At 59.9% G+C, this 57,671-nt stretch carries 49 protein-coding genes and 1 tRNA gene (2 of these 50 running past the window's edge); 28 read left to right on the top strand and 22 right to left on the bottom strand.

Translation table 11 applies throughout. The features are described 5' to 3' along the window. Together JJ959_RS11675 and JJ959_RS11670 are read left to right on the top strand one after the other, a co-directional pair. Positions 1-712 carry the 3' portion of a hypothetical protein gene (locus tag JJ959_RS11675; RefSeq protein ID WP_292883761.1) on the top strand. It extends 239 nt beyond the left edge of the window, so the window shows 712 of its 951 coding nt (coding positions 240-951); its start codon lies beyond the left edge, outside the window; the stop codon is at positions 710-712. A gap of 418 nt (positions 713-1,130) precedes the next feature. Continuing rightward, positions 1,131-2,231 carry a hypothetical protein gene (locus JJ959_RS11670; protein WP_292883758.1) on the top strand — a complete coding sequence of 367 codons (1,101 nt, stop codon included), beginning with the start codon at positions 1,131-1,133 and terminating at the stop codon, positions 2,229-2,231. A 222-nt stretch (positions 2,232-2,453) separates the two neighbouring features. Here JJ959_RS11670 and JJ959_RS11665 read toward each other — a convergent pair whose 3' ends face one another. Then, positions 2,454-3,386 (bottom strand): hypothetical protein, encoded by a 933-nt coding sequence (locus JJ959_RS11665; RefSeq protein WP_292883755.1) that lies wholly within the window; start codon positions 3,384-3,386, stop codon positions 2,454-2,456. After that, positions 3,338-3,568, bottom strand: coding sequence for a DUF6471 domain-containing protein (locus JJ959_RS11660; protein ID WP_292883751.1), 231 nt, complete (start codon positions 3,566-3,568; stop codon positions 3,338-3,340). The genes JJ959_RS11665 and JJ959_RS11660 overlap by 49 nt, the downstream gene beginning before the upstream one ends. Positions 3,569-3,681: 113 nt before the next feature. Between JJ959_RS11660 and JJ959_RS11655 the strand changes: the two genes are divergently transcribed. After that, positions 3,682-4,647: an IS1595 family transposase gene (locus JJ959_RS11655; protein ID WP_292883748.1), complete on the top strand. Its 966-nt coding sequence runs from the start codon at positions 3,682-3,684 to the stop codon at positions 4,645-4,647. 475 nt (positions 4,648-5,122) lie between these two features. On the opposite strand, the gene JJ959_RS11650 is transcribed toward JJ959_RS11655, so the two are convergent. Next, positions 5,123-5,551 carry a hypothetical protein gene (locus JJ959_RS11650; protein ID WP_292883745.1) on the bottom strand — a complete coding sequence of 143 codons (429 nt, stop codon included), beginning with the start codon at positions 5,549-5,551 and terminating at the stop codon, positions 5,123-5,125. A 237-nt stretch (positions 5,552-5,788) separates the two neighbouring features. Between JJ959_RS11650 and JJ959_RS11645 the strand changes: the two genes are divergently transcribed. Continuing rightward, positions 5,789-6,775 carry a phosphoribosylaminoimidazolesuccinocarboxamide synthase gene (locus JJ959_RS11645; RefSeq protein WP_292883743.1) on the top strand — a complete coding sequence of 329 codons (987 nt, stop codon included), beginning with the start codon at positions 5,789-5,791 and terminating at the stop codon, positions 6,773-6,775. A gap of 113 nt (positions 6,776-6,888) precedes the next feature. On the opposite strand, the gene JJ959_RS11640 is transcribed toward JJ959_RS11645, so the two are convergent. Next, the gene (locus JJ959_RS11640; RefSeq protein ID WP_292883740.1) at positions 6,889-7,506 is read right to left on the bottom strand and encodes a DUF2799 domain-containing protein; all 618 of its coding nucleotides are present in this window, start codon (positions 7,504-7,506) and stop codon (positions 6,889-6,891) included. Positions 7,507-7,861: 355 nt separating this feature from the next. On the opposite strand from JJ959_RS11640, the gene JJ959_RS11635 reads away from it, so the two are divergent. The 7 genes from JJ959_RS11635 to JJ959_RS11605 all read left to right on the top strand — a co-directional run bounded on the left by JJ959_RS11635 (position 7,862) and on the right by JJ959_RS11605 (position 11,709). Beyond that, on the top strand, positions 7,862-8,149 hold the full coding sequence (locus JJ959_RS11635; RefSeq protein ID WP_292883737.1) for a coiled coil domain-containing protein: 288 nt from the start codon (positions 7,862-7,864) through the stop codon (positions 8,147-8,149). Positions 8,150-8,189: 40 nt separating this feature from the next. Continuing rightward, positions 8,190-8,651: a hypothetical protein gene (locus JJ959_RS11630; protein WP_292883735.1), complete on the top strand. Its 462-nt coding sequence runs from the start codon at positions 8,190-8,192 to the stop codon at positions 8,649-8,651. A gap of 192 nt (positions 8,652-8,843) precedes the next feature. Continuing rightward, positions 8,844-9,245: a hypothetical protein gene (locus JJ959_RS11625; RefSeq protein WP_292883732.1), complete on the top strand. Its 402-nt coding sequence runs from the start codon at positions 8,844-8,846 to the stop codon at positions 9,243-9,245. A gap of 49 nt (positions 9,246-9,294) precedes the next feature. Continuing rightward, positions 9,295-9,453 carry a hypothetical protein gene (locus tag JJ959_RS11620; RefSeq protein WP_292883729.1) on the top strand — a complete coding sequence of 53 codons (159 nt, stop codon included), beginning with the start codon at positions 9,295-9,297 and terminating at the stop codon, positions 9,451-9,453. Between the two features lie 17 nt (positions 9,454-9,470). Then, complete coding sequence (locus JJ959_RS11615; protein WP_292883727.1) at positions 9,471-9,854, top strand: hypothetical protein; 384 nt, start codon at positions 9,471-9,473, stop codon at positions 9,852-9,854. Between the two features lie 6 nt (positions 9,855-9,860). After that, positions 9,861-10,952, top strand: a complete 1,092-nt coding sequence (locus tag JJ959_RS11610) for a histidinol-phosphate transaminase (RefSeq protein ID WP_292883725.1) — start codon at positions 9,861-9,863, stop codon at positions 10,950-10,952. Positions 10,953-11,013: 61 nt separating this feature from the next. After that, positions 11,014-11,709: a PAS domain-containing protein gene (locus tag JJ959_RS11605; RefSeq protein ID WP_366817014.1), complete on the top strand. Its 696-nt coding sequence runs from the start codon at positions 11,014-11,016 to the stop codon at positions 11,707-11,709. A gap of 8 nt (positions 11,710-11,717) precedes the next feature. Here the strand turns inward: JJ959_RS11605 and JJ959_RS11600 are convergent, their stop codons facing one another. Continuing rightward, positions 11,718-12,206 (bottom strand): MarR family transcriptional regulator, encoded by a 489-nt coding sequence (locus JJ959_RS11600; protein WP_292883723.1) that lies wholly within the window; start codon positions 12,204-12,206, stop codon positions 11,718-11,720. 108 nt (positions 12,207-12,314) lie between these two features. Here JJ959_RS11600 and hmgA point away from each other — a divergent pair, with 108 nt between their 5' ends. From hmgA to JJ959_RS11570, 6 genes are read left to right on the top strand one after another with little or no spacing between them, the layout of a single operon-like run. Then, entirely contained in the window at positions 12,315-13,673 is a 1,359-nt protein-coding gene (gene hmgA, locus JJ959_RS11595; protein WP_366817012.1) for a homogentisate 1,2-dioxygenase, read from the top strand. Positions 13,674-13,675: 2 nt separating this feature from the next. After that, on the top strand, positions 13,676-14,923 hold the full coding sequence (fahA, locus tag JJ959_RS11590) for a fumarylacetoacetase (protein ID WP_292883720.1): 1,248 nt from the start codon (positions 13,676-13,678) through the stop codon (positions 14,921-14,923). 33 nt (positions 14,924-14,956) lie between these two features. Further along, positions 14,957-15,907, top strand: a complete 951-nt coding sequence (locus tag JJ959_RS11585; protein WP_292883718.1) for an MBL fold metallo-hydrolase — start codon at positions 14,957-14,959, stop codon at positions 15,905-15,907. Positions 15,908-15,919: 12 nt separating this feature from the next. Then, complete coding sequence (locus JJ959_RS11580) at positions 15,920-17,536, top strand: FAD-dependent oxidoreductase (protein ID WP_292883715.1); 1,617 nt, start codon at positions 15,920-15,922, stop codon at positions 17,534-17,536. Continuing rightward, the gene (locus tag JJ959_RS11575; protein ID WP_292883713.1) at positions 17,533-17,748 is read left to right on the top strand and encodes a DUF2783 domain-containing protein; all 216 of its coding nucleotides are present in this window, start codon (positions 17,533-17,535) and stop codon (positions 17,746-17,748) included. Before JJ959_RS11580 ends, JJ959_RS11575 begins: the two co-directional genes overlap by 4 nt. Further along, the gene (locus JJ959_RS11570) at positions 17,745-18,515 is read left to right on the top strand and encodes an alpha/beta fold hydrolase (RefSeq protein WP_292883710.1); all 771 of its coding nucleotides are present in this window, start codon (positions 17,745-17,747) and stop codon (positions 18,513-18,515) included. The genes JJ959_RS11575 and JJ959_RS11570 overlap by 4 nt, the downstream gene beginning before the upstream one ends. A 351-nt stretch (positions 18,516-18,866) precedes the next feature. Here JJ959_RS11570 and JJ959_RS11565 read toward each other — a convergent pair whose 3' ends face one another. From JJ959_RS11565 to JJ959_RS11555, 3 genes are all read right to left on the bottom strand, one after another. Beyond that, positions 18,867-19,622 (bottom strand): class I SAM-dependent methyltransferase, encoded by a 756-nt coding sequence (locus JJ959_RS11565; protein WP_292883707.1) that lies wholly within the window; start codon positions 19,620-19,622, stop codon positions 18,867-18,869. A gap of 43 nt (positions 19,623-19,665) precedes the next feature. Then, entirely contained in the window at positions 19,666-20,775 is a 1,110-nt protein-coding gene (locus tag JJ959_RS11560) for a hypothetical protein (protein WP_292883704.1), read from the bottom strand. Between the two features lie 195 nt (positions 20,776-20,970). Then, on the bottom strand, positions 20,971-22,398 hold the full coding sequence (locus JJ959_RS11555; protein WP_292883701.1) for a nucleobase:cation symporter-2 family protein: 1,428 nt from the start codon (positions 22,396-22,398) through the stop codon (positions 20,971-20,973). 314 nt (positions 22,399-22,712) lie between these two features. Between JJ959_RS11555 and JJ959_RS11550 the strand changes: the two genes are divergently transcribed. The 3 genes from JJ959_RS11550 (at position 22,713) to JJ959_RS11540 (ending at position 26,614) form a co-directional block, all read left to right on the top strand. Then, positions 22,713-24,863: a methyl-accepting chemotaxis protein gene (locus JJ959_RS11550; RefSeq protein ID WP_292883698.1), complete on the top strand. Its 2,151-nt coding sequence runs from the start codon at positions 22,713-22,715 to the stop codon at positions 24,861-24,863. A gap of 177 nt (positions 24,864-25,040) precedes the next feature. Further along, positions 25,041-25,202, top strand: a complete 162-nt coding sequence (locus JJ959_RS11545) for a YqaE/Pmp3 family membrane protein (protein ID WP_292883696.1) — start codon at positions 25,041-25,043, stop codon at positions 25,200-25,202. Next, positions 25,199-26,614: a mechanosensitive ion channel family protein gene (locus JJ959_RS11540; protein ID WP_292883693.1), complete on the top strand. Its 1,416-nt coding sequence runs from the start codon at positions 25,199-25,201 to the stop codon at positions 26,612-26,614. The genes JJ959_RS11545 and JJ959_RS11540 overlap by 4 nt, the downstream gene beginning before the upstream one ends. 28 nt (positions 26,615-26,642) lie before the next feature. On the opposite strand, the gene JJ959_RS11535 is transcribed toward JJ959_RS11540, so the two are convergent. Beyond that, on the bottom strand, positions 26,643-29,624 hold the full coding sequence (locus JJ959_RS11535; RefSeq protein WP_292883691.1) for a DUF4347 domain-containing protein: 2,982 nt from the start codon (positions 29,622-29,624) through the stop codon (positions 26,643-26,645). A 327-nt stretch (positions 29,625-29,951) separates the two neighbouring features. On the opposite strand from JJ959_RS11535, the gene gss reads away from it, so the two are divergent. Next, positions 29,952-31,841 (top strand): bifunctional glutathionylspermidine amidase/synthase, encoded by a 1,890-nt coding sequence (gene gss, locus JJ959_RS11530; protein ID WP_292883689.1) that lies wholly within the window; start codon positions 29,952-29,954, stop codon positions 31,839-31,841. 24 nt (positions 31,842-31,865) lie between these two features. On the opposite strand, the gene JJ959_RS11525 is transcribed toward gss, so the two are convergent. Next, entirely contained in the window at positions 31,866-32,258 is a 393-nt protein-coding gene (locus tag JJ959_RS11525) for a GFA family protein (RefSeq protein ID WP_292883687.1), read from the bottom strand. Positions 32,259-32,536: 278 nt separating this feature from the next. On the opposite strand from JJ959_RS11525, the gene JJ959_RS11520 reads away from it, so the two are divergent. From JJ959_RS11520 to JJ959_RS11510, 3 genes are all read left to right on the top strand, one after another. Continuing rightward, on the top strand, positions 32,537-33,535 hold the full coding sequence (locus JJ959_RS11520) for a TAXI family TRAP transporter solute-binding subunit (RefSeq protein ID WP_292883685.1): 999 nt from the start codon (positions 32,537-32,539) through the stop codon (positions 33,533-33,535). A 75-nt stretch (positions 33,536-33,610) separates the two neighbouring features. Continuing rightward, positions 33,611-35,797, top strand: coding sequence for a TRAP transporter fused permease subunit (locus JJ959_RS11515; protein ID WP_292883682.1), 2,187 nt, complete (start codon positions 33,611-33,613; stop codon positions 35,795-35,797). A gap of 21 nt (positions 35,798-35,818) precedes the next feature. After that, the gene (locus JJ959_RS11510; RefSeq protein WP_292883679.1) at positions 35,819-36,418 is read left to right on the top strand and encodes a tetratricopeptide repeat protein; all 600 of its coding nucleotides are present in this window, start codon (positions 35,819-35,821) and stop codon (positions 36,416-36,418) included. Positions 36,419-36,470: 52 nt separating this feature from the next. Here JJ959_RS11510 and JJ959_RS11505 read toward each other — a convergent pair whose 3' ends face one another. From JJ959_RS11505 to JJ959_RS11485, 5 genes are all read right to left on the bottom strand, one after another. After that, entirely contained in the window at positions 36,471-37,238 is a 768-nt protein-coding gene (locus JJ959_RS11505; protein ID WP_292883676.1) for a formylglycine-generating enzyme family protein, read from the bottom strand. Next, positions 37,225-39,483, bottom strand: a complete 2,259-nt coding sequence (locus tag JJ959_RS11500) for a TRAP transporter permease (protein WP_292883674.1) — start codon at positions 39,481-39,483, stop codon at positions 37,225-37,227. The genes JJ959_RS11505 and JJ959_RS11500 overlap by 14 nt, the downstream gene beginning before the upstream one ends. A gap of 112 nt (positions 39,484-39,595) precedes the next feature. Next, positions 39,596-40,576, bottom strand: coding sequence for a TAXI family TRAP transporter solute-binding subunit (locus JJ959_RS11495; protein WP_292883671.1), 981 nt, complete (start codon positions 40,574-40,576; stop codon positions 39,596-39,598). Positions 40,577-40,870: 294 nt separating this feature from the next. Beyond that, a complete protein-coding gene (locus tag JJ959_RS11490; RefSeq protein ID WP_292883668.1) occupies positions 40,871-42,952 on the bottom strand; it encodes a methyl-accepting chemotaxis protein in 2,082 nt (693 codons plus the stop codon). A 151-nt stretch (positions 42,953-43,103) separates the two neighbouring features. Beyond that, complete coding sequence (locus JJ959_RS11485) at positions 43,104-43,574, bottom strand: DUF4231 domain-containing protein (RefSeq protein ID WP_292883665.1); 471 nt, start codon at positions 43,572-43,574, stop codon at positions 43,104-43,106. Positions 43,575-43,759: 185 nt separating this feature from the next. Here JJ959_RS11485 and JJ959_RS11480 point away from each other — a divergent pair, with 185 nt between their 5' ends. Beyond that, positions 43,760-45,151: a toll/interleukin-1 receptor domain-containing protein gene (locus JJ959_RS11480; RefSeq protein ID WP_292883663.1), complete on the top strand. Its 1,392-nt coding sequence runs from the start codon at positions 43,760-43,762 to the stop codon at positions 45,149-45,151. 346 nt (positions 45,152-45,497) lie between these two features. On the opposite strand, the gene JJ959_RS11475 is transcribed toward JJ959_RS11480, so the two are convergent. Continuing rightward, a tRNA-Val gene (locus tag JJ959_RS11475) sits at positions 45,498-45,572 on the bottom strand. A gap of 413 nt (positions 45,573-45,985) precedes the next feature. Between JJ959_RS11475 and JJ959_RS11470 the strand changes: the two genes are divergently transcribed. Both JJ959_RS11470 and JJ959_RS11465 read left to right on the top strand, forming a co-directional pair. Continuing rightward, a complete protein-coding gene (locus JJ959_RS11470) occupies positions 45,986-47,926 on the top strand; it encodes a hypothetical protein (RefSeq protein ID WP_292883661.1) in 1,941 nt (646 codons plus the stop codon). 336 nt (positions 47,927-48,262) lie between these two features. Beyond that, positions 48,263-48,706, top strand: a complete 444-nt coding sequence (locus JJ959_RS11465; protein ID WP_292883658.1) for a hypothetical protein — start codon at positions 48,263-48,265, stop codon at positions 48,704-48,706. 48 nt (positions 48,707-48,754) lie between these two features. Here the strand turns inward: JJ959_RS11465 and JJ959_RS11460 are convergent, their stop codons facing one another. Genes JJ959_RS11460 through JJ959_RS11440 form a run of 5 tightly spaced genes read right to left on the bottom strand, consistent with a single transcriptional unit; the run spans position 48,755 to position 55,851 of the window. Continuing rightward, a complete protein-coding gene (locus JJ959_RS11460) occupies positions 48,755-49,498 on the bottom strand; it encodes a SprT family zinc-dependent metalloprotease (protein ID WP_292883655.1) in 744 nt (247 codons plus the stop codon). 3 nt (positions 49,499-49,501) lie between these two features. Continuing rightward, positions 49,502-52,516, bottom strand: coding sequence for a type I restriction endonuclease subunit R (locus tag JJ959_RS11455; RefSeq protein ID WP_292883652.1), 3,015 nt, complete (start codon positions 52,514-52,516; stop codon positions 49,502-49,504). Between the two features lie 9 nt (positions 52,517-52,525). Next, positions 52,526-53,155 (bottom strand): hypothetical protein, encoded by a 630-nt coding sequence (locus JJ959_RS11450; protein WP_292883650.1) that lies wholly within the window; start codon positions 53,153-53,155, stop codon positions 52,526-52,528. Beyond that, complete coding sequence (locus tag JJ959_RS11445) at positions 53,139-54,371, bottom strand: restriction endonuclease subunit S (protein ID WP_292883647.1); 1,233 nt, start codon at positions 54,369-54,371, stop codon at positions 53,139-53,141. Before JJ959_RS11445 ends, JJ959_RS11450 begins: the two co-directional genes overlap by 17 nt. Then, entirely contained in the window at positions 54,361-55,851 is a 1,491-nt protein-coding gene (locus JJ959_RS11440) for a class I SAM-dependent DNA methyltransferase (RefSeq protein WP_292883644.1), read from the bottom strand. The genes JJ959_RS11445 and JJ959_RS11440 overlap by 11 nt, the downstream gene beginning before the upstream one ends. A gap of 505 nt (positions 55,852-56,356) precedes the next feature. On the opposite strand from JJ959_RS11440, the gene JJ959_RS11435 reads away from it, so the two are divergent. After that, positions 56,357-57,529, top strand: coding sequence for a hypothetical protein (locus tag JJ959_RS11435; RefSeq protein WP_292883641.1), 1,173 nt, complete (start codon positions 56,357-56,359; stop codon positions 57,527-57,529). 11 nt (positions 57,530-57,540) lie between these two features. On the opposite strand, the gene JJ959_RS11430 is transcribed toward JJ959_RS11435, so the two are convergent. Then, positions 57,541-57,671: the 3' end of a type II toxin-antitoxin system HipA family toxin gene (locus JJ959_RS11430; RefSeq protein ID WP_292883798.1), read on the bottom strand. It continues 1,099 nt past the right edge of the window; only the last 131 of its 1,230 coding nucleotides appear in the window; the start codon falls outside the window, past its right edge; its stop codon occupies positions 57,541-57,543.

The raw sequence follows: 57,671 nt of genomic DNA, 5'->3' as shown, positions 1-57,671 counted from the left end.
CTACAAAGAATTCGAATCAAAAAAAATTAGCGATTTAAAAGTCGATTTATTTTCATCAATTGAAAATTCAAAACGTGGAAATAGTATAATAAAAAATAATATCGAATTAAAAATAAGAAATTATTATGGTCATATATACTACAGGGAAATCATCTCGAAAAATCTCGACCCCGTCATAATTTCAAAGATCGCCTCTCAGATCTCCCGATACGAAAATATAACTGACAAATTAATAGTTCAAAAATCATATTCTGAATTGAAGAATATGAAAGGCGCCTACCTTACAATCCTCTACCTCAACAGAGGAGACTACCAAAAACTAATTAAACTATATGATTCACAAGGAATTGACATTAGAATTTTAGACATTGAATCATATCCATGCAAAGTAGAGAAATTTTCTCACGGAACTAATTTTATAAAAGAAACTATGGCGATTATTGTCGAATCCGACAACAATAAATTGGTTGAAAATTGTATCGGGAATGTTTTTTTCTATGCCTTCTACCCCGGAGAACTATTAGGCTTGATGGAAACCGGGCGAAAAAGCGCATTCATGGGCCCCCAGGACTTGTTCAATTTGAGAACTATTTACGACGACAGGATGCCATTCAAAATGGAAAACGCAAAAGATAATAATATGGTCGATTTAATTGTTACAGATGCAAAATCCTGGGTCATTAAATGTTATGAAAGCAACAAGTGTAATTAGATTCAGTTCTATTTCATAAATTTGGGGGGACAATTAGGGGGACACTACTTAATCCGCGACGTCACCCCGGCGCAGGCCGGGGCCCAAGGGATGACGGGCGGCGCTTTATGATCCCTGGGTCCCGTCCTTCGGATTAAGGGGACACACTACTTAATTCTACGAATTAAGGAATTAAGGGAAAACGATACTTATTTTTCGCCCCAAAATAAACTACGTTACCCCGGGAGTTAAGGGGAAACACGACTCAATTCGAGGCTGTAATCCCGGCCGCAGAGCCGGGATCTTTCCGCCTGTGCACGTCGTCGAGAGATCCCGGGTCAGGCCCGGGATGACGGCCGCATTGGCACCGATTAATATGCGGCGGGACCCGCTGATGGCGGAGAGGCGGAAAGCGAGTGAGTGAAGGAATGCGGGAGCGATGAAATCGAGAGGTACGCTTGAGGTGGTGCGTTCAACTATACGAGCGCTCACAATATGGGCTCTGAGCGGGTTCTCAGTATTTGTCTTGTGCGAAAACGAATCAGTCGCGGCGCCCTCAATAAACCAAACCGACATATCGATTTCAAAAGATGGAGAAAATATTGCATTCTCAGCGTACAATTTTCCTGAAAACGGCAAGAATGCCATCATAATTACTGGCGCAAAAGATGACTCGATCACATTGATCGAATCAACAGATAGATTTCTTGTACATGATCCCAAATTCTCGCCACACATAGACAGCGAGATACTGTTCACTGAAAATCATTTGTCCAAAGAAGTTGGCGTCGGGGTTGATGTCGTCAGATATAATTTAGAAACAAAAGAAAAAGAAATCATCGAAACGGGCATTTTTCACGATATTGAATTATACAGATCATATCCTGGGTATCTTTCGAATGGAGAAGGTGTTTTTTTCGCAACCAGCACGGTTAACAGATTCAACGGAAAATTTCGTTTTGGAGGTGGTTTTTTATCGATAAAACATTTTAATCAAACAAAAACAATACTGTTTCCAAATTCATTTCCGCGAAATGCTTTTACGCATATTAATGAAATTGTATCTTTGGAGGACGATATATTTTTTTCTGCTAATGTTGGAAATTCTAGAGCTGCAAATTATATCGATGGTTTCGAAAAACGTGAAATTGGACATTTTTTAAAGTATACTATTAATAGTAAATTTGCAAAAATGGTACCTATGGACGATAATGTTATCTCGATTTCAGCGATGTGCCGCAAATCCGATATCGAGATTTTATTAATAGCAAATATTAAAAAATCTGAAAAAAATATAGAATATGACTACCCACAAAAGAAAGGTATTTTTAACACTGAAACAGGCGTTTTCGAATTTTCCGACTACTTAGACAAAAATGAATACATAAGACGAATGGACTGCGCTAACATAGATGGAATCCTTCGAGTTGCGTATATCGGGACCAGAAAAAACGAAGGAGAATTCATTTCCATTAAAGAAAATGGGCTGGAGATAAAACAAATAAAAGAGCGTGATATCTCTGGTTTTTTCAAGAAATAACTACATTTGAGATAAATCATCTGATCAGAAAACTCTAAACCATCACCGCTTTAAGGGGACACGATACTTAGTGCTCCCCAACGCGCGACGTCATCCCGGCGGAGGCCGGGGCCCAGGGGATGACGGGCGGCGTTTTATGATCCCTGGGTCCCGTCCTTCGCGGGATTAGGTATCAAATGCACCTAGACGACAATGCGTAGGTTCGCGGCGGTGGCGGCGGGGCTAATCTGCGTCGTTGTGTATCTCAGCATACTCATAGGTCACGTCGTGTTTCATGCCGGGCTTTCGAACGTGGAAGCTGGATATATCGACGGACCAGCAGGCCGTAGTCTCGTGCGGAACACCGAAAATGTCTTCGTAGAGCAGCTTTGCGAACACGAAAAAGCGCCAACGCTGCTTCTTGTTTCGAATGATTTCATCTCCCGTCAGAGCCCCATCATAAACGACGGGAACTTCAAATGTTTGCCGGGGATGGATGACGGTAATGGATTTCCCCGCCTCAATGTTTGGGAACGGGTAATCTTCGGGAATAGGGTGCTGGAGATATTTCACGATGCCAGCAAAGCGCACCTTCTTTCCGAGAGTCTGTCCGCTGTTTTCGTGCCGGACGTAAATGATAGCCTGTTGCGCGTTGCCGTCGAAACCAAAGCCAGCGGGAACAATAGCCAGGTAGGCCCGCAATTCGATCTTGGAAGTGTTCTCGGCGCTTTCGATGGCTCTTTCCGCAGCGCGAGCTTGATCGGCAGTAAACTTGAGGGTCGCGAATATGGCGACCATGCCGCCAACGGTCAGGATGCTTTGCAGGATAGCGACCCAAGTCATGATGCACGCCCATTGCGCCATGCTTTGTTGGGCTTGCAGGTCCTGTTGAGCGCGGTTGCGCTGTTCGGAGGGCTCGGGTTGGTCGCGTATAGTTTCGAGCGTGGATGCAACGCGATTTATAGCGTCTTGAAGCGCTCCGCCGCGTGCAATGCTCCCATCATTCTGTGCTGGCTTTTCTCCGGTCTTATTGGGGCCGTCGTATGCGCTGCTGGAGTTGCTAATCTCGCAATTGCCCTGCTTGCATAGCGGGCAGGTGTAGATAGCAAGCGCGGCTGCTGCCGCGATCAGGCATCCCCCAAGTGCAACTGCGTACAACCAATAGCGGATAGACATTGGAGGAAGAATACAGCGGAGAAACCGCCACGCGCCACCTTGTTGCGCAGGTTGACTGCGGTGAACTCGATTCCAATCGCTGACAACCGCTCCGCGAGCTGATCATAGGTGATGCTGCGGCGGGTCATTTCCGCACGGATGATGCCCTTCGCGAGGTTCACCCACTTGTCGTCTGACTTCATGGCGTAGCTCCTTTCGTTACTGACGCCATCATAATTGTTACTAACGCCATTGACAATGGCTATGCGTGCATCCATATATGTTACAACAGTAACGTATTTGATGGCGCAACCCGATGTCTCAACACTTCCTTCTTTCCGCGAAAGCCCGGACATTGTCCGTGGTTCAAGTCGCGCGGATGACGGAAGACGAGGCACGGGCTTTGTTCCGTGCCATCCGTTGGGCCGATACGGACGGCGATCCGGTCTGCCCCCGCTGCGGCTGCTACGCGGTGTACGAGTACAAGGCGCGCAAGATCTTCAAGTGCCAGGGTTGCTCGCATCAGTTCAGCATCACGTCTGGAACGATCTTCGCGAGCCGCAAACTGCCGGTGCGCGATATCCTGCTGGCGATGGCGCTCTTTGCGAACGCTGCCAAGGGCATGAGCGCGCTGCAACTCGGTCGTGACTTGGACGTGCAGTACAAGACGGCTTACGTGCTGGCTCACAAGATCCGCGAGGCTCTGGCGGCGGAACAGGCGGACGCCACGCTGAAAGGCGCGGTCGAGGTAGACGGTGCGTACTTCGGCGGTCACGTCCGCCCGGAGAACCGGAAAGAGGATCGTAAGGATCGACGCTTCAAGGTGAACCAGTCCGGCAAGCGCCGTGTCGTCGTTGTCATGCGTGAGCGTGGCGGACGCACCCTGCCGTTCGTGTTCCCGTCGGAAGCGGACTCGCTGAACACCATTCGCGAGCGTGTCGAGCCGGGTTCTGTGATCCACGCCGACGAAGCCGCATCTTGGGATGCGCTGCACGGCTACTACGATGCGCGCCGGGTGAACCACTCGATAGCGTTTCTGGATGACGGTGCCTGCACCAATCAGGCGGAAAGCTACTTCTCCCGTCTGCGCCGTGCCGAGCTAGGCCAGCATCACCGCATCAGCGGGAAGTACCTGCATCAGTATGCCGGTGAGATGGCATGGCGTGAGGACAACCGCCGTCAGCCGAACGGCACGCTGTTCACGGCGATGGTTGCCGCTGCGTTGGCGCATCCGGTGTCGCGGCAGTGGAAGGGGTATTGGCAGAGGGCCGCTACTAGTTAGCTATATCGCCCTCAGAGAGGGCATATATGCAAACATGCAAAGCATGCGGCAAGCGCGACAAGTTCAATTTCCATGTTCCTGACGACGTATGGGACACGGTCGTGCCGTTGGATCTGAGAAGCTTGGTTGTGTGCCTTGAGTGCTTCGATGGGTTTGCGGCGTCCGCCAAGGTTTCGTATGCGGACAGCATTGATGTGGATTTCTACTTTGTTGGGGACGCCGCAACTCTGTTGATGCAGATCCAAAATAGGATACCCAGTTAAGATTTGCAGTTCCCGGCTTTCTCTTTGCCTTGGCATTCATTGCAAAGCTCGCCGGATGCGGGCTTTGTGCTGCGCGAATCGTAATCTGACTTCGGCCAGTTGGAGCAATTAGTGCACCAATGCCACGTGTCGCTTCCATTGCGCTTTCTGTAGGCCATTCTCTCCTCCCGAGGTTATTGGCCGGAAGAGAGTAAGGCTTAACCCAAAGGCAACTAAATCGAGTAGTTTTTGTTTTTTAGAATCGCAAAGGTTGCGCCTTCTGAACCCCTGATCTTCCCCGCATCCTCCATCCGCTTAAGCGCTCTCTTCACCCGCTTACGGATATCGCCACGTACTGAGGTGTTCTCTTCTGCAATGCCCTTCCGCTCAAGGATGCGGGAGACAATGCTGGACACGTCCTGCGGGCCGCTGCGGAGGATATCGAGGATAAGGCGCTGTAGCTCACCGGCTCGGAAGTAGCCCTGCTCCCGCTTGTACGTGGGACGTATGGGGTTCCGGGCGTGGTCATAGCCGAAGACGGACAGTGCAGCGTCCAGCGCGGCGATCTGCTGGTCTAGCAGCGACAGAAGTTCTTTAGCGGTCTCACGTTCGCCTGATAGCTCAGCGCGTTTACGGATGAGGCCAGATACGGTGCGGTCCATGCCGTGAGGGTAGCGGACGGGCCGTGCTAACCACACGGAGAGCTAGGTGCGTTTGATACCTAATTCCGGTCCTTCGACGGGATGACGAACGAGGGGCGTATGGATTGAGAGAGTCACTCCTCAATTCGACATCCTCCCGGTCCGATCCGCTGTTCTCCGCCAACCCCACCATTGCACCCACGCGCAAACCCGCTATCGTGCCGCCGCACAGAATTCACCGCACACAGGACCTCGCCCATGGCGCCGCAGCCCGCCTCCTCGCAGCTTCTCGACAATTGTCTCACCGACGCGGAATTCCCCGAACTGCCGGGCTTCGTCCGGGGCAAGGTGCGGGATGCCTACAAGCTGCCGGACGGGCGGCGCCTCTTGATCGCGACCGACCGGCAGTCGGCCTTCGACCAGGTGCTGGCGGCAGTGCCCTACAAGGGCCAGGTGCTGACCCAGACGGCGCGCTACTGGTTCGACCATACGGGCGACATCTGCCCGAACCAGGTGATCTCCTACCCGGACCCGAATGTCGTGCTGGTCAAGGATCTCCAGATGGTGCCGATCGAGATCGTGGTGCGGGCGTACCTCACCGGCTCCACCAGCACCAGCGCCTGGACGATGTACAATCGCGGCGAGCGGGTGATCTACGGCCATCCGTTTCCGGACGGCATGAAGAAGAACCAGAAGCTCGAGAAGAATATCATCACGCCGACGACGAAGCCGGTGGATGGCGGGCATGACGCGCCGATCACGGAAGCGGAAATCCTCGCCTCGGATCTGGTGACGAACGATCAGTGGCACGAGCTGGCGGAAAAGAGCCTCGCGCTCTTCGCCCGCGGGCAGGAACTGGCGGCGAAGCGCGGGCTGATCCTCGTCGACACCAAGTACGAGTTCGGCATCGACAGGGACGGCACCATCACCATCGCCGACGAGATCCACACGCCGGATTCCAGCCGCTACTGGATCGCCGAGAGCTATCAGAAGCGGTTCGACGCCGGCGAGGAGCCGGAGAGCCTCGACAAGGAGTTCCTCCGCCTCTGGATCGCCGCCAAGTGCGATCCCTACAAGGACCCGATCCCGGAGATCCCGGCCGAGACGCTGCTCGCCTTCAGCGACAAGTATGTCTCGCTCTACGAGCAGGTGACGGGGCTGAGTTTCGAGAAGCCCGACCCGGCGGTTCCGGTGCGCGAGCGGATCCGCAAGGCCCTGGCAGCGGCGCTGCCGGAGTATTTCTAAAACAAATCTCGTCATCCCGGGCCTGACCCGGGACCTTTTTATGGAGCGCTCGTTCGATAAGGTCCCGGCTCTGCGGCCGGGATGACGACCTATTTGAACCGCCCGATTGCCGACTAGCTGTACAGGCCGCTCCGGTGGCGCTCCAGAAGCCGGGCGAGTTCGTTTTCCAGGAGTTCGAGCTCCTTCTCCAGCACGCGCTTTTCGCCGTTCAGGCGTTCCGACTGGACGCCCAGGGTCAGGAGCTCGTTGCGGACGGCCTCGCCGGCCGAGGTGATCTTGCGGCTGCGGGCCAGATCGAGGGCCTTCTCCACCTCGTCGACCTCGCGCCGCTTCTTCCGGATCTCGTATTCGAGATCGTCGATCTTGTCCTTCACCTCATGGACCGCGAGGCCGGCATTGTAGGCCGAGAGGAAAGACGCCTCGTCCCGTTCCCGGCAGACGCCGTGGTAATCGTCGTCGCGCAATCCCGCCTGGTACCCGTTGGAGGGCGCACAATAGTGATCCAGACCGCGCTCCCGCCCTGCGAGGTAGGCATCGAGGTTCGGGCTGATGCCGTATTCGGCGCATGATTTGCGGTGATCGGCGATCCTCTTGCTGCCTTTCCCCGTCGATCCATCGGCGAACCCGATGGCGTTCCAGTCGCCAAGGCGGCACTCCTCTTTGGAAAGCGAGCTGCAACCGGCGAGAATGAGGCCGCAGAACACGAGGAGAATGGTTTTCGCTGAACGCATGCTGAAAAATCCATAAGTTGAAATCGCACTGCAGACGCACCTTCCGATCGCGTCCCAATCAACGGCGGTTCCGGTCCGCCTCCGGAGACAGACCGCTGGATCCGTTTCGGGACAAGCCAAGCATATCGGCGCGGAAAATGGTATGCTTAAGTCCCTAGTTTCAGTGACACATCTTGCTCCCCGACGCGCCCGCCTTCCTCCTGCTTCGAGCGCAGACCGGCGGCTCAAGGACACGAATTAGGAGAATAGATGGCATAGCTGCCTCTCTCCAAAGCTCCGCATCCCCAAAACGCTCCGGGAGCGCCTCCGCGGAACAACCCGCGCCGTCGCGCGTTGTCATGGCAGGAGGTGCGATATGACAGACAAGGATCTGTACATCGAGAAAGCCCGCGCGCGGATCGCGCAGTGGGATGCAGAGATCGATCGCATGAAGGCCAGGGCCGACGAGGCCGAGGCCGACGCAAAGATCGAGTACCGGCGCCAGGTCGACGAGATGCGCCGGGAGCGCGAAAAGGCCGAGACCCGGCTGAAGGACCTGCGCGACGCGAGCGACAGGGCCTGGGACGACGTGAAATCCGGCTTTGAGAAGGCCTGGGACGACATTGCCTCCGCCTTCGACAACGCCCGGACCCGGTACCAGTAACCCGATATCAGTAAGCCATTTTCACCAAGGAGACCGAGAGATGAAAATCCGCAACACCCTTTGCATGACCGCCCTTGCCGCCGCCCTGACCGCCGGCGCAGCCCCGGCCATCGCCTCGGAGACCGCTCCCTTCGTCAGCGCGAAGGAAGTCCGCAGCGAGATTTCCGAATCCATGGATGCGATCGCCAAATACACCGCGCAGGAGCGCAAGCAGGCGGTTGCCGAAGCCGAGGAGGCGATGAACAAGCTCGACGCGGAAATCGACCGCTACGCCGCGGCGATGAAGGAGAACTGGTCCGAGATGTCAGAGGACGCCCGCGCCTCGGCCGAGAAAGGCCTCGCGAAGCTGCAGGCGGCGCGGACCGAACTCGGGGCGCGCTACGACGCCCTCGAGGCCGGCACCGCCGATGCCTGGGACGATCTGAAAGCGGACTTCGCCGCCGCCTGGGACTCTTTCGCCGAGACCTGGGAGTCGGCCGACAACAGCGCCGCAGTGAAATAGATATCCCGGTCGAATAGACATCCGAAGAAACATCCGCGGCACGCCGCCGAGCCATCGGCGGCGTGCCGTTACTTGTGCTGCCGCCTCCGGCAGCCCCATTCCCGAAGTTTGATTTATGTCATGGAGCGCTTCCAAGCCTCCGCGCAGCATGATCGAAGACATTGTGCTTGCAGGAGGAAGAGTATGCGTTTCATGGCTTTGGCTCTTGGATTGCTGATCGCGGGCGCGGGAACCGCCGGAGCGCAGGAGGTCCAGGTTTCCTTCAGCGACATGCAGAGCGTGATCCCGAGCGAGGATGCGGACGTCTGCGGCAAACGGTACGGCGGCGGCTACGTCACCTCGCCGCACGCCAACGGCGCCGCGCATCACAAGGCGAGCGACGGCGGCCACAGCATCCATATCAGGAAGTCCAGCGTCTCGATGCATCACGGCGTCTACGTGATGTCGAACGAATACGAGATCACCTTCAAGGATGCCGACGTCGCGACGGCGGAGGCCTTCGTCTATGCGACCGCACTCTCGCGGCGGGGCGACTTCAGCGGCGTGTTCTCGGACGGGCGCTGCATGGGCAAGGTAACGATCGGACTGAAATGATCCGGCCGGATCCGGCCGGGAGGAAACAGGTCTGCAAGGAGGACAAGGAATGAACACGAAAGAGCTTCTCGAAAAATACGCCGCCGGCAACAGCTATGCGCAGGTGAGCGCTCAGGCCGAGACTCGCGAAACGTCCGGGGGCGCGGCGCCCGCCGAGGGTCCGCGCAAGAGCGCAAAACCGACGCCAGCGATCTGCTACATCCCCTGATGGCCGAGACCGCGCGCATGACCGGCGCCCTCGACAGGATCGGCACGCTCGACCTCGCTGTCGTGAGGAAAAAGCTGGTCATGCCGGTCGAGGACGGCGGTTACAGCTGGCCAGCTGAGGCCACGGAGCAAGCGATCGAAGGCTATCGCGATTTCCTGAAACAGGCACTCGCCCATCGCAGGCTGAGGGCCGAGCATGAGGCGCGGGGCCTCGCGGACCCCGGGCCTGGCCCGGCGCCGGACCGGGTCGTCGATATCGTCTGGCACACACACATCCTCTTCACCGAGAAATATCACGCGGATTGCGAAGCCGTCTTCGGCGGATATCTGCATCATCGGCCGACCCTTGCCGACGAGGACTTGTCTTCAGGCAAGGACACGGTCCACGCGGCTCAAGCCTGACCGCGCATGCCCCCGTTCAGCCTCGACGACTTTCTCGAACGCCACCGCGCGCTGGAGCTGCCGACCAATCTGGACACGTATTTCGCCGCGCCCGAGCGGGCCGGAACGTTGCTCGAACTGCCTCTGAACCTGCCGGAACCCGTCGTCGCTGAGATTGGCAACGCTCTCTGCAAACTCGATTTCAACCGTTACCCGGCCAGGGAGGCTGCGGCGCTGCGCACGGAGATTGCCGAGCGCCTGAGGCTGCCGCCCTCTCACACCGTGCTGCTCGGGAATGGTGGGCTGGAACTCATCGATCTTGTTCTGCAGGGGGTCGGGCACGGCGCCGCGATGCTGACCCTCGATCCCGATTTCTTCATGTTCCGTCGCAGCGCCGCCAAACACGGCGTCAAGGTGCATGCGCACCGGCTCGAACCTGATTTCGCGCTCAATACCAGTGCGTTTCGCAGAACGCTGGCGGAGACGGCGCCGGACCTGATGCTCTTCAGCAATCCGCACAACCCGACATCCTTGCTGTTTCCGCCGTGCGAGGTCGAACGCCTCATCGCCCACGCGCCGGGTCTGGTCCTGCTCGACGAAATCTATGCCCCCTTCGCACCGGAGCCCGACGCCGCGCTCCGGCTCCTGGAGCGCCACCCGAACCTGCTCATTCTGCGCAGCTTTTCCAAGGTCGGTGCCGCTGCGATCCGGCTCGGCTACCTGATCGGCCATGCAAAGGTCCTTGAGCGCTTCTCCGCATGGCAGAGCAGTTTTGCCGTCGGCTCCCTCGCCCTCCTCGCCGGGCGCGCGATCCTCCGGCACGCCGCGCTGGTCGACGCGGCGGTCCGGCAGGTGACAGAGGACCGGGACACGTTCATCGCAGACATGCAAGTTCTGCCCGAGGTCGAGGCTCTACCAAGCCGTACCAATTTCGTCGTCGCGCGGTTCAAGGGCCTGAACGTGGCGGAACTGCACGACCGGCTCGCGGAACGCGGCGTGAAGACGGTCCCGCTCGCGGGCGCCCCCGCGCTCGCGCACTGCCTCCGCTTCGGTATCGACAGCCGCAAGCGCAATGCGCTGACGCTGGAACACCTGGCAGCGGTCCTTCGCACGCCCTAGACGGCGGTCCCGATGCTCGACGAATTGAGCATCGTCAATTTCACGCTTTTTTAGTAGAACTATGCCCCGAAGGTGCAGTTGCAGTTCCCTTGCCATTCGTCGCGCGCTCTGCCGCGAGGTGGGGGCGATGCATAACGGGATTGACGGGAAGCGTGCATTGGATCGCGAATTCGAGATTGCTGCCGGAATGAAGCAGGCCCTGCTCGAAGACCGCATTTCCGACATAAGTGCAGTCTTCCTCAGGAACGGCGCTCACCCTCCCGAAATCGCATGGGCCCCTCGGACCGAGCAGATACCGGACCCCCGACTTCAGCAACTGAACGACTATTGGCGGGTTAAGGCGGAGGACGGCGTGGCCGCATCGTCGAAAGCAATCGACCCGTCGGAAATGCGCTTCATTCTCGGCTATGTGATGCTGCTCGACGTGCTCGACGGCGGCGCGGACTTTCGCTACCGGCTCTATGGCAGCCTGATCGCCGAGCGCTTCGGGCGCGACGTCACCGGCCGGACGGTGCGCGATTTCGGAGATACCGAGTATATCGTCAATTTCTTCCTCGCGACCTATCAGGCGGTCACCGAGACAGGCCGGCCGCTGCTCTCCACCCACTATCCGCGCCCCGGCTCCCAGACCGCGAGCTGGAGCCGTCTGATCCTGCCGCTTGTCGACGGGGCGGGCGCGGTCTCGCGGCTTCTCGTCGGCCAGATCCCGGGCGAGTGGCGCCCCCGCGCGCCCGGTGCCACGCCGCCGTCTTTCTGAACCCGGCCCTAGTCCTCCGCAGCGGCGTCACGCGCCGCGGTCTCGTCGAGCCTCTCGTTGAGACTGCCGAAGATACGCTCCAGCGCCGCGCGGTCGGCCGGATCGAGTACACCGAGCAGGTCACGCTCAAACCCGGTCGCCAGTGGGACGATCTGCCGATAGACCGACCAGCCCCTTTCGGTGAGCGAGATTTCCAGCAGCCTGTTGTCGGACGCCTTGGCCAATTTCCTGACCAGGCCCGCCGCCTCCAGCCGGCTGACCGCGCGGCTGACCTTCACCTTGTCGAGATTGACCCTGGCCTGGATGTCGCGCACCGAGATCCGCTCGGCGCGGGCGAGATGGGCGATCACCCGCCATTCCGGGATCGAGATCCCGAAGCGCTCGGCATAGAGCGTCGAGAGCGCCTTACTGACCCGGGCCGCGATCACCGCCAGCCTGTAGGGCAGGAAACGGTCCAGATCCAGCATGTCGGTTTCGGCGTCAGACTGTTCAGGCATCGGCAATTGACATTCGTTTCATTTGTAACGATCATCCTCATCCTACGGGACACGGTGCCCGGAACCAATCAAAAATCCGGGCCCGAACAGCCCTTCCGGGAGGACGAAATGAACAAGGTTTCCGAATCCGCCGGCATGAGCAGCAACCCGCTGACCGGCACCTCGAACGGCTACATGCCGGGCTTCGGCAACGATTTCGAGACCGAGGCCCTGCCAGGCGCCCTGCCACAGGGTCAGAACAGTCCGCAGAAATGCGCCTACGGCCTCTATGCCGAGCAGCTCTCCGGCAGCCCCTTCACCGCCCCGCGCGGCGAGAACGAGCGCAGCTGGCTCTATCGCATCCGGCCCTCGGTGAAGCATACCGCGCGCTTCGCCCGCATCTCCGTCGACGGCTGGAAGACTGCGCCGCACCAGCCGGACCACGGACTGCCGCTCGGCCAGTACCGCTGGAACCCGGTGCCGGTGCCTGGCGCGCCGACGGACTTCGTGCACGGCATCAAAACCATGACCACCGCCGGCGACGTCAACACCCAGGCGGGCATGGCGGTCCATGTCTATGCCTGCAACGCCGACATGACCGACGATTACATGATGAACGCGGACGCGGAGCTGATGGTCGTGCCGCAGCTCGGCCGCATCGAGATCTTCACCGAGCTCGGCCGCATGACCCTCGCGCCGCGCGAGATCGCCATCGTGCCGCGCGGCATGATCTTCAAGGTGACGCTGCTGGACAAGGAAGCCCGCGGCTATATCTGCGAGAATTACGGCGCCAAGTTCACCCTGCCCGGCCGCGGCCCGATCGGCGCCAACTGCCTCGCCAATCCGCGCGACTTCAAGACGCCGGTCGCCGCCTATGAGGAGAAGGAGACACCCTGCCGCCTGATCGTGAAATGGTGCGGCAGCTTCAACGTCACCGAGATCCCGCACTCGCCGCTCGACGTCGTCGCCTGGCACGGCAATTACGCGCCCTATAAGTACGACCTGACCACCTTCTCCCCGGTCGGCGCGATCCTGTTCGACCATCCGGACCCGTCGATCTTCACCGTGCTGACCGCGCCGTCGGAGACGCCGGGAACCGCGAACATCGACTTCGTCATCTTCCCGGAGCGCTGGATGGTGGCCGAGCACAGCTTCCGCCCGCCCTGGTACCACCGCAACATCATGTCGGAATTCATGGGCAACATTTACGGCGCCTATGACGCCAAGCCGGAGGGCTTCGTTCCGGGCGGCATGAGCCTGCATAATTGCATGCTGCCGCACGGGCCGGACACCCAGGCCTTCGAGGGCGCCTCGAACGCGGAGCTGAAGCCGCACAAGCTGGCCGACACCATGGCCTTCATGTTCGAGACCCGCTTCCCGCAGCACCTGACGGAATATGCCGCCAAGGAGGCCCCGATCCAGGACGACTATATCGGCTGCTGGACCGGGCTCGAGAAGAAGTTCGACGGAACGCCGGGCATCAAGTGACCATGCGAAGCTGGCTTCCGTCCGCTAACGCGGCCGATACTGACTTTCCGGTTCAGAACCTGCCATACGGCGTCTTTTCCCACGGCTCGGACGCGCCGCGCTGCGGCGTGGCGATCGGCGACCGGGTGCTCGACCTCGCCGCGCTCGAAGCCGACAAGCTGCTCCCGACGGGCAAGACCCACGTCTTCTCCGAGCCCGCGCTGAATGCCTTCATGGAACTCGGCTCTGATGTCTGGGCCGAGGTCCGCGCGCGCCTGACCGATCTGCTGCGCGAGGGCGGCGACGGTGCGGTCCGCCAGAAGGAAGGGCGCTATCTGCATCCGCTCTCGGCCGTCACGCTCCATCTGCCGTTCCGGGTCAGCGAGTACACCGACTTCTATGCCGGCAAGCAGCATGCCTTCAACGTCGGCACCATGTTCCGCGGACCGGAAAACGCGCTGCCGCCGAACTGGCTGCATATCCCGATCGGCTATAACGGCCGGGCCTCCTCCGTCGTCGTCAGCGGCACCGACTTCCACCGCCCCAGGGGTCAGCTCAAAACGCCGGACCAGGGCGAGCCGGATTTCGGCCCGAGCAAGCGGCTCGACATCGAGCTGGAGATGGGCGCCGTCGTCGGCACCGGCAGCCACTTCGGCAAGCCGGTGACGGTGGCCGAAGCGGACGAGATGATCTTCGGCTATGTGCTGCTGAACGACTGGTCGGCGCGCGACATCCAGGCCTGGGAATACCAGCCCCTCGGCCCTTTCCAGGGCAAGGCCTTCTGCACCACGATCTCGCCCTGGGTGGTGACAAAGGCGGCGCTGGAGCCGTTCCGCACCCAGACGCCGGAACGCGAGCGCAAGCTCCTGCCCTATCTCGAGGAGCCGGGGCCGATGCTCTACAGGATCGACCTGGAGGTCGCGCTGACGCCCGCCGGCGCCACCGAGGAAACGGTGATCAGCCGCACGAACTACGACACGATGTACTATTCCGCCGCCCAGCAGCTCGCGCACCACTCGAGCAGCGGCTGCCCGATGCGGACCGGTGACCTGCTCGGCTCCGGCACGATCTCCGGCGAGACGCCGGACAGCTACGGCTCGCTGCTGGAGATGAGCTGGGGCGGCAAGACGCCACTCGAACTGCCGGGAGGAGTCACGCGGAGCTTCCTCGAAGATGGCGACCGTGTGACCCTGCGCGGACATGCCCAAGGCAAGGGCTACAGGATCGGTTTCGGAGATTGCACGGGCAGGGTTCTGCCTGCGCGCACCTAAGAACGAGAAGAGAGCAAACGGGAGGACGGCCAGATGGCCAAGCAATTCGCGTCCATGGGCGACATGGCGGAAAAGAAGATCACCTTCAGCGAGATCGGCCGGGACATCTGGGCCTTCACCGCCGAGGGCGATCCCAACACCGGCGTCATCATCGGCGACGACAGCGTGATGATCGTCGACGCGCAGGCGACACCGCGCCTCGCGCACAAGGTGGTGGAGAAGATCCGCAGCGTCACCGACAAGCCGATCAAATATGTCGTGCTCTCGCATTACCACGCAGTCCGCGTGCTCGGCGCCTCGGCCTACGGGGCGGAGCAGATCCTCGCCTCGGAGAAATGCCGCGCCATGGTCGCCGAGCGCGGCCAGGAGGACTGGGACAGCGAGTTCGGCCGCTTCCCGCGCCTCTTCCAGGGCCATGAATCGATCCCGGGCCTGACCTGGCCGACGATGACCTTCAAAGAGAAGATGACGGTATATCTCGGCAACCGCCGGGTCGACCTGATGCATCTCGGCCGTGCCCACACTGCCGGCGACATCGTCGCCTGGGTCCCGGACGAGCGCGTGATGCTGACCGGCGACATCGTCGAGTACAAGGCCGCCTGCTATTGCGGCGACGGCCATTTCAGCGACTGGGACCAAACCCTCGACAACATCAAGAGCTACGACCCGCTCGCCATCGCACCGGGCCGCGGTGCCGCGCTGGTGGGTACCAAGCAGGTCGATGCCGCGCTCGACTTCACCCGTGACTTCCTGATGAACACCTACCGCCCGGCGGCCGCCGTCGCCGCGCGCGGCGGTTCGCTGAAGGAAGCCTGGGACGCGGTGCGCGCCGCCTGTGACCCGAAATTCAGCGACGTGCCGATCTATGAGCACTGCCTGCCCTTCAACGTGACCCGCGCCTACGACGAGGCGCTCGGCATGGACACACCCCGGATCTGGACCGCCGAGCGCGACCGGCAGATGTGGGAACAACTCCAGGGCTAGGAGGACGGCGCCATGAGCCGGATCTTCGAGCGGCCGCTCTATCCTTACGAACGCTCGCCGGACCAGGATGCGAAAGCTCCGGTCCGGCACCCGGTCGTCGTGGTCGGCGCCGGGCCGGTCGGCCTTGCGCTTGCCGTCGATCTCGCGCTGAAGGACGTGCCGGTTCTCGTCCTCGACGACAACGACAAGGTCAGCCACGGCTCGCGGGCGATCTGCTTCTCCAAGCGGACGCTGGAGATCCTCGACCGGCTCGGTTGCGGCCAGCCGCTGGTCGAGAAGGGCGTCACCTGGAACAAGGGCAAGGTCTTCTTCGACGAGCGGCAGGTCTACGAGTTCAACCTGCTGCCGGAAGCGGGCCACCGGCGCCCCGCCTTCATCAATCTGCAGCAGTATCATTTCGAGGTCGGGCTGCTTGAGCGGCTTCGCGAACTGCAAGCCGAAGGCAAGCCGGTCGAGATCCGCGGCCGCAACCGGGTCACCCATGTCGAGAAGGATGCCAGCGGCGCCCGCCTCACAATCGAGACTCCGGACGGCCCATACGACCTCGAGGCCGACTGGCTGATCGCCTGCGACGGGGCCAAGTCGCCTGTCCGCTCCATTCTCGGGCTCGATTTCCACGGCCGCGTCTTCGAGGACAATTTTCTTATCGCCGACGTGATCATGGAGGCGGAGTTCCCGACCGAACGCTGGTTCTGGTTCGACCCACCCTTCAACCGCGGGCAGTCCGCCCTGTTGCACAAGCAGCCGGACGGCGTCTGGCGCATCGACCTTCAACTCGGCTGGGACATCGACCGCGAGAAGGAAATGCGCGAGGAGAACGTGATCCCGCGCCTGAAAGCGATGCTCGGCGAGGAGGCGAAATTCAGCCTCGAATGGGTCTCGATCTATACCTTCCAGTGCCGCCGTATGGAGCGCTTCGCCCATGGCCGCGTGCTCTTCGCGGGCGACAGCGCGCACCAGGTCTCGCCCTTCGGCGCGCGCGGCGCCAACAGCGGCATCCAGGACACGGACAACCTCGCCTGGAAGCTGAAGCTGGTGCTGGACGGCAGGGCGCCGGAAAGCCTGATCGAAAGCTACAACCGGGAACGCGTGCAGGCGGCGGACGAGAACATCCTGAACTCCACCCGCTCTACCGATTTCATCACGCCCAAATCCGAGATGTCGCGGATCTTCCGCGATGCCGTACTGGACCTCGCCGAGAGCCACGCCTTCGCGCGGCCGCTGGTCAATTCCGGCCGGCTCAGCGTTCCGGCCATCCATGACGCCTCGACTCTCAACACGGCCGACGCCCTGCCCGGCGGTCCCGCCCGCACCCGACCTGGCGCCCCTGCGGCGGACGCACCATCAGGCAACGGCTGGCTGCTCGGAAAGCTCGGCGGCGGCTTCACGCTGCTCGGAGTCGATGCAAAAGTTCCTGAAGCCTCCGAGGTCAAGGGCGTGCCGCTGCGCGGAATTGCGCTTTCGGCGGGAGAGGACGCCTCCGGCGCACTCCGGGAACGCTATCTCGGCACCGCGAAACAGGCGGTCTATCTCCTCCGCCCGGACCAGCATGTCGCCGGGCGCTGGCCGTCCTATGATCCCAGCGCTATCGCGGCGGCAATCGGCACCGCGACGGGAGGCACCGCATGAGCGACCTCAAGACTTCGCCCAACCTGCAGGATCCCGACGGCTTCTATGCCGAACTGCTCGCAGCGCATGAAGGGCTGACGAAGGCGGAGAGCGACGCTCTCAACGCCCGGCTGATCCTGCTGCTGGCGAACCAGATCGGCGAACGGGAGAAACTGAGCAAGGCCCTCGCAGCGGCCCGCGACATCACTCCGCAAGGCGGCGCAAAATCATGAGCGGGACGGAAAAGGACAGTCTCCCCTGGCTGGTCATGGTGCATGGCATGTCGCAGGACCGGCGCATCTTCGACCGGCAGGCCGAGGTCTTTTCGGACACCCACCGGGTCCTCGCCCTCGATCTGCTCGGCCACGGCGAGGCATCGGACGCGGCCGGCCCTTTCGGCCATATCGAGTTCTCCGCCCACATCCTCGGGCAGATGCGCGCGCACGGCGTCACACACGCCCGGTTCTGGGGCACGCACACGGGTGCCGCCGTCGGACTCTATCTCGCGGCGACAGAACCGCCGGGACTGATCGACGCGCTTGTGCTTGAGGCTCCGGTCATTCCGGGCCGAAACCCCGATGTGGCCAACGAGATGATCGCCCGGGTCCGGCGCGTCGCTGCGGAGGCCGGGATGGAAGAGGCGCGCCGCGTCTGGTGGGAGGAGAGCTGCTGGTTCGAGACCATGCGCGCCGATCCGGAGACCCGCCGCGCCTCGGAACAGCGGCGGATCGTCGAGGATTTCAAAGGCCGTCCGTGGACGGACACCGCATCTCCAGCCCCGGTCGGAGATTTCGGCCCCGCTCTCTCGCGGATCGCAATCCCGGTTCTGATCTATAATGGCAGCCTCGATCACAGGGATTTCCTGCGCTTGGCCGCCGAGATCGATGCCTTGACCCCGACAAGCGAATCCGTGCTGATCGACGGCGCGGGAGGGTTTCCCGCCTGGGAGGATCCCGATCAGGTCAACCAGCGGGTGAAATCGTTTCTCGGTAACCTGTGAAGCGACAGTCTAACGTGCTCTTGTCCTCATCGTGCGGAAAGGGCTCGCCTTCGCGGCCGACGGAGCGGATGAAGATATGGATACCGTCCGCACTCGTCCGGACGATGCCGATCTCCGGATTCTCGTCGACGAACTCCACTTCTTCCCGGGCCTCGAAGGTCAGATAGACCTATTGGTTGAAGGCCGATGCGAAGGAAAGGGAAATCCACTCCCGTCCCCCCCTAAAATCCAGTGCAAACGGCCCGACAGCGTCTGGCAGAGCGGTCGCGCCTACAGCACCGGAAACAGAGGCCCCCGGGCGGACGAAAACACACGCACCGCTCATATCATATTTTTTCTAACAATGAGTGCCTAGGCGGGTTTTCTGATCAGGACATTCATCGGATCACCGATGAGTTGTGGATTTTTTGCCCTGGCGTCGAGTGACGTCTCATCTTCAACAATGCTTAGATCTATATTCATTTTCCCTGCAACAAAGTAGAAAAATTCTTTTGGATAATAAAAATTATGATAACCCTGCATCAATATGTCTTTTTCCGCGACACTTATTGAAGCAACAAACAATCCACCTGGCGCTAAGAGGCGATAAATATACTTCATAATATTCAAAACCAATTTCGGTGGACAATGCGTAAACACGGAAAACGCAACTGCATAGTCGAAATACGAGGACTCCAACTCCGGAAAAACACCGTCTTTGATATGAAACAGGCGGGGATTTTTCTCACGAAGAGGCGGATTCTTAATCCGGTCCTGAGCCAGCCGGATGGCTTCTTCTGAGACATCCATTCCAGTGTACCCACCAGCCTCCAGATACTCGATAATATGTCGCCCGGCGGCGAGGGTGGCGCAGCCGTAATCCAGGTATTTATGATGTGGCAACATCCCGAACCGGTTGCGCATCAAAGCAAGCTGAAATGAGCGGTCTTTCGCGTCAAACAGCCCCGGGCTGCTCTTCAGAATCGTGCTCTGTCTCTCATCGTAGAATTGTTCGAAACCTGAAAAATCCTTCTTCACATTGCGCTGATACATGTTCTTTTCGCCACCGGCCTCTTTAAGGCTGCGGTAAGTGTAGCCGCTATCAATGTGGACAATACGGAATTCCATTCCTCAACCTTCCACGCTTCTCATAAGTGAACGGTCTCTCGTTCTAGTCATGTGAGGGGACAAGATAACGAGAAAAAATATGGCGAAATCTCGCCCGCTCCAGTTCGGAGGCCGGGACTAGGCTCGGATCCACGTCTTTGAGGTCGATCCGGTCCGGCATCGCCAGGGTCACGGGATCAAGACACCATTGGATCGTAATCATCCAGCGGTATCCATTTGTTAGTTCGCTCCCGCGATGGAAGCCTCGCGTATCTTCGAGAATCGCAAGTCCCGCCGGACCGCAGTGATATTTCTGCTCTTCCGGGAAATACCGATGAATGAGTTCCTGAGGCCATCTCTGCATGTTCAGCAATTCGACGACCGCTCGTTCCGTAAGAGACGTATCCGCCCTAAGGCGGGCCTCAACTGCGGCAAGATCGTGCGAACCCATGACAAAGCCGTGAGGCCCCCTCGCTTTGTCTATGTCATTCAAATAGATGAACATCTTACAGAACGCGATGGACCCCTTGTCCGCATGCCAATCGCCAGACGGAACATCCCCGGTCTTATTCGCCTGATTGAGCGTGATTTCGAAACCGCCGACCATCGGCAACGCTCCGAGGTGGTCACGCAAAACGCGAAGGACTGAAGGGTTTTGTGCGATCCGGGCGATCGCTGGAAAATCCAGAAGGTTCGAATCGCCATGCTCGGCTGCGGATGCAGTCGAATAACCAGTTCGTGTTCCCTTGCTGAGAACTTCATCGAATGACAGCAAAACTCCCTCGACCGCGTTCTTATATTTGCTCGCCTCGAGCGACTGTTTCAGATCGCTGAGGACCGCATCCGGAAACTGGAGGTAGACGAACCCGCTGGTCTTCATGTTCGCAGCCATTTTGCCGAGAACCGGATCGCCGGCCGCACCCTTAATGTCGAAATCGCGAGTTATCCACCTTGTGTGTTCAGCAAGAACCTGTGCGAGCTGATCCTTGAATTTCCGCCCATTTGTCCGCTGCAGGTGCGTCAGGAAGCTGCCGTACCAGGAGAGATCCGCCATTTCCGGATAAAACTTTCGCTGTCCCGCACGGATCTTGGCGAGAACATTATCCCTGAAGTCGATGCCTAGGTCCGGATTCACGGTTCCGACTGTTTCGACGGGGACTTGATCGTCCAGCATCAGGGTCCTCTCTTTCTTCGATGGCGGTGAGAATTCAATTAACACGTATCGGTGCGGCCGTGGACTCCTCTATCGTCCCCACACACAGGAGGTATGAAGATTTCCAGGCGACCGGCCGAGATGCCAGCAAGCGCCGGAAAACCGGCCACAGAGCATGTCTGCAGCGAAACAGACCGTCCCTGATCCGCTGAGGGCCTATTCTCCCGACAGTGATCCGTTGCCGCGCCCGGACAGGCCTCCCGAGACTTCCTCGGTCGCCTCCTCCGACAGTTCCTCCGGCAGAACCAGGTTGAGCACGATGGCAATGAAAGCCGCCGGCAGCAGTCCCGAGGTCATCAGGATACGGAGCGTGTCCGGCAGGTACTGCACCGCCTTCGGTTCCAACTGCAAGCCGAGGCCGATGGAGAGCGCGATGGCGAAGATCACCATGTTGCGCCGGTTCCAGTGCACATCGCTCAGCATCGAGATGCCGGCCGCGACCACCATGCCGAACATGACGATCACGCCGCCGCCCAGCACCTCGATCGGGATGGTGCGGATGATCGCGCCCACTTTCGGCACCAGCCCGCAGACGATCAGGAAGATCGCGCCGTAGGTCACCACGTAGCGGCTCATTACCCCGGTCATCGCTACGAGGCCCACGTTCTGGCTGAAGGAGGTGTTCGGCAGGGCACCGAAGAAGCCGGCCACCGCCGTACCGATACCGTCGGCATAGGTCGCGCCCTGGATCTCCTTGTCCGTCGCCTCGCGTCCGGCGCCGCCCTTGGTGATGCCGGAAACGTCGCCCACCGTCTCGACGGCCGAAACAAAGGCCATCAGGCAGAAGCCGATGATCGCGGCGGCGGAGAATTCGACGCCGTATTTGAACGGCTGCGGCAGGGCGAAGAAAGCCGCGCGCTCCCAGGATCCGGCGATCGCGGACAACGGCAGCATGCCGATGGTGATGGCGTAGACATAGCCGACCAGAAGACCGATGAGCACGGCCGAGATCGAGAGCATCCCGCGGGCGAAGAACTTAAGGCCGAGCGTCACCATGATGACGACCACCGCGGCGGACCAGTTCAGTAGAGAGCCGTATTCCGGCTTGTCCATCGCCGGAACGCCGCCGGCGGCGTACTGAATCCCGACCTTGACCAGAGCGAGGCCGATCAGCGTGACGACGAGACCGGTCACCAGCGGCGGCAGGGCAAAGCGGATCTTGCCGATGACGGTTCCTAGCAGGGCATGGAAGATGCCGCCGACGATGACGCCGGTGAAGAGCGCGGCCAGCCCGTCCACGCCCTTGCCCGCGACCAGCGGGATCATGATCGGCAGGAAGGCGAACGAGGTGCCCTGCACCACCGGCAGTTTCGCGCCGACCGGTCCGAGCGAGATCGTCTGCAGCAGGGTCGCGATGCCGGCGAAGACCATCGACATCTGGATCATGTAGAGCAGTTCCGGGAAGTGCGGCGAATTGGAGCCGAACCCGAACCCGGCGGCGCCGGCGACGATGATCGCGGGCGTCACATTCGAGACGAACATTGCCAGCACATGCTGGATCCCGAGCGGGATGGCCTTGGCGGGCGGTGGCGTGTAGTCCGGATCACGAAGCTGATCGGGCGTTCCGATCGAAGTGCTGGTCATAGGCAGGTCCCCCGTTCATGAAAGTGAACTCCCCCCTAGCCGCGTCTCTTGCCGCCCACCACACCTTCTCCGCGTATGGACGCCCCGCGCGATCACCTTAAAATTCCCGTAACACAGTTTCCGGAGGAAGAGAATTCGACATGCGTTTGGCGTTTTCGAACGCCCACGGCGATCTCAGCGGAATATCCGGCATTTTCATTAAAAATTAAAATTTTCGCTAAATTATTCACGCCATCGCGATACCGGTGAGACTTCGCTAAGCGTATCGCGCGTTTATTTTTGTCAGCCTTTCTCCTTTAGCGCGGAGACCCGTGATGCGTCTTTCCAGACAGATCCTGCTGCTGGCCCTGCTGCCGGCGATAATGGCCCTCTTCATCCAGGGTGGCGTCACAGCCTGGGAGACCTCCCAAACCCTCCAAGATCAGGCGGAAGCACGGCTCACCTCCGTGGACAAGATCCGCCAGGAGCAGTTTTCAAATTATCTGGGCCAGATCCGCGACGACCTGACAATCTTCGCAGAAAATCCGACGACCAAGCAGGCCTTGAACCAGTTTTCCAACGCCTGGGTGGCGCTCGGCACGGACCAGATGAAGACGCTTCAAAAACTTTATATCACGGACAACCCGAACCCGACCGGGCAGAAGGAAAAGCTCGATGCCGCCAGCGACGGGTCTGCCTATTCGAACTTCCACAAGATCTATCACCCGATCTTCCGCGACCTGCTGCAACGCCGCGGCTATTACGACATCTTCATCTTCGACGCCCAGGGCAACCTGATCTACACCGTCTTCAAGGAACTGGACTACGCCACCAACCTGAATACCGGCGAGTGGAAGGATACCGACCTAGGCAAAGCCTTCCGGGCCGCGCTGAAAAAATCCGACCCGACCGATCACAGCTTTTTCGATTTCCGCCCCTATGCGCCGAGCCACGGCGCTCCGGCGAGCTTCATTTCCGCGCCCATCGTCGTCGACGGAGTGACAAAGGGCGTGCTCGCCTTCCAGATGCCTGTCGACAAGATCAACGAGCTGATGTCGAACAAGGACGGTCTCGGCGCGAGCGGCGAGCTGCTGCTCGTCGGCTCCGATTTCCTGGCCCGCAACGACTCGGCGCTGGTCAAGGACGCCATTCTGAAGCGCAAAGTGGAGAACGACGCGATCCGCACTGCCCTGGCGGGAGAAAGCGGTATTACCGAGGTCGAAACCGACGGCGCGTATCGCATCACGCACTATTCGCCGCTTGAGTTCCTGGGCGTGAAATACGCTTTCTCAGCAAGCGAGTCGAAAGACGAGATTTTCGCCCCGATCTACAGAATTCTGATCGAGATCGTGATCGGTATCGTCGCCATCGGCGCCATAGTCGGTGTGGCTGGATATTACTTCGGCAACCGTCTTTCGCGGCCGATCCAGGAACTGACGAAAATCCAAGTCGAGCTCGCCTCCGGCAATCTCGAAGCCTGGGTTCCGGACCACAAGAATCCGACGGAGCTGCACCAGCTCAGTCGAGCACTCTACAAGCTTAAGCAGGAAAGCCGCGCCGCCGAACGCTACCGCGAAGAGCAGGAGCAGTTCCGCATCGACACACGCCAGAAACAGCGCGCCATCATCATGGGCCTCGCCGACAATTTCGAGAGCGCCGTCGGCAGCGTGATCGACGCCCTCTCCTCCTCTGCAACCGAACTCTCGGCGACCTCGACCGAAGTCAGCAACACGGCGAACCGGACCGCCTCGCGCTCCGCATCGGTCCGGGATTCGGCGAATGAGGCCGGGCACGACATCGAGTCGGTGACCAATGCCGTTGACGAGGTCAACCACGCGGTGACAGAAGTCGCGAACAAGGTCGCCTCGACTTCCGCGCTGACCAACCGCGCTGCGGAACAGGCGGCCGACGCGGCGGAGAAGGTCAACGCCCTCAACGCCGCCAGCGCGAAGATCAACGACATCGTCTCGCTGATCGCCGACATCGCCGAACAGACCAACCTGCTGGCTCTGAACGCCACCATCGAGGCGGCCCGCGCCGGCGATGCGGGTAAGGGCTTCGCGGTTGTGGCCTCGGAAGTGAAGAACCTTGCCTCGCAGACCCAGAACGCGACCGAGGAAATCCGCCAGCAGGTGTCCGGCATGCTTTCGGAGATCGAATCCTCGACCAAGGCCGTCTCGATCATCACCGAGGCCGCGACCGAGACGAACGTGACCATGACGGAGATCTCCGCCGCGGTAGAGCAGCAGTCGGCCACCACCAGCGCCGTTGCCCGCTCGGCCCGCAACGCGCTCGACAAGATCCGCTCCGTCGTCAACGAGATCAATGCTGTGGCGGACGACGCCATGGGCACGGGCGCTGCAACGGAAGAGCTCCAGGCCTCGGCGGACGAACTCTCGCGGAACTGCAACCTGCTGATGGACGAGACGAACAAGTTCATCTCGCACATCCGCGAGGACAAGGACGACGTCGAGGAAGCGGCCTAACGGCAGCACCGCAAGGCGCCGCCGGCCCGAGCCGGTAACAAGCAAGACGAAGGAAGGGCCCCGGACTCCCGGGGCCTTTTCTTTTGATGCCCCGGTCGTCCCTGTCTCCTGAAAGGAACCAAAACGCGGATCCGGCGTTATAATCGGACAACACCGTCACCTTGAACGGACCGCGCCATGACCATCATTCGACTGCTTCTGACGATCCTCCTTCCGCCGCTCGGAGTGTTCCTGACGGTCGGGATCGGCGGGCATTTCTGGCTGAATATCCTGCTCACTCTCCTTGGCTACATCCCCGGTATCGTCCACGGCGTCTGGGTGATCGCGAAGCGCTCGTGAGCGCCCGCCGGAGCCCGGCTTCGCCTCTCGCGGCGCTGCTGCTCGCGCTCGCGCTGTTCGCGATCGGGCTGTCCGGGACGGCCTCGGCGCAGGAGAAGCCGTCCGCCGACGGCGAGCTCTCCGCCGCCCCCCAGTCGGTCGCGGTCGCCCCCGTGGCCCGCGACGACCAGATCGCCGCTCGGATCGAGAATATTCTCGACGCCACGGGCTGGTACCGCGGCATCGGGGTCAGCGCATCCGACGGCGTTGTCTTTCTCGACGGCGACACGAACACGGACGAGCGCCGGGCCTGGGCGCGCGAGCTTGCCTCGAAGACCGAGGACGTGGTTGCGGTGGTCAACCGGATCACCGTCACCCCGGACGTCGACTGGAGCTTCCGGCCCGCCCTCAGGGAGATCGAGTCCCTGCTGCGTAAGGGTGTCGCCAGCCTGCCGCTGTTCGCGCTTGCAATCGTCATCCTGCCGTTCGCCTTCTATGCGGCAAAGCTTGTCGCCACGCTGGTCGAGCGCATGCTGGGCCGGCAGGTCGAGTCCCCGTACCTGCGCGGTGTGATCGCGCGGGTCGCGGCGATCCCCGTCTTCCTGATCGGGCTCTATATCGTCCTGCAGGTCGCGGGTCTGACCCAGCTCGCGCTTTCGATCCTTGGCGGCGCCGGTGTCGCGGGGATCATCATCGGCTTCGCCTTCCGCGACATCGCCGAGAATTTCCTCGCCAGCCTGCTGCTCAGCATCCGGCAGCCGTTCCGCCGGGGCGACTACATCTCCGTTGGAGACCAGCAAGGCACGGTGCAGAGCATGAACACCCGCAGCACCCTCCTGCTCTCGATGGAAGGCAATCACATCCAGATCCCGAACGCCGTGATCTTCAAGAGCACGATCGTCAATTACAGCGCCGCCCCGGCCCGCCAGGAATTCCTCCAGATCGGCATCGGCTACGACGTCTCGATCGCGCATGCCCAGGAGATCATCCGCAAGGTCCTCGCGGAGCACGAGGCGGTTCTCTCGGATCCAGAGGAACCGCTCGTACTGGTCGACTCCCTCGGCGCCGCGACGGTCAATCTCCGCGCCTATTTCTGGTTCGACGGCCACACCTATTCTGTCTTCAAGGTGCGCTCGGCCCTGTTGCGTCTGGTGAAGAAAGCGCTGATGGAGGCCAATATCTCGATGCCGGACGAGGCCCGCGAAGTGGTATTCCCCCAAGGCGTTCCGGTGATTGGGATGGGCAGCGCGGCCGGCATCGCAGAAACACCGGCGCCCGTTCAGGAGACCGCGGCCGAGGAGTCCGGCGCGGCCGCGACCGCATCCGAGGGCGGTCTGGAAAACGAGACCGAGACCCTCGAGCGCCATGCCGCCACCGCCGACATCCCCGAAGCCGGCGAGGATCTGCTGCCGGAAGAGAAGCGAACGCCGTAGGGTCTCGTCCTCGCCGCTGCGGCCCGCTTCAGACGATGAGGAAGCTGTCCGCGCCGAGCTGGGACGGCGCCACGCCGATCAGGGTGACAGAATTGCCGGCGGCAAGGTCGATGACGGCGTTGCCCGAGCCGTCCGCGACGATGCGGGTCAGCATCTCTGAAGCGCTCGCGATACCAGACCCGTTGATGTTAGCGCTCACGCCGATCACATCCTCGCCGACGAAAAAATCCAGTACGATGTCGGCGCCGGAACCGTCGCCAAAGCTGAAAAGATCGGCTCCGGCGTTCCCGTAGAGATGATCGCTTCCCTCACCGCCGACCAGCGTGTCCGCACCGTCGCCGCCGACCAGCGTGTCCGCGCCGCGATTGCCGGCCAGGGAATCGTTGCCCGCTCCGCCTTCGAGATGGTCCGCGTCCTGACCGCCGCAGAGCGTATCCGCCCCGCCACCACCCCAGAGCTTATCGGCACCCTGGTTGCCGTAGATCAGGTCGTTGCCGTCACCACCATGCAGACGGTCATCCCCAAGATTGCCGCAGAGCGTGTCCGCGCCCGTATTGCCATAGACGAGGTCCGCATCCTGCCCGCTATAGATCCGGTCGCCCTCCTGCCCGCCATAGATTGTGTCGAGGCCCTGGTTGCCGTAGATCACGTCGGCGCCCTGATTGCCGTAAATCAGGTCCGAACCCGTCCCGCCATGCACCAGATCCGCGCCGGAATCGCCCCAGATCGTGTCGTTGCTCTCAAGCCCCGTGATCGTATCGTTCCCGCCCAGACCTCGGATCAGGTTCGAACTGGAATCCCCGACGATGACGTCATTCCCCTCCGATCCTAAAGTCGTCGCCGAGCCGGACGATGACGCGACGGGAGTGGCGATCCGGGTCAGAACCACGTCATTGCCGGTCCCGCCGGCATAGGAGATCTGGTAGTAGTCCACGCCGCTGACGATCGTCGCTCCCTCGGCGAGCCCGGAGAAGGTTCCGGTGACCGCGTCGGTCCCGTCATTGTCGATCAGCACATAGCTGTCGCCGATGGCGGAGGTATAGCCGAAGTTCGTGGTCAGGGTGGCGTTCGAGATCGTGACCGTCCCGGTAACCGCGATCTGGTCGTACTGCGTCCCGGCCGTCGTCCCGTTGATCTCCATCTCCGCCGTCGAACCGCTGCTCAGCGTAAGATTCCCGGTCGAGATCTTGCCCGGGCTGTTCCCCGGCGCGATCGTGCCGCCGCTCTGCACCGTCACCGCGGTCGCGTAGGTGCTGGTCCCTTTCAGCGTCACGCCGGACGCGACGGTGAAGGTCCCGGTGCCTGTCATGCTGCCGGAGAAGCTGTTGCTGCCGGCGCTCGAGAGCGTGATCGAGCCGGAGCCGACCGACACCGTGCCGCTGCCAGCGAGCGAGCCGATGGTTTCGCTGGTGTTGTTGAGGTCGAGGGTCGCCCCGGCATTGACCGTCACAGTACCGCTATCGGAAAGCGCATTACCGCCGGAAAGACGGAGCGTACCACCGGAGATCGTAGTGCCGCCCGAATAGGTATTCGTGCCGGCGAGCGTCAGAGTGCTCGTGCCGATCTTGGTCAGGCTGCCGGTTCCGGTGATATTGCCGCTGACCGACGCATTGGCCGAGGCGTTGATCGTACCGTTCGACGAACCGAGGACGATGGCGTTGTTGATCGTCGTCGCGCCGGTCACCGCCAGCGTCCCGCCATTGATGGTCACGGCACCGCCGCTGAGATTGGCGTCGGCCGCGACCGAGAGCGTGCCCTGATTGACCGTCATCGTTCCGGAGGCAGTGTTGGTGCCAGAGAGCGTCAGCGTGCCGGAGCCGGTCTTTACCAGAGCGTTCGTCCCGTCGTCGGTGAAGGCCCCGCTGAAGCTGACGGAGCGCCCGTTCGTGTCGATCGTCGCGGTGTCCTCGATCTCGATGGCAGAGGTGTAGGTCGCGTCTGTCGTGAAGCGCAGTGTCCCGCCGCTGAGAATGTCGATCGTGCCGGCCGAGGTGGTGGTCCCAAGCGTCGTCGTGCCGCCATTGATCTGCACGGTGCCGACATTGGTGACGCTGCCGTTGAGGACGGCGTTGCCGCTCTGTGCCGCGAAGATCCTGTCGCCGCCCGCGCCCATCTGCAGATCGGAATTGATGGTGATCGTCCTGGACGATCCGATCTGCATATAGAGGTGACTGACGGTCGTGATCGTGTTGTTGCTGACCGTCAGCGCATCCGTCGTCCCGCTGTATTGCCAGACGATCGCTGACGTATCCGAGAACGTCAGATTACCGCCGAGGCTGATCGTTGCGGAGCTGCCTAGATCCTGGAAGACGTAGGTCTGGAAATTGCTCACGTTGGCGGCGGCGGCGCGGAGCGACCCGGCGCTGGTGTCGCCCGCCGCTGTCGTGACGTTGGTGGTGCCCGGAAGCAGGCCCGGCCAGGCCGCCGCCCGCTCCGGGTCGATCAACTCCAGGAAGGCTTCCGGCCGGTCGCCCGCGGCGACGTCCAGCACCCAGTCGCCGCCACGCCCGGCATTACCGGTCGGCGTCGAGGAGGCGAGGACCGGGACGTCGAGCGCGAAGGAGAGTGCGGTGACGAAGCGCCGGCCGATATCGCCCCGACCGACCGAACAGCCATAGAGAACGAGCGGGCGTCCGGCGAGGGCCTGCCGGAGCGCTGCAATTCCATCGGTGTCACGAGCGATCGCGTCGAGATCGAGATCGCCTGCGGAGAGCGAGAGAGCGCCCGGACGGCCATGGCAGAACAGATGCACGGAGGAGGCCGAAGGCGCGGCGTCGCGCACCGCGCGTTCGAGAACCTGCAGAGGGCCGCCATTCCGGCCAATATGGAGGATTTCGGGAGTGTCGGTCAGGGATTTGGCCAGAAGCCCGGGCGCCGGCACCCCGGCATCGATCAGGACAAGTGCGGCGTCTCGCCGGCCCGGGCGCGTTTCACGTCCGGTGGGGTCGAAACACGGAATCTCGGGAAAATTTCCCCGAATACCTTTTTGTTCAGAAATCCTGACCGTCATTTTTCCTTAAGATACACTGACGCTTCGCCCATTACCCCTTTAACCTTAATACTCCCTTCCCCGTAAAATTGCTGCTGGAATGATTGGAAATTCCAAATTTACCAATATGGAAACCTGGTGCAGGGCCCGCCCGGTGTTGGATCGCGGAGGGCTTTAAAAGGACAGCAGTCATGCCAAGATTCCTTGGCGGAACATGCCTGATAATTCTTCTTCATGGCGGAGAATTCGTAGAAGATGAGCGCCATGGAAAACCTCACCGCCCCGTCAACCGACGTTGGCGTAGCGCCTATCGGCGGGAAGACGCCAGGTTTTTGAAACGACAAGAGAATGCATAACAAGCATCTGCCCGAATCCGAACGCTTCGGCGCCGTGATCGGCATCGCTCCCGGCGGGGTGGCCGCCTATTCATCGGATTACGAAACCGTGGACAATGCGGAATTGCCGACGCGGCAGCATTACAGAAGCGTCGTCGACGGGATCTATCTCGGGCACAAATGGCAATGCGTCGAGTTTGCCCGCCGCTGGCTCTACCGGAACAAGGGCTATGTCTTCGAAGACATCGCCATGGCCTACGACATCTTCCAGCTGCGGGAGGTGAAGGTCATCGAGGACGGCAGCCGCCTGCCGCTGCGGTCCTTCCGCAACGGCTCGGTGCGGGCGCCCGAAATCGGCGGTCTGATGATCTGGAAGGAAGGCGGCTTCTTCGACGTCACCGGCCATGTCGCGGTGATCACCGAAGTCCTGCCCGACCGGGTCCGCGTCGCGGAGCAGAATGTCGATCACAAGGTCTGGCCGGCCGGGCAGGACTGGGCGCGCGAGCTGCCGATGCGAGTCGATGCGGAAGGCGGCCACTGGGTCGATTGCACCTATGACGACGGCGAGGTTCTGGGCTGGGTCCTTCAGACGGAGGACGCGACCGGCGCGGAGGCGCACCGGGAGGTTCCGCCGGAGGTTTTCCGGCCGGTCATGCGGGAAGTCCGACAATCGGGCGGTCCGGAAGTTAGCTGGCTGGACACCTCCGACCCTGCGGAGGCCGCTTACATCGAGATGATGGGCGGCTGCAAACTCGCGACCGACGAGGCCGACGGGCGGAAATATATCTGCATCAGCGAGACCGCGCATAACGAGATCCGCCGTGCGACGAACGAACTGCACCGCATGTTCCTGCACGCGACCAATCTGGTGCTGAACGATGAGAAGCTGCTGCGAAAGTTCAACCTGCCGCCGGCGATCTGGCCGAGGATCCAGAAATCCTGGAGTAACCGGCGCAACGAGATGATCACCGGCCGCTTCGACTTCTCGCTCTCCGAGCACGGCCTGAAGGTCTATGAGTACAACGCGGATTCAGCCTCCTGCCATATGGAGACCGGTGTCGTACAGGGACGCTGGGCGGAGCATTTCGGCTGCACCGACGGCTGGTGCCCGGGCGAGGATCTGCTCGAGAACCTGAAGGAAGCCTGGGAAGAGGCCGAGGTCGGCGACATCCTGCACATCATGCAGGACCGCGACCTCGAGGAGACCTACCACGCGCTGTTCATCCAGAAATCGATGGATGCGGCGGGCATCAAGAGCAAGATCATCAAGGGCACCTCGGGCCTGACATGGGACGACGAGGGCTGGGTCTGCGATGCCGAGGGCGTGCGCATCAAGTGGGTCTGGAAATCCTGGGCCTGGGAAACCGCGCTCGACCAGATCCGCCACGATCTCGAGGACGATGCCGAAGATCTCGAACTGCACCGGACGATCGACCGCAAGACCCAGAAGCCGCGCCTCGTCGACGTGCTGCTGCGCGAGGAGGTCATGGTGTTCGAACCGCTCTGGACCCTGATCCCGAGCAACAAGGCGATCCTGCCGGTCCTCTCCTCGATGTACCCGGAAAACCGCTACCTTCTCGAGTCGAGCTTCGAGCTGACCGAGAACATCGCCAAGAAGGGCTACGTGGTGAAACCGATCGTCGGGCGCTGCGGGCACAACATCGCGATCTACGACCGCAACGACAACCTGGTCTCGGCCACGGAAGGCAATTTCGACGAACAGGACCAGATCTATCAGGAGCTCTTCCCGCTGCCGAAACTGGACGGGAAATATGTGCAGATCGGGACCTTCTCGGTCGGCGGAAGCTATGGCGGCGCCTGCGTGCGCGTCGATCCGTCGCCAATCCTGACGACGAACAGCGATATCCTGCCGCTGCGCGTGGTGCCCGACGACGCGCTTTGACGGCGATTGCGCGGCGCGCGGGGTTCAGGGCTCCGTGCGCCCGCCGGATGGGCGGTCGCGTTCGTAATGCCGCGCAAGCGGAAACGGCGGCAGCCAGGCCTCTCGCCGGATCGTCCATAGCTCGTAGGTCGGCGTGAAGCGGTCCGGCGCATCCAGACTTCCGAGATTCACCTCGATCTCGTCGTCGCTCCGCCCGAAGACGGTCGAGCCGCAATCGGGGCAGAAATGCCGTCCGCGAAAGTCGCGCGTCTCGCCCTCCACCGTCACCGCGTCCGCGGGAAAGATAGCGGAGGCGTGAAACAGCGCGCCGTGATGTTTGCGGCAATCGAGGCAATGGCACATGCCGACCCTGTAGGGCTGTCCGGATGCCACAATCCGGACCTTGCCGCAGAGGCACCCACCGGTAACGCGATCCATAGTGGCTCTCCCCTGAATCCGAGCGATCCGACTGGGTACACCGAACCGCTTCGGAACGACAACCGTCGCTGGACACCGGGATGCCGATACTCCCGGTTCCACGTCGTGAAAACGGCCCCTCCCCTTTGTCCCCCTCTTCGGCCCGGCGCCCCAGATCCCGGCAAAATCGGAAAAGAGCTCATTTGAGAAGAATTGCGAATGCTGGTTCACAAAACTCTCAGAATCACTATCTAGATCCTCTCTGGCTGTCCAAACAGCGTATCTACCGGGAGGCAAAGATGAAAATGTTCAAGGCGCTCGCACTGGGCGTCGCACTCACGATGTCCGCGAGCATCGCCCACGCCAATGAGAAGGACTACGTCCTAAACACCGCTTCGACCGGCGGCACCTATCATCCGGTCGGCACGGCGATCTCCACCCTCACCAAGGTCAAGCTGCTGCCGAAAGAGAAGTTCTCGCTGACCGCGGTCAACTCCGCGGGTTCCGGCGCGAACGTGCAGGCGCTCGGCGCCGGCACTGCCGACTTCGCGATCCTGCAGGGGCTGTTCGGCGCCTATGCGAAGACCGGCACCGGCCCGATCTCCGAGCCGCAGAAGAACATCCGTTCGATCTCCATGCTGTGGCAGAACGTCGAGCACTTCGTCGTGCCGACCGAACTGGCGAAGACGGGTACGATGGATGACATCGTCGCGCTCAAGGGCCAAGCGGCCGGCATGGGCGGTCAGAGCTCCGGCACGATCGGTTCCAACCGGGTCCTGCTCGCCGGTCTCGGCCTCGACATGGATAAGGACTTCAACCTGATGTACGCGGGCTACGGCCCGACCGGCGCGGCCCTGGCCAACGGCCAGATCACGTCGGCCGGCATCCCCGGCGGCACGCCCGTCGGAGCCATCACCCAGCTGATGGCCGCCAACGAAGGCAAGTTCACGATCCTCGACGTCACGCCGGAACAGGCCACCAAGATGGACGGCGACCGCAAGCTCTGGGTGCCGTACACCATCCCCGCCGGCACCTATCCGGGCCAGACCAAGGATATTCAGACGGTCGCGCAGCCGAACTTCCTCGCGGTCAACGACACGGTCGACGAGAACCATGTCTATATGCTGACCAAGACGATGTTCGAGAACCTGCCCTTCCTGCAGGCGATCCACCCGGCCACCAAGGCCATGGCACTGGATAAGGCGCTCGCCGGTCTGCCGGTCCCCCTGCATCCGGGCGCTCAGCGCTACTATGAAGAGGCCGGCCTTACAATTCCGGACCATCTCAAGGCCCAGTAAGCCGACAAGATCTTCGCAGCAGGAGCGCGACCAAGGGTCGCGCTCCTGTTCTCAGTTTCTGGGGAGGAAACCGTCGTGAGCGATCGCGATACCGCCGGCGCAACCATGCGCGCCGACCTACTTGACCTGTCCGCACCAAACAAGACGATGGCCTCGCGACTGGCGATCCTCTTCGCGGCGGCTTTCGGCATCTGGCACATCGCGACGAACGTTTATCTGAACGAACCGGGATTGTGGCAGAACGCGATCCATTTCGGCGGCTTCGCGTTTCTCGCGGCGATCACGCTCTCCCCTTTCGGACGCCGCGCCAATACCCCGCTCGCATGGACGATCGATCTCGCCTATGCCACGGCCATCGCCGCGTCTGCGATGTGGGTCGCAGGGGCGGAGAACTATATCTACGAGCGCTCCCTCGCGGTAACGGGCCAGGGCTGGCAGCTCAACTGGGTGGACTGGACCGCCGGCTTCATCCTGATCTTCGGTGCCATCGACCTTTCGCGGCGAGTCTCCGGATGGGTGATCCCGATCCTGGTGATCCTGTCGGCCTGCTACATCCTTTTCCTCGGCAGCTACATGCCCGGCGTATTTCGCGCCGCGAGCCTGCCGCTGGACGACGTCCTCTTCCGCAGCCTGTTCAACGACGAGGGCATGTTCGGTGTTCTGGCGGGCATTTCGTCCACGAATATCGCGCTCTTCATGATTTTCGGCGGCTTTCTCGTGGTCTCCGGTGCGAGCCATTTCGTGATCGAGATTTCCAAGTCGGTCGCCGGCCGGGTGAAGGGCGGCGCCGCCTTCGTCGCGGTGATCTCCTCCGCCCTGACCGGGACGATCTCCGGCTCCGCCGTCGCGAACACCGCCTCGACAGGCGTCATCACCATTCCGCTGATGAAGGCAAACGGCTTCCGCCCCAAGTTCGCCGCGGGCGTCGAGGCGGCCGCCTCCACCGGCGGCCAGATCATGCCGCCGATCATGGGCGCCGGCGCCTTCGTCATGGCGAGCTATACCGGCATCCCCTACAGCACCATCGTCGCCGTCTCCATTGTACCGGCGATCCTCTATTTCCTGTCGATCGCCTGCATCGTCCGCATCGAGGCGGTCAAGCGCAATGCCGGCTCCGAAATCGACATGACGATCGATCGCGGCAAGCTCGTCTCCGGCGGTCTCGTCTTCGTCATCCCGCTCGGCACCATGGTCTGGCTGCTGCTGACCGGCGTCACGCCCGCCTATGCCGCCTGCTGGGCCATCGCGGCCCTGATCGGAACCTCCTGGTTCACCAGCCTGATCGCCCGGTTCGTCCCGGGCGACAGTTTCGAGCCCGTCGTGATGGGCCCGAAAAAGATCGTCGAGGCACTGGTCACCGGGGTGAACGCCTCGGTCCTGACGGCAATCCTTCTGGTCACCATCGGTATCATGAACAACGCCATCGTCACCAGCGGCGTCGGCAACGGGTTCTCGCTCATGATCGTGCAGTGGTCCCAGGGCTCGCTCGTCATCGCGCTTGCCCTGATCGCGGTCGCCTCGCTGGTTCTCGGGATGGGGCTCCCGGTCACGGCGGCCTACATCATCATCGCGATCCTGACCGCCCCCGCTCTCGCCGGTATCATGGCCGACGGGATCATCGTGGATCAGCTGGTGCAGGGCATTGCCGACCCGGCGAAATCGGCGCTGTTCTTCCTCGTCGACCATCCGAACGTGGCTAAAATCGCCGGGGGAATGAGCAATGCGGAAGCCTGGGACCTGGTCAGGTCGATCCCGTTCGAGATCGCCGTGACCATCCGCCCGGTCCTAGTCGATCCGACCACGAGCCTGACATTCCTGCTCATCGCGCACCTGATCATCTACTGGCTGAGCCAGGATTCGAACGTGACGCCGCCTGTCTGCCTCGCCGCCTTTACCGCCGCAGGGATTGCGGGGTCGCGTCCGATGGAGACCGGCTTCGAAAGCTGGAAGATCGCCAAGGGCCTCTACATCGTGCCGCTGCTCTTTGCCTACACACCGCTGATATCGGGCGATTTCATGGAAGTGATGCAGATCGGCGTCTTCTCGCTGTTCGGCATATACGCGACGAACGCGCTCATCCAGATGTACAGCGAGGGGCCGATCGGGATCCTGGAGATCTGCCTCCTGATCGCCGGCGCCGCACTGGCCTATTGGCCGCTCATGCTGCTCGCGAACCTTGCGGGGGCGGCGCTTGTGGTCCTAGTGATGGTCTGGACGCGGATGAAATCGGCACGGCAGGTCGGGAGCGCCGGCGCCGCCTGACCTGCGAAGAGGAGCACCGGCATGCGTGTTTTCTTTTCCGTTTCGACGATCGCTCTGGCGCTGGCATTTTTGGCACAGGTCGTCGCGCAGGATTTCGATAGAGGGCGCCAAGCTTACGACCGCGGGGACTATCCGACAGCGCTGCGGGAATGGCAGCCCCTCGCCGAACAGGGCGACAGGGATGCCCAGTTCAGCCTCGGGCGCATGCATGAGAACGGGAAGGGCGTGCCGCAGAGCGATACAGAAGCGATCAACTGGTATCGCAAGGCCGCCGAGCAGGGCCACGAGCAGGCCCAGTTCAATCTCGGCGGCATATACCGCTTCAGCCAGGGCGTACCGCGGGACTATGCAGAAGCGGCGCACTGGTATCTCAAGGCTGCCGAGCAGGGAAACGAGGGCGCCCAGATCATGCTCGGTTCCATGTATTACAGCGGCCGCGGCGTACCGCAGGACGAGGTTCTCGCCTATATGTGGTACAGCCTCGCGGCGGAACAGGGCAGCAGTCTGGCCTTTGAGGGCCGCGACTTCGTCGCCGGGAAAATGACGACCTACGCCCTGCGGAAAGCGGAACGGCTTTACCGCGACTGTCTGAATCGCGGCTACAAGGGGTGCGGAAAGTAGCTCGCAACCGGATCGTATCGCAGGACAACGGTCCCTTCAGGCCAGCTTCCCCTCATCGGGCACATCGGAAACCGATATAGACGACGGCGGTCGACGGCGGCTTGCTCGCGACATGGTCCTTGTGCATCTGGCGCGCGCCGTACCACCAGGACCCGCCGCGGGTGATCCTGTCCCCCGCCAGGTCGCCGTCGGTCCATTCCCAGACATTCGCCCCCATGTCGAAGAGACCGTTCACCCCTTCGATCGAACGCCCCGCCGGAGCATGTCCGGATCCTCGCGCAAGGACGGCCGAATTGTCGAGAACCGGTGAAAAACGACAGTCCGAGAGACAATTTGCCCCCTCGGGGCTCTCTCCGGTCGGATAGGGATAGGTCACCCCGGCCCTGAACGGCTCCGGCGGGTTCTGCCGCTGCTCCGTGTAGGCGGCTTCCACCCATTCCTCATCCCTCGGCAAGCGCTTGCCACGCCAGGCGCAGTAGGCCGCCGCCTCGTCGTAGGTGACATGCACCGCCGGTTCGTCATCCTCTGCGGGATGCCCGTAGGGAGCGCGCCACGTCCAGCCGGGCTTCCGGACCCAGCCCGCCTCGTAGACCTCGCCGCCCCCGGACCGCTCTGCGGCCGTCACGATCCCTGTCGCCTCGACGAATTCACGGAACGCACCGACCGTGACCTCGGTCCGGTCGATTTCGAACGCACCGATCCGCTGCATTTCCGCGGCCTGAGCGGGGACGGCGAGCAGCGCACAACAGACGGCGGCGGCAAACAGACGGTCCCTTATCCGCCCGCGCAGGAACGGGCGGTTGCCGTCAGTCCGGACCATGCGCATCGACCAGGGTTCCCGGCCGCGGCTTGACGAACCGCTGGATCAGGTAGGTCGCCGCGGCGATGGATACACCGACCGCATCCGTGATCAGCCCGCCCTCGATCATGAACAGGGCGGCAATCATCAATGCGACGCGGAGGAACCAGACGGGCCGCCCCCCGAGGAACCATCCCTGAACGCCGGCCGAGAGCAGGAACACGCCCGCGACCGCGGTGGCGAGCGCCCGGGCGATTTCCACCGTGCCGCCATCCATCAGCAGCGCTCCGTTGTAGAAGAACATGAAGGGCACGATGAACGCGGCAATGCCGATCTTGAAGGACGCGACAGAGGTCTCCATCGCGTTGGCCCCCGATATTCCGGCCGCGGCATAGGATGCCAGAGCCACCGGCGGCGTGATGGCGGAGACGACGGCGAAATAGAAGACGAAGAAATGCGCCGTCAGCTGATCGATCCCGAGCTCGACCAGGCCCGGCGCCACCACCGACGCGGCGACGGCATAGGCGGCCGTCGTCGGCATCCCCATGCCGAGCAGGATCGCGATGGCCATGGCAAAGACGAGCGCGAGCAGCTGTGAGGTCGCCGCCAGATCGAGCAGAAGGTTGGAGAAGCGCGCGCCCACACCGGTCAGGGAGATGACGCCGACGATGATCCCAGCACAGGCGCAAACCACGATGATCTGGATCGACATGACGCCGGCCAGCTCGAACGCCTTGGCGATCTCCCGGGGGCCCATCCGGGAGGGGGTCAGCCAACTCACCACGGCGGCGGAGACGATGGCGAGCGTTCCTGCACGAATGACCGAATAGCCCATGAAGAGCGCCACGATCAGGATGACGATAGGGATGAAGAGATAGACGCGCCGCACCATCGTCGCGAAGCGCGGCAATTCATCCTCGCGCATCCCCCGCATCCCGAGCTTGGCCGCCTCGAAATCCACCATGAAATAGATCGACGCGAAGTAGAGGATTGCCGGGATCACCGCCGCAAGAGCGATGTCCGCGTAGGGAATGCCTGTAATTTCAGCCATGATGAAGGCGCCGGCGCCCATGATGGGCGGCATGATCTGACCGCCGGTGGACGCTGCCGCCTCGATGGCACCGGCCGTCTTGCGGTGATAGCCGACCTTCTTCATCAGCGGGATGGTCAGGGAGCCGGTGGCGACGACGTTCCCCGCCGACGTGCCGTTGATCATGCCCATCAGGCCGGACGCGAAGATCGCAACCTTCGCCGGCCCTCCGCGCGCGCGTCCGGCGACGGCGAAGGCGAAGTTGACGAAATAGTCCCCGACCTTGGAGGCCTGCAGGAACGCGGCGAAGACAATGAACAGGATGATGTAGGTCGAGGATACGGCCGTGGTCGGGCCGAGGATCCCGGCATCGGTATAGACCTGGCTGAAGAATCGGGTCCAGTCGATCGGGGGCGACTGCAAAAAGCCCGGCAGATGCGCGCCGGCGAACACATAGATGAGGAAAACGACCGCAATCACCACCAGCGCCATGCCGGCAACGCGCCGCGTCAGCTCGAGAATCAAGAGACTGCCCGCAACGGCCGCCAGGGAAATGCCGATCGGCGCAAACGGGGTGCCGGTCGAGTTCCGCATCAGCGTTCCGTAGATCACGATGAGATATGCGGCGACGGCGATTCCGCAGACCGCGAGCACTGCGTCAGGCTCGGAAAAGCCGTTGCGCCGCCGACGATGGAACCAGGAGAGGACGATGCCGCCTGCCGTCGCGGCCAGCAATGGCGCGCCGAACAGCCAGGTTTCGTTGAACTTGATCTCGCGATCGATGCCGTTCCACAACTTGCCGTTGGCGATCTCGACGGCAAAGGACAGTGCCATGCCAAGCGACAGCAGGGCGGGCGCCAGGAGGATCAGCGACACCCAGCCGAGCAAGCGGGTTTCTTCGCCATCTTTTTCCGGGAAGGGAGCGGCGGAGAACATGAGGAAACCGAGCGCGAGGGCGCCTGCCACATGCACGATCCGGAAGTTCCAGGTCTCCATCGGGAAATCCGGCAGGAAGGCCAAATTCACCACGCCACCGGTCATGGCGGACAGCGAGACCCCGTTGAGCGCAAGCACATGGAAGGCGGCATAGAGGGCTGCCAGACCTGCAATGAAGACACCGCTGCGCCCATCGAACAGCCGGCGGTTCTTCTCGACCGGTTCCTCGTCTACGCCTTCGGCGATCAGCGGCTCGTCGGACGCGCGATCTGCGGAAGCGCTCGCCTTCTCGTCAGTCATCTCTCGTTTCCCCCACAAGGACAAGCCGTGCCGGCCCCGCCAGCACGAACGGACCGCGCCCCTGCGGGCGCGGTCCGTGAAGACCGCTCGTGGAGCGGCCGATGTTTATTGCTTAGCCGCCGTGGATCAGCGACGCCGGAATGCTGGCGCCGTTCTCGTTGAACCAACGCGCGGCACCCGGATGCCAGGGCATGAAGGTATTCTTGTCCCAGTTCTCCGGCAGGGTGGAGCGGGCTGCCTTGTGGATGGCGACCATCCGGGCATTGTCCGACATCACCACCTTGGTCGCCTCGTAGACGAAGGATTCCGGAAGGTCGCAATTCGCGATCGCGAAGTTCCACATGGACACCGAACGCGCCGGCTTGGTCAGCGTCGTATAGGTACCTTCGTTGATCTGGAACGCGGAGACCGGGAAGGTTTCCAGGATCTTCTTCTGCTCGGCTTCGGTGAACTCGATGATGTTGATCTCGGTCTGCACCTCGAGCTGGCTGACCGCCGGAACCGGAACACCGGCCGCGAAGGCGATCACGTCGAGCAGGTTGTCCTGAAGCTGGCCGCCAAGATCGGACCAGCCGCCATTCCGCCGCTCGAACTGGATTCCGAGGGTTTCAAGCATGCGCGGGAAATAGGTATCGGACGTGGAGCCCGCGGGGCCGAAACCGATCTTTGCTCCTGCCGGAATCTCGGAGAGAGAGGTGATCCCGGAGGATTTCAGCGTCGTGATCGAAAACGGCGTCTGATACATCGGGAACATCGCGCAGGCATTGGTCATCTTGAGACCCGGTGCGATCGCGTTGCTTCCTTCCATCGATTCCCGCGCCGGCCCCATGGTGGTCATTCCGAAGGCGGCGTCGCCGGTATGGACAAGGGCCATATTCTGCATCGGGCCTCCGGTGACTTCCGCACCGCCGGAGATACCGAGTTGATCAGCGACCAGGTTGGCCCAGCCGGAGCCGTAGGCGAAATAGGTGCCGCCCTGAGAGGCCGTGGCAACCGTGAAGCTGGAGGGCCAATTGCTGCGATCCTGAGCGTGTGCTCCCCAAGACGTTAGCGCGAGAGCGACCACCGCGCCCATAAGAGTGGAACGTTTCATCTGCGTCCTTCATGAAATGTTGAAACCTCGGCCCGTCGGAACACGGGTTCTTTTTTTTCGCTCCGAGAGATAGGTGCCCGTAGCACGGAGGCAAGATGGGCAGAATGGAAATTGGTAAAAATCGTCTCGAAAGCATGCCCCGGCCCAACAGGCCCCTTCATGAGAGGCTTTAGCACCTTCCCCTTGCGATGGATGCGCGAGGGAAACCGCCCGATGGGAAGAGCGGGACATACCGAAAGCCGGACCGCCAAAGGGCCGGACCAACGATGTCGTTTCGGAGAATCCCCGAAGGACCTATATCTCTTTGATTCTCTTGAGGAAAGCGTCGATCGCTTCAGTAACTTTCCGTTCGGCCTCATCGACGCTTCGCATCTGCTGCATCACGTCTCTTGCCGCGACGGCCGCATCGGCCGACGCCGATTCAACGCCCCCGATGTTTTGATCGACGGCGGAAACGCGCTGAGCTGTATCCGACATGCTGCCGGTGATCTCCGACGTCACCGCGCCCTGCTCTTCGGCAGCGGAGGACATGGTCATTGCCTGGTCATGGACAAGCGCAATGGCCTCTGTGATCCCGCGAATGGCGACAACGTTGTCCCGCACCGCTTTTGTGACGTTATGGACTTCCGTGCCTATTTCCTCGGTGGAACTGGTGGTCTGAGCGGCGAGTTTTCTGACTTCTTCCGCGACGACGGCAAAACCGCGCCCGGCATCTCCCGCCCGCGCCGCCTCAATGGAAGCGTTCAAGGCAAGCAGGTTCGTCTTGTTGGCAATGTCCTTGATCAAGCCCACCACACCGGTGATGCGTTGCGTCGCGATTTCCAGTTCCTGGAGCGAAGACGTCGCCACAGAGGCCTTCTCGGACGCATCGTCGGTGAGACTGGAGGTCTTGGTCACGCCCTCCACGATCTCCTGGATAGAGGACGCCATCTGACCGATCGCGGCCGCGACGTCGGACACGTTCTCGGCCGCCGCAACCGAATTCTCTTTGACGACAGAGCCCTGGCGGCTCGTTTCTTCCGCCGTCGTCACCATCGATTCCGCCGCAACCTTCGATCGTCTTGAGGCTTCGTGCAGGGCATTCGTCGCACCGATGACGATTTCGCGAAAATCCCTGCCCAGAGCCTGAACCGGGCGCAGAAGGATGACGCCCAATCCATAACCGCAAACCAGGATCAGCAGGCTGAACCCGCCAAGCGTGATCAGCGCGTTGCGGACCGAGGCGTTGGCCTCCGCCATCGCCTCTTCGGCCGCGACGGAGAGAATGATTTTCCAGTCAAGTCCGGGAAGGCTCACCTGCCCGAACCCGGCGATCACCGGGATGCCTTTGTGATCTTCCGCAGCGACAAGTCCCTCCGTGCCGCCCAGCGCCGTCGTGATAACGTCGCTGGACAAAGACGAGCCAATGGCCAGATCGCCGGCGTTTTCGGGGACGGAACGGAGTTGCCCCTGTGATCCGATAAGGAAGGTTTCGGCGGTCTCGAAGCCGGCGATTTCCTTGTTCACGATGGCGTTGATGCGATCGACCGGCATCTGGAAGGCAATGATACCGGTCAACTTTTCCCCGTCCTTGAGGGGCGCAAGCAGGAAGGAAGCGTCCTGATTGTAGGACGGCTCGTAGGGTTCGAAATCCACAAAGACCAGATCATCCGACTTGTCGCGAATGATCTGTTGGACAGCGCGTCCAAAAGCCGAGCCGCTGTACGGACCGTCGACGAAGGACGTGCCGTAATCGAGTTCCTTGAACACCGAATAGACGATACGGCCGTTTTTCGGTTCGAAGAGAAAGATGTCGTAGAACGCGAATTCTTCCAGGTAGGCCTTAAAATACGGGTGATAGAGCGCGTGGAGATTTGAATATCGACTCGTATCGTCCGCCGACATCAAGAGATGTTTCTCCCCGATCTTTTCGGGATTGTCCGAAATGTAGAGGTGTTGAAGCTTCTCCGACACCGCGTCGATCTTCATCCATCGACTGAGATCGGCCTCTGTCGCACCTGCTGTGTTCTGCTGCTGGTAGAGATAGCGCTCCCGCAGCCGTCTGAGGTTCGCGGCAACATCTTCGGAGGCATCCAGTTCGTCGACGGCGGCTGCGAAAGCCTGCGTCGCATCCATCACGACCGGATTGATCGCAAGCGTGCGGGCAATGCTGAGAAGCGTTCCGAAATAGGTCTCGACCATCTCTTCTTTCAGGTCGATGACAGAGGCAATTTCCGCACGGGCCGCTTCTTCGGCCATGTCTTGCATACGGGTGATATTGAACGCGGAGCTCACGGCCATGGGCAGGATACCCGCTGCCAGCAACGCACCCATGATCTTGTGTTTGAATTTCATCGTCGATCGATCGCACCGTGAGTCTTTGCCCAGAATATCCATCTAGCAGATTTTCTTGTTGGCGTTCACACAATTAGCGGGCGTTCGCACAATAGGGCAGAGGCTACATTTCCATGTGCTGGTCGCACTGGCGGTGCACTCTGTTGACCGCTCAGGGTCGTGGCCTCCGGCGCGACGGGGGGCGCCCGGCCGCTTACCCCTTGGATCTTTCTTTTGCCTGTGAAGCGAAACTCTCCTGGATATGAGCCGCCCACTGCGAATGTTCCTCTGAAACAAGGGCTTCCACGCGTGCAGCCAAATGACGCTTCGTTTCGCTCGGATCGATCTCTCCATACGGTCCTGCTGAAGCGAGAAATAAATATTTCTCGTGCCGCAAGCTCTCGCAGGTCGCCCTATATTTCAGCCAATTCCGGTGATAAGCACCAAGCTCGCGAAAACCCTCGATGACCAAGAGCAATGCCCCAAGGCAACCTGCGATCGCAGCCCCGTCCGCGACGAGAAATGCCGTGACTGGCACCATCGCCGAAACGACAAGCTGAATCGACCGCAAGGCCTTATAGACGCGCTGAGAATGTGCACTTTTTTCGTCATACCACCTGATCTGGTCTTCGAGCCGCCAATATCCGGAATCCGGCTCGCTCTCGTTATTGATCGGTTCAGTCACACGCAGCCCCCTTCCGCCACCCCACACTCATAGCCTCAACTATTTTCCCGTGCATTACTCCGCGCCAGATGCTTCTATTTAATCGAATAGCGGGATCAAGCGAATATCGGGATTATGAAAGGTTGTGTATTAAATCAGTTTTTCCTAATTTGTCGATTAGGGAGAGACTCCGGAGGCGAAAAAAAATGCAAATTTTCATAAGTCATAAAGCGAAAGACGCACCTATCCTTGAAAGTGTTGTTGAGTCATTCAGACGAAACAACGACATCAATTTCGAATGGTCAAAAGACTTCGATGTCGGCGATCGGTTCAATGAAAAAATCGTACAAAAAATTGCTGACTGTGATTGCATGATCCTGTTCTACACCGACCCGACGGAAGACTGGAATTGGTGCATGAAAGAAGTCGGGATGTTCCAGATGAAGAGGCATCTCAACGGTCACAAGGACGCGACGAAATCGGGTCTATTTGTCATCTATGTTCATGAAGAACAGACAATCCCCGAAGCGCTGCGAAGTGAGAGTATCCACGCCTTAAACGGCACCAACCTGAAAGACGTCAAAAACTTCCTCAGCATGCTCTTTGGCGTTCAGGCTGGTGGAAATGGAGATTTCCAAGCTCTACAGCCAGTTGGCCTTGCGAACAGAGCCAACGCAATCGTGGAGAAACTGAACAACCTGAAAGGCACGCTAAGTCGGCCAAAATATCTTTTGTCTGCCTGGAAAATTTGGGTCAAAGATCTACAACAAATTCGTGAAAAAGAAGTTCTCTCGGGCCATAGCTGGGTAAAGTCTGAAGGGCACGGCTTTCATCACTTCGGGTTGAATGACGACATCACTCTCCCTTGGGAAGACTTTCGGTCTTACTTTGGAAAACGTGGAAACGAGGATGTCATCAACATGATAGAACAGGCTATTATTGAAAATGTTAGATCAAATTCGTTCCTCGAAGTTCGCGAAAAAATAAATACCGAGAATGGCAGTGATGTAAATCTTGTTCTATTCCGGTCCGAAATGTTTTTTGATGGAACAAGAAAATACAACGTACTGCTTGTCCCTCATCACGGCGAAAAACCCGTCCGGCATGAAATAGACGACCCGTTACTGAATATAATAAATTTTGGTTTTGCTTTCAAAATGAGGGCGCTCGGGCTGGCACATCAGGCTCGCCTGCAACCGAACAGAGGACCGGCTCATGTTATGGAGAAAAAGAAAAACTACTATTCTGAGTTTCGCGACGTCCTGAATGAGCTAACCGCTCAAGCGCAAGATAAAGGCTGGACAAATCCGGACGTCATCAAACAAATGTTCCAATCCAATCTGACCAGGTTAGATGAAGTAGAGTTTTTGTTTGACGAATGGAAAAACATTATCGGCGATTTTCACACCGCCTTCGAGGAAGATGATTTTGACACATTGGATTCCACCGTGAAATCAATGTCGAATATAAATCTTCGTTTCATGCACATGGCATCCGAACAACAAGCGGATAACTACAGACAACTTCTGGGGTACCGGAGGGAGGGAGTAAAATCTCGATTCGACGACCTGGTTGTCGAACAGCCCAGAATCAACTGAACACGAATGCTGCGTAGTCGCACTCTTCGAATCCAGATGCCGGCACTACATTTCCGTCATTGAGAGTGAGACCGCAAATCTCATGCTCAAGACTGTTTGCGAGCACAGGCCACTCCGTCTTTGACGTGTTGCTCTGCGATACCCTCGCACAATACGGCCTTCCGACGCATGAAGCGTCACGTTGTCGTGTCAGCGCGGACCTGAACCTGCCAGTTGGCGCCACGCTCGCGAATGGCCGTCATGACCGATTCCCCGTCACTGTGACGGGAGTGTGACAGTCGGCTCTGAAGAGGATTTTCGATGGCGAGGCGAAATCGAAGGACTGAACGATTTTGATGCCTTGGAATGGTGGGCGCGGCTGGGATTGAACCAGCGACCCCTACGATGTCAACGTAGTGCTCTCCCGCTGAGCTACGCGCCCTATCTCTGCGGCATCGGGATGTGTGCGGCTACGTGACGCCCTGAAACGCCCTCAAAACGCTTGCAGATCAGGACGTTACGAAATCTCACCATTACCGTCAAGTTGCAGCCTCACCCCAGTCGACCGACATCGGCCGAGGTCTGTTTAGATACGAAATTGGCCTGAAAACGTCTCTGTGTCACACTCACTGTGACAAGAATTGTGACACGAAACAGGGGTAGTTCTCGCGAGTGGATATGCCTTTCGGTCGGCGAAACTCCCCCCACAGGAGACCATTAAAGATCCTGTCAAAGTTTGATCCACATGGTGGTGAGATTTAGCTAGTGGTACCCACTTGTGTTCAAGCGGCCCACTGCTCCATTCTCCCCGCCCTTGGCCTCAGAAGGTCGCATTTCCTCACCAACTCACCGAGCATGACCGACATCTCACTGTTACAGCCAGCCGAGCAGGCATTCGTCGCCCGAGCGCACAATCGTCTAGTTAGGATCTTGGAAGGCCACGGCAACGTAGTGGCGGAGGCTCACAGCGCAGCCCTTCATAACCTCTTGTCACTCATGACCGCCCAAGCCTTTGGCCGAATATCTGGCCGCTACGTGGCCCCATTACCGACAGGCTCAGGAAAAACGACGGCGATCATAGCTTGGATTACAGAGTTGGTCAGTACATGGGACGACGAGATCCCGATCTGCGTCAGCATGTTTACGGTCGAAGCACTGTGCCGCTTGTACCGTTCGCTATTGGAATCCGGACTGACCGCTGATCGAGTAGGGCTGATCCATAGCTATGGAGATAAGGCATCTGAGTCTTCGCTGGAGATAGACCAGGAAAGCAAAATATACCCATATCGACAGATCGTATTAGTCAGCCACAGTCGGCTTCGTGACAATGACCTGACTAAGTTCTACTACGTCGGGGAACAGCCTAGGGCGCTAACTATTTTTGATGAAAGCCTCGTCACCAGTAAGAGCGCGTTCATTGAAGCAGTGCACCTCCATGCAGCTCACGGGGCAATTCGCAATGTCGCTGACACTTTGAGTTTGAATGATCTGCTTTGGTACTTGGACGACTTCGCGCATTGGTTCCCAGAAGCTTCATCCGGCAATACAGACACAGTCGCTACTTTTAAGCTGCCTGATCTAACCCCGGACAAAGCAAAAAAGATGCGTCGACAGTTTGATATTTTTGAGAAGAAGGCCTCTGACGGCATTCGCTTCAAGACGGCAGTTTCCCAAGCGATCGCACATAACGGCGAAACTGGCCGATTGATCAGAAGTGGCGGCGCAAAACTTGTCTTCTCAACGCCGAATTTCCCCGATGAGATCGACAACATGCTCATCTTGGATGCGAGCTATCAAATGAAGCTAGCGGAGCGATTCGACACGACAGTTCACTCGGGTGAAGAAATACTCCGAGCAAAAACAAGCACGCACGTCGACCTCACCCGCTTCAAGCGGTTCGATAACGTAACCATCAAAACGCTTCCAGTGGCATCGGGTCGCGACGCCATACGTCGTGATTTGAAGAGCGAATCCAAAGAAATCTTTGGGGAAGTAATCGAATGCGTCCGGAACATTCCGCATTCCGAATGCGTCCTTATCGTGACCTTCAAGGACCTAGGGCACTCCGAGCTAACCGGTTCGGAATATCTGGTCAACCTGTTCAAGAAGGCTGGGCTCGACGTCGAGGAGCCGGCGCTTGGTACTTCACCAGATCGAAGAAGAATAAACGTGCTGACTTGGGGCCAAGAGGCCAGCCTAAACGACTTCGGTTTTTGTCAGCACGTAATACTCTATGGCCTGAACCATCAGGACGGAGCGGTTCTGGCCAGTCTATATCTCGGGGCCCGGCGTGATATCAACGCCGACTATGGCCCCGCACATCTCACTGCTCATAAATGCGCAGAACTCGCCCAATCGGCTTTTCAAGCACTTTCTAGAGGCTCCTGTCGGCACATAACAGACGGACGTGCTCACACGATGACAGGTTACGTAATGTCGACGTCGCAGCAGCTGTTGGACTACCTCTCGCTTCTCATGCCAGGCATTCGATTTGAAGAGTGGCCGGCAGTAAATCTCCATGACGATGTAGAGCGCGACCGAGAGGTCGTCCGAATTCGCCAGCTAATGCAGCGGTATTTTGACGATCAGTTCCGGGCCGGAGGGCCCATGAAGATTTCGGGCGTGCAGCTAAATCGACTGATCCAACCCTCGGATAGCACCAGCAGGAAAACGGTCCAACGCCGCATTGAAGCTGCAATGGAGGGGATGCTTTGGTTCAAACAGGGAAAATCTTACTACGCACTCGACCTCCGGGGGATCGAGGCTCAGGAATTTATGGGTCACCTTCCTAAATAAGAGCTTTAGGGCAGTGGCCCATAATTTGGATTAGCTTGGCTTCATCTCCGCCTGTGAGAAGAACGCGCCACCCGCAGAGGCGGGCGCGTTCGTTCTGACCAACTCTAGAGTGACCGCCCTCTTTGAGCTCTGGTGTCGAAACCCCACCAGCTTCAGGTCCCAGCTAAGAGCCTAGGACTTTTCCCCCCAAACCCCACCAAGCGACATGCGCAGCGCCCGCCCTCAGGCGGGCAGCGCTGCGCCAGAACGCGCCTTGCCTGGTGTCGGACAACCACAACTTGACTCATGCTTAAATCTTGCTATCTTGCTTAAAATAAGACTTTTAAGGAGAACGACATGAAATCCATCATGGTATCGACACCGGTGTTCGCCGCCATCTGGTCCGCCCGGGCCGAGGGCGAGGAAACCGAGGATCAGATCCTCAGGCGCGTCCTCCAGCTTCCGGATGCGTCGCCCGAAGCTGGTGTCGAAGCTCCGGCCGAGCCCAGCATCGCTCGGGATGGTTTTGTTGCCACCCGGTACAACGTTCGTTTCCCGGAAGGCTTCAAGATCCACCGGATCTACAAAGGCCAGCGCCACGAGGCAGTGGCAACTGGGGGCGCGTGGAAACTGCTGCCGTCAGGGCAGCGGTTCCACAGCTTGGTCAAATTGAGTAAGGGCATCGGCACCAAGACCGAGAACGTCTGGCGCAACTGGCTCTTCACCGATTCCGACGGCAACGAAAAGCAGATCTCGGATCTCCGAGATCCCTCTACGATCCATACGCGTCACACCTACTGATGGCGTAACCACAGGCACTCCTACGGCCGGGCATCTAGCGCGCCCGGCCTAGATTTCCACCGGGACGTACCGGTACCCGAGCACGTGCTCGTTCGCTTCGAGCCAGTCCTTGCGGCGCTCGTAGTCCGGCACTAGGCGGCGGACCAAGGACCAGAAGGCAGAGGTGTGATTTCGCTCTTCGAGATGGGCCAACTCGTGGGCGACGGCGTATTCGAGCACGGCCTTGGGGGCGAAGATCAGACGCCAGTTCAGGTTCACGACCCGGTCCCGGCCGCAACTGCCCCACATGTGCTTCTGGTCCTTGATCCGGATGGCCTTCGCCACCAGCCCGGCCGGCTCGCCGAGCCGCCGGGCCATCTCCCTGGTGTCGCGCCGTAAACGAACCTTGAACCAGAGCCGAAGCTCTCCTTCGATGACAGCTTCCCGGTTCCGCTCTGTGACCCATTCGGGCACCGACACCAGGAACCCATTCCGATATTCAACCGACACCACCGGCTTATCCGTCCGCTGAACCGTCAATCTCACCAGACGCCCCCGATATGGCACCTTGGCGCCGGTCATGAAGCGGTGGATGGTATGCATCTCCGCCGACCGTTCAGCCATGCGCTGGTGATGCTCGTAGATCCAGGCCCGCTTGCTTTCGAGCACCCGAGCAATCTGATCTTCGTTGGCTGCCTCCGGCACCACCAGTTCGACCTGGTCAGGGGTCACCGTAATGCGGGCCTTCCGTGCGCTGGCAGAGCGCCGGAGGGTATAGGGAACGACCGTATTACCGATGATGAGATCCGGCATCGTTCAAACTCTGGCCATGTGCTTCACGGCGTAATCCTCGACCTGCTCCACCGTCTCGCCCAGCTTCGGGTTCCGGAGGCCAGCGGCGTGCGCTTGCTGGCGCACACCTTGGCGGAGATCCTTTCGTAGCTCGGGCTTCTCCTGCCACATGGGAGGGGCTGCCGCATAAATGCGGGAAACACCCTTCGCTAACGATTCCAGGCCACCCCCGTCGATCTGACCGACGCCGAGCGCCTGCAGAACCTGATGGATACCGTATTCATCCTTGGTCAGTCCTGTGCCCTTGTAGGCCTCGTCTTCCGCTCGAAGGTCCTGCGCGAACTTCTCGGCTTCCTTCAGCCAGTCCGCCAGGGCGACCTGACCGCTTTCCAACCGCTCCAGCAGCTTGCGCAAACGCTCCGAGAACTTGCCGTACTGATGCGGGTTGTCGTCGATCTTGACCTCGACGGTCTTCTTCAGCTCCGTCGTCTTCCGGATCGCCGCCGTCTTCAGCTCGTCCTCGCTCTTCCCGCTGGTGTCGAAGTCCTGATCGAAGTCCGGGTCGGTGATGGTGCGGATCTTGACTGTCACGCTGAGCCCCGTTGCCTCCAGGTGCTCCTCCAGCATGGCTCGGAGCTTTTCCGAGTAGGCCGTGTGGTCGATGCTCTGCTTCTTGTCCAGCGCCAAGGTCGCGTACTGCAGGAACGCAGCCACCCATTTGAGATCCTCGACGTAGGTCAGCGCAGACGGGTCCGGGGTCAGCGCCTGGAAGCAGCCGATGAACTCCCGGGCCTTGCGACGGAACTCGATCCACGCGTCCTCGGGCTTAAGCTTCTCCACCAGCTCATCGTACTGCTGCTTGGCCGGTTTCCCAGGCTTGCGCACACCCTTGACCAAGGCCATGACCGCCGCATGCGCCGTACGCAGCAGCGAGCGCAGCTCGTCCAGGTCCTTCATGGCGTTCTGGACATCCTCGGACCTGTAGGACGCAAGCGCCTCGTTCAGCTTGTTCGAGACCCCGATGTAATCGACGATGAGCCCGTTGTGCTTCTTGTCGTCGGCCACCCGGTTCGTGCGCGCGATCGCCTGGAGCAAGGTGTGCTCCTTCAGCGGCTTGTCCAGATACATCACGGACTCGGCCGGCGCGTCGAAACCGGTCAGCAGCTTGTCGCAGACGATCAGGAAATGCGGCGGTTGCCCCCGCTTACCGAACTCCCGTTTGGCCGCCCGTTCCGCCTCCTTGTCCAGATACCATGCCACCAGGTCTTTCCGGATCGCGTCCGTGTGCGGGTCTTCGGACGGCTTGTCGTCTTCCTGGGATTTGGAATAGACGCAGGCCGCATAGGAAGCGGCCTGCGCCCTGGCCTCCTCCTCGCCCATGCCGTCCTTCACCAGATCCTCGGCGATCACCTTTGTCAGCGCCCGCTTCAGCAGGACCACCTCTTCCCGATCGATCGCCACCACCTGGGCCTTGAACCCGTCCGGCATGGCGTAGGCCTTGAAGTGGGTCCAGATGTCGAAGGCGATCAACGCGATCCGCTTTGGATGCTTCACCAGGTCGGCCAGTTGAACACCCCGCTCCTTGATCTTCGCCACGGTTTCGTCCGGCAGGTCTGCGAACCACTGGTCGAACAGGATGTCGATCTTCGCTTCGTCGATCTGCCAGTCGGTCTTGCGGCCGGTATAGTGGATTGGCACCGTCGCCCCGTCGCGCACGGCGTCGTCGATCCCGTACTTGTCGAGATAGCCTTCCCCGACCACACCGAAATTGGCGTAGGTGTCCCGGTCGTTCTTCTTGACCGGCGTACCGGTGAAACCGAAAAAGCGGGCTTCCGGCAGGGTGGCCCGCAGATAGGCGCCGAGGTCGTTTTCCTGGGTGCGGTGGCACTCGTCCACCATCACGATCCAGTCCTTCGAGTTCGGCACGGCCGTCTTGGAGTTGGCGAACTTGAAGATGGTGGAGAGCACCGTCAGCCCGCCGACACCGCTGTGGATATGCTTGCGCAGCTCCGCCACGCTCTCCATGGAAAGCGGGTTCGGCAGGCCGCAGGCATTGAAGGTCCCGCTGATCTGGTCGTCCAGGTCGATCCGGTCGGTCAGCACCATCAGGTTCGGATTACCGAGCGCGCCGTCCGGAAGCGTGAGGTGGGTCTTCAGCTTCAGTGCAAGGAAGACCATGGTCAGGCTCTTGCCCGAGCCCTGCGTATGCCAGATCAGCCCCTTTTCGTGCTTTCCCTCGACCACCCGGTCGACCACCTTGTTCACGGCCCGGAACTGCTGATAACGGCAGATCTTCTTTATGGTCTCGCCGCTGTCCGGGTCGGTCTCGAAGACGGTGAAGTGGGCAAGCAGGTCGAGCAACCGGGACGGCTCCAGCAACGACCAGAGTCCCTTCTGAAGCTCGCTGGTGAAGTCCGCCTCCTGCCTCGGCCACGGGTCCCGCCAGTAGCCGTAGAACTTCGCCGGAGCGCCGGTAGCGCCGTAAAGCACCGTGGTACCGTCGGTCACGATGTTGAACAGGTTAGAGTGGAACAATCGGACGATGTCGCGCTCGTACTGCTTGATCTGATCAAAGGCCTCTCCGGCCTTGCTTTTCGCCACCATCGGCGACTTGGCCTCGATCACAACCAGCGGGATGCCGTTCACATGCACCACTAGGTCGGGAATTCGGGACTTCTCCGCCTTCACGTAAAGCTGGCTGGTGACGGTAAAGAGGTTGTTGGCGGGAGTCTTGAAGTCGACCAAGTGGAGTGTCTTTTCGGTGGCCTGGCCCGATACCGGACGGGAAAACCCGCCCCTCAATAGCGCCAGCCATTCCTCATTGTGGCTCTTCGTGCTCAGCTCGACATAAGCGGCCCGAGCGTCGGCTTCAGAGATGTTGTTGAGACGCTGCAAGGTGTCGATCAGATGCGGGCGGAACAGAACCTGATTCTCTCCGTCCCGGAGGCCGTCATGAGCGGCCGGCGGGACGAAGTCGTAACCCAACGACAGCAAGGTATTGATGGCCGGCTTCTCAGCGAGCAGATACTCAGATCCCATCCAGCCCACTCAATCGCCCAAGAGGCCCATCGCCCTGAGGAAATCCTCGCCAGCGGGCGTCACGCCTTGAACCACATTGCCGCCGCCCCACGTGGCATGCTGCTTCATTAGCCCGAAGGCGCTAAGCAGGAAACGGCTCGGGAGGGCTTCGTTCGGCGTCTCCTTGACCCTTTGGCCCTGTTCTTCGTCAGTTGCTTCGGGATAGCTCGTCTGCCATTGAAACTCATCCAATAGGATCGCGATCTCCTCATCGCCGAGCTGATTCAACACTCGCAACCAATGCCGAGATCGCGCCGCATCCAACTCGGGAGCTGAGAGCCCGTTGACGACAAGGTTTGCGACCCGTTCTTTCCTCTCGTCGCTGACCGCTCTCGCAGACTGCCACATGCCTTCTTCGAATAGATCGAGCTGTCGCTCGTCTTTGAGTTGCTCACCAAGGGTGGCCTCATCAAGCCGCCGCTCCAGGTGCTGAAGGTAAGCTTCGATGCGCTCCAGCCGTACGTTGGGGATTGTCTCAGTCACCGTCGCCTGAATGATTGGTCCGAGAACCGGTATTGCTCCAAGCGCACTGGCGCCTATGCGAGCCGCTTGGTTTCCCTTCGACTCTCCAAGCGTCGGCCGATCATGATCCTTGTCCATGGTTGATCCTCACCCGAGTTCTGCCAGTCATGAGATCGGACAACAGTGAGGATTTCAAGGCCTGCAACGAAAGTTGTTCACATTCTGTCACAGTGATCTGGCGATCGATACTTCGAAGACACTCAACTATCAGGAGCTGTTCTTCTAAAGGAGCAATAGGAATAGGCAATGCACGGATGTCTCCGACCCGGACATGGCCAACCGTAGAACCACCGGCTCGTTCCAATAAAACCCGTCGAACTGCGTCAGACTGGAGTGAGTACAATAGGAACGTCTGATCCAGACGAGCTCGGTTCGGGCGATAGAGCATCGTCCTCTGCCCCAAACAGAACTCGAACTCGGTGGGTGCTGCACACACCTCCCCAACAGGTGCTTCGCGAGTGATCAGGACGTCTCCAGGTCTCGGTTTCCCTCTTTTGGTCCATTCGACGAATGAAGTCTCGTCTGTGAATGTGAGGTTCTTCTTGACGAATTTCCCATTTCGGACGTTTGGTGTTCGGACTACGGCGAACCCACTATCCGTGATTGGTGGCGTCCGATTCTTGCAGTCGATCACCGCTTCACAGACGGATTCCGCAGGCACCACCTCCCATCCCTCTGGGATGTCGCCGATCTCGGTCTGCTTAAAGCGGGTGTGGCCGATGCCCTTGGTCAGCAGTTGGTTCATCACCCCATGCTTAACCTTTTTCGTCTGCTCAATGACGGCTTCGGTGGCCTGTATGGCGTCGTCGACCGAGGTCAGGATCTCGGCAATCTTTTGCTGTTCTCGCAACGGCGGCAGATCAATAGTCGAATCTAGGAACTCTCTTGGGTTCACCCGCCTGGCTTTCCGCCCGCCTCGCGCGACATCCCGGTAACTTTCGTAGAACTGCGGGCGGGTGACATAGTAGAGGAGCCATTTAGGATCAACCGTCTCGGCGACATCAAATGCGGGAAGATCTAACGTAGACTCTAGCCCATCAAGAAAATCAGGGATTACAGCAAAAGACCCATTGAGAAAATCGAGCTTGCTATAAATAAACTGACCCGTCTTGCGTCGATAATATTTTGTCGCCTCACTACCCGGCCGAGACGCATCTTTCTCGACAACTCCTCTTCCATAGAGCTTGACACTAAGCTTCCGGGCTCGCGCTCCATCGGTCCCGGCGACCCGGCTCTCGGACAAGAACTCTCCAAAAGCCACGGGAAGCCAGCCCTCCTGAGCCTCACTCGACATATCCAAGCTCCTTCAGGAACCCCATCATGTGGCTCTCAGCGTCGTCGCGCTCGGCCCGCAACACGACCAACTTCTCGACCTCCGCCGCCACGTCGACCTCCTCCTCATCCTCTCCGAGGTGGACATAGCGGGTAATGTTCAGGTTCCAGTCGTTTGCCCGGATCTCTTCAATTGGCACGACACGGGTCAGCCGATCGGTGTCCTTGTATTCCAGGTAAGCGCGCGACAAAGTTTCGACGTTTGCGTCTGAAAGCTGGTTTTGGTTCTTTCCGGGGACGAACTGCTCTGCGCCGTTGACGATCAGAACCTTGCCCTTGTGAGCCTCCGGCTTTGTTTTGCGTACCAGCATTACGCATGCCGGGATGCTGGCTCCGTAGAACAGATTAGGCGCCACTCCGATGACCGCATCGATCAGATCGGCCTTCAGCAGCCCCTCGCGTATACGTCCCTCTGCACCACCCCGGAACAGCACACCATGCGGCAAGACGACGGCCATGAGACCGTCGTCTTTCAGGCTGGCGATCATGTGCTGGACAAAGGCAAGATCGCCAAAGCTCTTCGGTGGACAACCAAAAGTATCGCGCCCGAACGCTTCGCCCTTGGACCAAGTGTCGTAGCCCCAGCTTTTCAGCGAGAAGGGCGGGTTGGCCAGCACCCGGTCGAAGGTGCGCAGCGACTTGGTGCCGTTGCCCACCAGATGCTTCGGGTTCAGCAGTGTGTCCGCCCGCTCGACGAAGGCATCGTCAATGTCGTGCAGGAACAGGTTCATCTGGCAGATCGCCCAGGTATTGAGGTTCTTTTCCTGACCGTAGAGCGCCAGTGACTTCGGGTCCTGGCCATGGTCCTTCAGGTACTGCACCGCCTCCAGCAGCATGCCACCGGAGCCACAGGTGGGATCGTAGACGCTCATGCCAGGTTTGGGCTGCAGGCAGGCCACCATCATGCGGACCACCTGCTTCGGCGTGTAGAACTCGCCGCCCTTCTTGCCGCTGTCATCGGCGAACTGCTTGATCAGGTACTCGTAGGCATTGCCAAGGATATCGGCTTCGACGTCGACATTACGGAGCCGGTAGGTCTCGAAGTGCTGCAGCAGCCGCTCCAGCATGGCGTCCGGGAAGCGCTCCTTGTTGTTGAAGTCGACATCCTGAAAGACGCCCCGGAGCCGGCTGTTCGCATCTTCGATCGCGCCGAAGGCCTGGTTCAGGCGCTCGCCGATATTGGTGGCGTCCGAGCGGATGTCCTTCCAGAAGTGGCCGGCCGGGATATCGAAGCGGTGCTCGTCCGGATCGGCAGCCATGTCCTTGTCATGGTAGACCGCCATCCGCTCCTCGAACTCCTCCTCCCAGACGTCGCAGAGCCGTTTGTAGAAGAGCAGACCAAAAATGTAGTGCTTGTAGTCGGCGGCATCGATCGAGCCCCGCAGGATGTTTGCGGACTCCCAGAGGTGAGATTCGAGCTGATCGAGGGTGATTTTGGGCATCAATTCATAACCAACGTATGGGGCCTAAGCATCGTCTTACCCACAGCCGCCCCAGGCAAGGAACAACGATCCGAAAATAGTTCTTTCGCCAAAAACGGCATATTTTCGCTTGCGAAACCGACCCTCACCACTCAACCATTAGGATGCAACCTGATGAACCGAACGACCAGATAGGAATCTAAGAAGCATGCCTTTAGACCCCATTTCCTGGGTGCTGCAAGCGGTATCGGCAGCTTTCGCTCTCTCCGCAGGAATTTACTGGCTCAGGTCAAGCCAAACCGAGATCCCGGACAAAATTAACAACATGGACTACGGAACAATCGGGGGAGACCGAACCGAGGCGGAAGATGACGATCTAGATAAACTTACAAGCGGCCTGACAAAACAGAGCGCACTTAGTGCAAAGGCAGCGTTCTGCGCCTGCATCTCTGCCGTTTCTCAGGCAATTTACTTCATCTTGTCTTTTTTCTAAAAATTAATCCCAGATATCATTGGAATAACAGCAATGATCCGTACTGTTCGTGGCCGCATCGAGGATCCCCCTAACGCACCGCAAAGTTTCCCCGTGCCAGTTCCGCTTGCCGATGTCGAGGCGGCTGCTTTCAAGGAACTTATCCGCAATAGAACCAGAGGTATAGGTGTCAGGAATCTGATGCAGTCATTGCTAGCTGCGAGCCCTGAATTGATTTGGGCCGGAGATGGGTTTGGTAACGGCATCGAAATGCGAAGGTCATTCTCAGCAATATTTGGCAGATTTTTTGCCCGTTGGTTCGCCGAGAGTTACCTCGGTTACAGCACATTAATACCGATTAGTGGGTCGCCATTTCCAATATCAACAGGTATCGCCGTCAGGCGATCTGAAGATCCGAGCAGCGATCTTCCGGACTGGATCGGGATTTCCAATGGAAAATGCATGTTCTGTGAAGCGAAGGGATCGTCTGACAAAACCCACTATTCCAACGCAACATTCCAGCCACTGGAGCGAGCAAAGGCGCAGATATCTTCCGCCTGGGTGGATTTCGAACGCCCGGCGCGTAGTCGAAAGCTTTCTGGATGGGCGATCATGTCGCGCTGGGGAATAGAGGAACCACCTCGGGAACCATTGCTCTACGCAATTGATCCCCCGCCAGATGAGCACCCAATGAATGAGAAGGAAGAGAGCATCCTCATTGATGCTCTTTTACAGCTGGAAAGACATGATCTTTTCGAAAACATGGACCTTCCAAGCATGTCCAGGCGTTTTACCTCGTTGCCGGACGGGGCGTCCATTCCGTCGAGAGCATCACGGTACGAACAAAGCGAGCGCCGTTTTTCGAGACCGACAGGCGATCTGCCACCACCAGCATCAGATACCCCCGAGATCGTCGAGCTGGAAATCGATGGCGGCCCCCAATCTGCTATTGGCAGACTCTTTAGCACCGATGCCCGTCCGCTTAATCTTTCCATTCGCGATGCCCTCAATGATGACAGATTGAACGACTTGGTCGTCTTCGTCGGAATGGACGAAAAATCGTCCCTGGAACCGCTAGACGCTTTTCGCGAAAGGATCGTTCTTGAATCAAGTTCGATTAGCCCACAAAGAATTGACAGAGGCAGCATTGATACCGGATACGTCTCGGCATCTGGGTTGGTGATTTCAAATCTGTCGAAGATAAGACGCGCAGATCGATACGATTAGATCGCCGAGCATCATCCGGTGCTAAGAGCGCGTTCTAGATCGTCGTGCTCAAACGCACTTTCCATCCGCTGGACCGAGACCTCAGGCTCACCGACACGCGCCGCCACGGCACGCCAACCCGCAACGGCTCTGGCTACTTCAC

It is taken from the genome of Nisaea sp., from assembly GCF_017640745.1.
Taxonomy (GTDB): domain Bacteria; phylum Pseudomonadota; class Alphaproteobacteria; order Thalassobaculales; family Thalassobaculaceae; genus Nisaea.
This window is presented reverse-complemented; position numbering and strand designations above follow the sequence as displayed.

Coding starts and splice junctions, on each gene's coding strand:
- JJ959_RS11560 (WP_292883704.1), bottom strand. CDS start 20,775: ATGCTGGACGATCAAGTCCCCGTCGAAACAGTCGGAACCGTGAATCCG.
- JJ959_RS11585 (WP_292883718.1), top strand. CDS start 14,957: ATGGCCAAGCAATTCGCGTCCATGGGCGACATGGCGGAAAAGAAGATC.
- JJ959_RS11670 (WP_292883758.1), top strand. CDS start 1,131: ATGAAATCGAGAGGTACGCTTGAGGTGGTGCGTTCAACTATACGAGCG.
- JJ959_RS11565 (WP_292883707.1), bottom strand. CDS start 19,622: ATGGAATTCCGTATTGTCCACATTGATAGCGGCTACACTTACCGCAGC.
- JJ959_RS11660 (WP_292883751.1), bottom strand. CDS start 3,568: ATGAAGTCAGACGACAAGTGGGTGAACCTCGCGAAGGGCATCATCCGT.
- JJ959_RS11635 (WP_292883737.1), top strand. CDS start 7,862: ATGACAGACAAGGATCTGTACATCGAGAAAGCCCGCGCGCGGATCGCG.
- JJ959_RS11525 (WP_292883687.1), bottom strand. CDS start 32,258: ATGGATCGCGTTACCGGTGGGTGCCTCTGCGGCAAGGTCCGGATTGTG.
- JJ959_RS11455 (WP_292883652.1), bottom strand. CDS start 52,516: ATGGGATCTGAGTATCTGCTCGCTGAGAAGCCGGCCATCAATACCTTG.
- JJ959_RS11600 (WP_292883723.1), bottom strand. CDS start 12,206: ATGCCTGAACAGTCTGACGCCGAAACCGACATGCTGGATCTGGACCGT.
- JJ959_RS11645 (WP_292883743.1), top strand. CDS start 5,789: ATGGCGCCGCAGCCCGCCTCCTCGCAGCTTCTCGACAATTGTCTCACC.
- JJ959_RS11500 (WP_292883674.1), bottom strand. CDS start 39,483: ATGACTGACGAGAAGGCGAGCGCTTCCGCAGATCGCGCGTCCGACGAG.
- JJ959_RS11520 (WP_292883685.1), top strand. CDS start 32,537: ATGAAAATGTTCAAGGCGCTCGCACTGGGCGTCGCACTCACGATGTCC.
- JJ959_RS11460 (WP_292883655.1), bottom strand. CDS start 49,498: ATGCCGGATCTCATCATCGGTAATACGGTCGTTCCCTATACCCTCCGG.
- JJ959_RS11650 (WP_292883745.1), bottom strand. CDS start 5,551: ATGGACCGCACCGTATCTGGCCTCATCCGTAAACGCGCTGAGCTATCA.
- JJ959_RS11480 (WP_292883663.1), top strand. CDS start 43,760: ATGCAAATTTTCATAAGTCATAAAGCGAAAGACGCACCTATCCTTGAA.
- JJ959_RS11570 (WP_292883710.1), top strand. CDS start 17,745: ATGAGCGGGACGGAAAAGGACAGTCTCCCCTGGCTGGTCATGGTGCAT.
- JJ959_RS11625 (WP_292883732.1), top strand. CDS start 8,844: ATGGCTTTGGCTCTTGGATTGCTGATCGCGGGCGCGGGAACCGCCGGA.
- JJ959_RS11640 (WP_292883740.1), bottom strand. CDS start 7,506: ATGCGTTCAGCGAAAACCATTCTCCTCGTGTTCTGCGGCCTCATTCTC.
- JJ959_RS11545 (WP_292883696.1), top strand. CDS start 25,041: ATGACCATCATTCGACTGCTTCTGACGATCCTCCTTCCGCCGCTCGGA.
- JJ959_RS11605 (WP_366817014.1), top strand. CDS start 11,014: ATGCCCCGAAGGTGCAGTTGCAGTTCCCTTGCCATTCGTCGCGCGCTC.
- JJ959_RS11630 (WP_292883735.1), top strand. CDS start 8,190: ATGAAAATCCGCAACACCCTTTGCATGACCGCCCTTGCCGCCGCCCTG.
- JJ959_RS11445 (WP_292883647.1), bottom strand. CDS start 54,371: ATGTCGAGTGAGGCTCAGGAGGGCTGGCTTCCCGTGGCTTTTGGAGAG.
- JJ959_RS11490 (WP_292883668.1), bottom strand. CDS start 42,952: ATGGATATTCTGGGCAAAGACTCACGGTGCGATCGATCGACGATGAAA.
- JJ959_RS11655 (WP_292883748.1), top strand. CDS start 3,682: ATGTCTCAACACTTCCTTCTTTCCGCGAAAGCCCGGACATTGTCCGTG.
- JJ959_RS11575 (WP_292883713.1), top strand. CDS start 17,533: ATGAGCGACCTCAAGACTTCGCCCAACCTGCAGGATCCCGACGGCTTC.
- JJ959_RS11620 (WP_292883729.1), top strand. CDS start 9,295: ATGAACACGAAAGAGCTTCTCGAAAAATACGCCGCCGGCAACAGCTAT.
- fahA (WP_292883720.1), top strand. CDS start 13,676: ATGCGAAGCTGGCTTCCGTCCGCTAACGCGGCCGATACTGACTTTCCG.
- JJ959_RS11535 (WP_292883691.1), bottom strand. CDS start 29,624: ATGACGGTCAGGATTTCTGAACAAAAAGGTATTCGGGGAAATTTTCCC.
- JJ959_RS11610 (WP_292883725.1), top strand. CDS start 9,861: ATGCCCCCGTTCAGCCTCGACGACTTTCTCGAACGCCACCGCGCGCTG.
- JJ959_RS11555 (WP_292883701.1), bottom strand. CDS start 22,398: ATGACCAGCACTTCGATCGGAACGCCCGATCAGCTTCGTGATCCGGAC.
- JJ959_RS11495 (WP_292883671.1), bottom strand. CDS start 40,576: ATGAAACGTTCCACTCTTATGGGCGCGGTGGTCGCTCTCGCGCTAACG.
- gss (WP_292883689.1), top strand. CDS start 29,952: ATGCATAACAAGCATCTGCCCGAATCCGAACGCTTCGGCGCCGTGATC.
- JJ959_RS11550 (WP_292883698.1), top strand. CDS start 22,713: ATGCGTCTTTCCAGACAGATCCTGCTGCTGGCCCTGCTGCCGGCGATA.
- JJ959_RS11435 (WP_292883641.1), top strand. CDS start 56,357: ATGATCCGTACTGTTCGTGGCCGCATCGAGGATCCCCCTAACGCACCG.
- JJ959_RS11470 (WP_292883661.1), top strand. CDS start 45,986: ATGACCGACATCTCACTGTTACAGCCAGCCGAGCAGGCATTCGTCGCC.
- JJ959_RS11665 (WP_292883755.1), bottom strand. CDS start 3,386: ATGTCTATCCGCTATTGGTTGTACGCAGTTGCACTTGGGGGATGCCTG.
- JJ959_RS11505 (WP_292883676.1), bottom strand. CDS start 37,238: ATGGTCCGGACTGACGGCAACCGCCCGTTCCTGCGCGGGCGGATAAGG.
- JJ959_RS11615 (WP_292883727.1), top strand. CDS start 9,471: ATGACCGGCGCCCTCGACAGGATCGGCACGCTCGACCTCGCTGTCGTG.
- JJ959_RS11580 (WP_292883715.1), top strand. CDS start 15,920: ATGAGCCGGATCTTCGAGCGGCCGCTCTATCCTTACGAACGCTCGCCG.
- JJ959_RS11510 (WP_292883679.1), top strand. CDS start 35,819: ATGCGTGTTTTCTTTTCCGTTTCGACGATCGCTCTGGCGCTGGCATTT.
- JJ959_RS11440 (WP_292883644.1), bottom strand. CDS start 55,851: ATGCCCAAAATCACCCTCGATCAGCTCGAATCTCACCTCTGGGAGTCC.
- JJ959_RS11450 (WP_292883650.1), bottom strand. CDS start 53,155: ATGGACAAGGATCATGATCGGCCGACGCTTGGAGAGTCGAAGGGAAAC.
- JJ959_RS11465 (WP_292883658.1), top strand. CDS start 48,263: ATGAAATCCATCATGGTATCGACACCGGTGTTCGCCGCCATCTGGTCC.
- hmgA (WP_366817012.1), top strand. CDS start 12,315: ATGAACAAGGTTTCCGAATCCGCCGGCATGAGCAGCAACCCGCTGACC.